Origin of the sequence: Nostoc sp. NOS(2021) (genome assembly GCF_017115025.1) — a bacterium.
GTDB lineage: Bacteria > Cyanobacteriota > Cyanobacteriia > Cyanobacteriales > Nostocaceae > Nostoc.
In genome coordinates this window covers 1-41,677 of sequence record NZ_JABXKM010000325.1, presented here as the reverse complement: position 1 = coordinate 41,677, position 41,677 = coordinate 1, and the positions used below count along the sequence as shown (strand labels likewise).

Genomic DNA, 41,677 nt, shown 5'->3' with positions numbered 1-41,677 from the left:
CCCCAGTCCCCAACTTTAACCAACAGCTATGACCAATTCCAAGCCACGCGACGTACAAGTTCTACCAATTGCTACAAATACGAAGGCTCTCAGAGCACGTAGTTGGTCACGTCTGCGGTTTGAAATTGAATACGCACTTGAGAGAGGTACTACCTCCAATTGCTATTTAATTGAAGCTGATAAAACCGCACTTATTGATCCACCGCCAGAAAGCTTCACTGAAATTTATTTAGAGGCATTACGGCAGACTTTAGATTTGCAACGTTTGGATTATATCATCCTGGGTCATTTCAATCCCAATCGAGTTGCAACCCTTAAAGCAATTTTAGAACTGGCACCACAGGTAACTTTTGTTTGTTCTCTTCCCGGTGCGAACAATTTGCGTGCTGCTTTCCTAGAGCAAGATTTGAAAGTCTTGGTGATGCGGGGGAAAGAAACTCTGGATTTAGGCAAGGGTCATGTTTTAAAATTCTTCCCCACTCCCAGTCCACGTTGGCCGGAAGGACTTTGTACCTACGATCAGCAAACCCAAATTCTTTACACAGATAAGTTATTTGCGACTCATCTCTGTGGTGATGAAGTGTTTGATGATAACTGGGAAGCGCTCAAAGAAGACCAGCGTTATTACTTTAACTGCCTGATGGCTCCCCAAGCTCCTCATGTGGAAGCAGCTTTGGAGAAAATATCAGATTTGCAGGTGAGAATGTATGCTGTGGGTCATGGCCCCTTAGTACGCACCAGCTTAATTGAACTCACCAAAGCTTATGGAGAATGGAGTCGTGCTCACAACGATCGCGAGATTTCCGTTGCCCTACTTTATGCTTCAGCTTACGGGAATACGGGGACTTTAGCACAAGCGATCGCTCTGGGACTAACTAAAGGTGGAGTTGCAGTCAAATCAATTAACTGCGAATTTGCCACCCCTGATGAAATTCGGACTAACCTAGCACAGTCAGAAGGTTTTATCATTGGTTCTCCCACCATTGGTGGTCATGCGCCAACTCCCATTCATACTGCTTTAGGTATTGTCTTATCAAGCGGTGACAACAGCAAACTCGCTGGGGTATTTGGTTCCTATGGCTGGAGTGGCGAAGCATTTGACTTAATTGAAGGTAAACTCCGGGATGCTGGATATCGCTTTGGCTTTGACACCCTAAAGGTCAAGTTTAAACCTGATGATGTTACTCTCAAGTTCTGTGAAGAAGTAGGTACAGACTTTGCCCAAAGCTTGAAAAAAGCTAAAAAGGTGCGCGTACCACAACAAGCCGCTACTCCAGTGGAACAGGCTGTTGGTCGGATTGTTGGTTCCGTTTGCGTGCTTACAGCTAAACAAGGAGAAGTATCTACCGGAATGTTAGGCGCTTGGGTTTCTCAAGCCACCTTCAACCCACCTGGACTAACTGTTGCTATTGCCAAAGACCGAGCGATCGAATCTTTGATGTATCCAGGCGGGAAGTTTGCCTTAAATATCCTACCTGAAGGCAATCATCAAGATTACATGAAGCATTTCCGTAAATCTTTCGCGCCTGGGGAAGATCGATTTGCCAACTTTAGTACAGCAGTTGCGGATAACGGTTGTACTGTCCTTACCGACGCTTTAGCATATTTGGAATGCTCAGTCAAGGAACGTATGGAATGTGGCGATCACTGGGTTGTGTATGCAACTGTGGACGAAGGTAAATTACTCAAGCCTGATGCTATTACTGCTATAAACCATCGCAAAACTGGCACTCATTATTAGATAGTGAGAAGTTTAACTTAAGCAGCGGCCTTAGCTCAAATATAGCCAAGGTCTTTTATTAGAAAAATTCTCTTTTTTCTTGTGGGATGGGCATCTTGCCCGTCCCAGTTTTTTTGTCGATACTAGGACTAGCCCTTTCAAGGTGGGTAAAAATTTTGGTCAACAAATTCCTCTTTAAGCTCTTTACCACCGAAGTTCTGATTGCGGCGGGTTGCGCCAACGACGTCAGCCGCCGCTCAGACTTCTCTCTGTGTTATCTGCGCCTAATAAAGTTAGAAAAATTACTTTTAAACCGCAGAGGCACAGAGGAGGACACTTGCGTGAGCGGGTTTCCCGACTTGAGCAAAGTGTCCGTGGCGCAGAGAGAAAAAAAGAGATTTTACGAGTCACCTTGAAAGGGCTAGTCCTAGATACCTAAATCTTGATTTTCTAGGCAGATTATTGTGATCTGCCCAAAACCCCAACGCTCTCAACTTTTAAGAATTTTGCGCTTTAAGCAACTTGTGTATTGCTAACGGGAACAATAAAGAATAAATGCTTTTACATTAATGTTTAACCGCGCAACGGCTCTCACTCCATCAGAACTGAAGTCTGCGATCGCCCGTGATCCTCTGATAGTTAAACCGGATACGACGGTGATGGACGCGATCGCCCTAATGATCAGCGTGGGGGCTATAAATAATACCACGAAAACTGCGGATGGGCAACTGGATCAACTATATCTAGAGTCCCGATCAAGCTGCGTGTTGGTAGTGGAAGACGGGCGATTACTAGGTATTTTGACAGAGCGGGACGTGGTGCGCCTGAGTCTCCAGCAGCGTTCTCTAGAGAATCTAGCGATTCGGGGGGTGATGGTACATCCAGTCATCACCCTGCACGAGTCTGCTTTTAGCGATTTATTTTTTGCGATTAATCTACTCCAGCAGCATCAGATTCGCTACTTACCCATCCTGGATGAGCAGGATCGCCTGGTGGGGCTGGTGACTGATGAAAGTCTACGGCAAATCTCCCGCAATCTAGATATTTTGCGGTTAGAAGCAGAGAAAATCGAAGTATTGGAAACCCTTAGCGTTGCACTAGAACAACAAGTTGAAGCCCGAACCATCGCCCTGAAAGCTAAGGCAGAGCGAGAGAAATTGGTAGCAGCGATCGCTACGCAAATCCGATCGTCCCTGAGTCTGCAAACCATTCTGGAGACGACTGTAGCACAGGTGCGGCAATTGTTGGGTTGCGATCGCGTTAACATTTGGCATTTGAATGGAGATTGGCAAATGATCGTCGTCGCCGAGTCCACCAACTCCTCACTGTCACTGATGTCCGAGCAGATTAACGACACCTGGTTTCACCAAGACTGCACGCAGATTTATCGCCAGGGGCGGATTCGTGTCGTGCCGGATATCTACACGATCGAAATGTCAGATTGTCACCGCAACATGCTGATCCGCCTTCAAACCCGGGCCAAAATTTTGGTGCCCCTCCTGTGCGGCGATCAATTCTGGGGTTTCCTCAATGCCACCGAAAGCCAGCACGCCCGTGAGTGGCTGCCGGAAGAAGTTGAACTGCTGCAAGCCTTATCAATGCATCTGGCGATCGCCCTTGGGCAAGCCACTACCCACCAAAAATTGCAAGAGCAACTGATCGAGCGCCAACAAGCGGAAACTCGGCTACGGGAGAGCGAACAGCGCTATATCACATTAACCACCTCTGCCCCCGTGGGGATTTTTCGCACCGATGCCGCTCTTAACTGCACCTATGTCAATGATCACTGGTGTCAGATTGCAGGACTCACCCCAGAAGCCGCCACCGGAGACGGATGGCGACAAGGGTTGCACGCCGACGATCGAGATATGCTCACGGCAGAGTGGCATCAATCTGTGCAACAAAACCGCCCTTTTCGCCGAGAGTATCGCCTTCAACGCCCCAATGGTAGCGTGATTTGGGTTTATGGGCAGGCGGTGGCGGAGCAGGATGCCGAGGGGCAGGTGATTGGTTATGTGGGTACGATTACTGACATTAGCGATGTCTACGAGGAGCTTCGCTTACGCAAACGAGCGGAATTAACACTGCAAAAACTGGTGACAGGAACCGCCGCAGTCACTGGAGAGGACTTTTTTCCAGCTTTAGTACGCCACATTTCCGAAGCCTTAGATGTCCGCTATGCCCTCGTTACCGAACTGGTGGACGACAAACTCCATACGCTGGGGTTCTGGGGAAATGGAGCCTTACAGCCGTCAATTTCCTACTATCCGGCTGGCACTCCCTGCGAATATGTCCTGAGAGACGGGGAATTTCACTGCCAAAGACTAGTTCAAGGACTCTTTCCTGACAATTCCAACTTGATGATCATGCAGGCAGATAGCTATCTGGGCATTGCCTTAAAAGACGATCTGGGCAATGCGATTGGCAACCTTTGTATTCTAGACGTGCAGCCCTTGGGGGAGGCTAAACGCGTCGAAGCGATCGCTATTCTCCAGGTATTTGCAGCGCGGGCAGCCGCAGAATTGCAGCGTAAAGTCGCAAACAATGCACTACATCGCTTGAACCAGGACTTGGAAGTGAGGGTAAAACAACGGACTCAAGAACTCCAAGCGCGAGAGGCTCAACTACGCGACCTCTTCGACAACGCCACCGATTTGATCCAAAGCGTTTCGCCCGACGGTCGAATTTTATTTGTGAATCGGGCATGGAAAGAAACCTTGGGATACAACGATGCCGACCTGGAGCAGTTGTCTATTTTCCAGGTTATCCATCCCGATGACCTTGGGCATTTCCAGACAGCGATCCAAAGCCTATTTACTGGCGCACTCAGTTTAGATATCGAAACCAGATTCTTGACCAAAGATAGCAGAGAAATCATCGTCGAGGGGAATATCAATTGTCAGTTTCAAGATGAACAGCAGATCGCCACGCGGGGCATCTTTCGAGACATTACCCAGCGCAAACAAGCTGAAGCACAACTCCATAAACTATCAGAGCGCCTCGCCTTGTCCCTGAAATCTGGGGCGTTCGGCTGTTGGGACTGGGACATTTTACAAAATACCATCCTTTGGGATGAGCGGATGTACAAACTGTATGGTGTCACAAAACAATCTGATTCCCCTGTGTTCTACGACATTTGGGCAAACAGGCTACATCCCGATGACCGCACATCTACCGAAACATTAGCCCAGCAAGCCGTTTTAGGACAGGGAGAATACGATACCGAGTTTCGGGTCGTGCATCTCGATGGAAGTATTCACTTTATTAAAGCCTATGGGGTGCTGGTGCGAGATGCTCTGGGCAATCCTCAGAGCATGATTGGAGTTAACTTTAATATTAGCGATCGCAAACAAGCCGAGAAAACCATTGGCCAACAGGTCGAACGAGAACAACTGCTGCGAGAAATCACTCAGAGGATTCGTCAATCCCTAGACCTCCAGACCATTTTCGACACCGCTTGTCAGGAAATCCGCTCAGTGATTCAGGCCGATCGGGTGGCCATTTTCAAATTTTATCCCGAATCCAACTTTGATGACGGCGAATTTGTGGCTGAATCAGCTGTAGAAGGGTTTTCCTCAGTGGTGGCGATTCGGGTACACGACCACTGCTTTGGCGAAAACTATTCATCCCTCTATGCCTTGGGTAGGTCTTATGTTGTCGATGATATTTATAACGGTGGGATGACAATCTGCCACAGTGACATCCTGGCTCAGTTTCAGGTGCGTGCCAATCTGATTATGCCGTTCCTCTGCGGTAATAAGTTATGGGGCTTGCTGTGCGTCCATCAATGTGCGACAACCCGCCACTGGCAGCAGTCTGAAATTGACTTTACCCTACAACTTGCCAACCAGTTAGCGATCGCCATTCAACAAGCGAATCTCTACGAGCAAATCCAGTCGGAACTATTGGTGCGGCAGCAAGCCGAAGGGAGAATTGCCCTGCAACTGCGACGAGAACACGCATTGGGGGCGATTATCCAAAAAATTCGCCAATCGCTAGATATCAACGAGATCCTGGCAACGGTGACTCAGCAAGTCAAAGACGTGATGCACAGCGATCGCGTCATCGTCTTCCGGGTCTTTGCTGACGGCAGAAGTCAAATTGTCGAAGAAGCCTTATCTGGTGAGTTTCCCGCCCTCAAAGACCGCCACTGGGATGACGAAGTGTGGTCTGAAGAAATCCTCGATTGCTACTGGCAGGGCAAACCCCGGATTGTCCCCGATGTGATGAATGATATTTGGACAGATTGCCTAGTGGAATACTCCATCGTTGGTCAAATCCAGTCCAAAATTGTCGCACCGATTTTACAAGAGGTGCGAGGCAGCGAAACCCATCGCTGGGTTGCCCCGTGGGAAAATAACAAGCTGTGGGGGGTTTTGGTTGTCCATGCCTGCCAAGAAAAACGAGTGTGGAAAGACTCGGAAGCGCAACTTCTGCAACAAATTGCCAACCAGTTAGCGATCGCCATTCAGCAAGCGAGTCTTTTTGAGCAATTACAGCAAGAACTCGTAAAAGGACAGCAGGCCGAGGCAAAGCTAACCGAGAGCAATCAACAACTGGCAATTTCTAACCAAGAACTCGCCCGCGCCACCCGCCTCAAAGACGAATTCCTGGCGAACATGAGCCACGAACTTCGCACCCCCCTCAACGCCATTTTGGGCATGACCGAAGGGCTAGAAGAGGAAGTCTTTGGCATCGTCAACGAGCAACAACTCAAAGCCTTGCAAACCATTGAGGGCAGCGGCTCTCATTTGCTGGAGTTGATCAACGACATCCTGGATGTGGCAACCATTGAAGCCGGACAGATTAAACTGGAATTCACCTCAACTTCAGTGGCTGATCTGTGTCAATCCAGTCTGGCGTTTATCAAACAGCAGGCATTCCAAAAAGGGATTAAGGTTGAAATCAAACTTCAGCTGAATCTACCTGACCTGCTGGTGGATGAACGCCGCATTCGGCAAGTGTTAATTAACCTGCTTAACAATGCGGTCAAATTCACCTCAGAGGGGGGACGCATTACCCTAGAAGTTGCTCAACTTTCCCCCAACACTACCGATTCCTCAGAGCAACACTTTCTGCGAATTGCCGTGAACGATACAGGCATCGGCATCTCCTCAGAGAATATCAAACAACTATTTCAGCCCTTCGTCCAAATCGATAGCGCCTTGAACCGTCAATATACAGGTACAGGCTTGGGACTGGCATTGGTGAAGCGGATTGTCGAACTCCACGGCGGTAGGGTGGGGCTAACCAGTGAACTGGATGTGGGCAGTTGCTTCACGATTGAGTTACCCTGTACTCCCGGTTCTCCCTTCTCGCCGGAATTGACGGCAGGTAATCAACCCCCTGCTATTCTCAAACTGGATTTCCCTCCTGCCAACGATTCGCACCCTGCCCCCCTGATTTTGCTAGCAGAAGATAACCAAGCCAATATCAGTACAGTTTCTAGCTACCTCCGTGCCAAGGGCTATCAGATTCTGTTAGCAACAAATGGTCAAGAAGCGATCGACCTGGCCACAACTCACCAGCCTGACTTGATTTTGATGGATATCCAAATGTCGGGAATGGACGGTTTAGAGGCAATGAGACAGATTCGCCTCGATTCTAACTTGATTGATATTCCTATCGTTGCCTTGACAGCGTTAGCCATGACAGGCGATCGCGATCGCTGTTTAGAAGCAGGAGCCAACGAGTATCTAACTAAACCCGTGAAGCTCAAGCAACTGGCCACCACCATTCAACAGCTTTTAATCGGAACAAAGGCTAACAAATAAATGGCACTAAGAAAAGATATAGCCCTTGCCCTGACTGGTTCCCAGCCTGGAGGCTGGGAACCGATTCTGGGAGGCTCCGCCTCCAGTAGCTTGACGGGAGGCAGAGCCTCTTTTGAATACATTCCCAGCCTAGAGGCTGGGAACGAGGCGACACATGCCTTTAGGCTTTTCTTAGTACCATTCGGCTAACAAATGAATATGCCCTCTATTTTAGTAATTGACGATCAACCCGATAACTTTGATGTGATTGAAACCCTCTTAAGTAAGCAAGATTATCTGCTGCACTACGCTGCCAGTGGTCAAGAGGCGATCGCATCTCTCAACCTATTTCAGCCAGATGTGATTTTGCTAGACCTGATGATGCCGGAAATGGATGGGATAGAAGTTTGCCAGCGAATTAAAGCTATGCCGCAATGGCAGCCAGTTCCGATCATCATGGTGACGGCTCTCACCGCCAAAGAAGACCTGGCTCGCTGCCTAAAATCAGGTGCTGACGACTTCATTAGTAAACCCGTTAATGCTGTCGAATTGGGGGCACGCATTCATTCAATGCTCAGGATTAAGCAACAGTACGACAACATCCAAACTTTATCGAATATCCAAGTAAGTACGATCAAAGTCTTGGAAAGGACACTGAATGAACTGCGCGGCAACTTGGTTTCTAGTTTACCCCATGAACTCAATACACCACTAAATGGCATTGTCGGAACCATCAGCCTACTCATCGAAGATATTGACGACATGGATACTGCCGAAATCCGTGAACTTTTAGGCATGGCAGATCAATCCGCCCGTCGCCTAGAAAAATTAACCAAACAATTCTTGATCTATTTAGAACTAGAGTTATCAACACACCAGCAGCAAAACATCGAACCTCAGTCAACTCACTTTTCAATGGCAGCAATTGAAGCGGCTTTGCAATCTCATCCTCAAAGTGTTAATCGCAGCAACGATTTCATCTTTGCAATTGAAGAGGCTGATGTGTCAATATCGGAGCGATATCTAGCGATTATCCTCCATGAATTAGTTGGTAATGCGCTCAAATTCTCCCAGACTGGGACAGCGATTAAGATCAGTAGTCAGGTGGTGGCAGGAATGCTAAATGTCTCCGTCCATGATTTCGGATGGGGCATGACAGAAGAACAGATATCTAAAATTGGTGCTTTCATGCAGTTTGAACGCAAAATCTACGAACAGCAGGGCACAGGCATGGGCTTAAAGCTTGTCCAAAAAATCGTCGAACGTTGTGGTGGACAGTTCTCAATTTCAAGTGTCTATCAGCAGGAAACAACAGTAGATGTTGGAATGGCACACTTGTAAATTTTAGTTATCTACTAGGTTGTCTATCTTTAGACAGATGATCGAGGTTTTTAAGTTTTAGACTATACACAATATCCCCTTATGTTACAAAACCATCTATTGTTTTAAAGGGACTCCGACAATACTCTGGTAAATTTTTGAAATGAAGAACCATTGGCTACGAACTGTCTTGAGTGCGATCGCTCAGAGCATCTGACGAAACGGCTCTTGCTGGCATATTGCCTAGCTTCCGTCCAACAGTAGGAGCATCGAGTCAAAGGTTGTTTCTGCCCGATGGTGAAATTTTCATGGACTAAATACCAGATTTATTAAGGAGTCTAAGCCAAGTGAATCCCAGTGACAGCACCATTGACAAACCATCTCTAGAAATCAACGCTTCTCGCCAGTTTACCGCTTGGCTGTATGAGCAAAACCTCAGTTTATCCTTCACTACCTATCAAGCGGGGAAGTTATTCTTCATCGGCTTGCAACCAAACGGCAAATTGTCTGTATTTGAACGTAGCTTTGAGCGGTGCATGGGGTTGTATGCCAATGAGAACAGCCTCTACATGAGTTCCCTGTACCAACTGTGGCGATTTGAAAACATTATCCAACCCGGACAAAGCCACCAAGGCTACGATGCTCTCTATTTGCCCCAAGTGAGTTATGTGACAGGAGATTTGGATATTCACGATATCGCTTTGAGTCAAGTAGAAGATCAAGATTCCGAATCACAAAAATTAATATTTGTCAATACTTTATTTAGTTGTTTGGGAACAGTCAGCGAAACCCATAGTTTCGTTCCCCTGTGGCAACCAACCTTTATCAGCAAGCTGGCGGCAGAAGATAGATGTCACCTGAATGGGTTGGCAATGCAGTCAGGAAAAGCCAAATACGTCACTGCTGTCAGCCAATCAGACGTAGCCGAAGGCTGGCGGGAGCATCGGGCAAATGGGGGCTGTGTCATTGACGTAGAAAGCAATGAAATCGTGTTGCGCGGGCTATCTATGCCCCACTCCCCCCGATGGCATCAGGAAAAACTCTGGCTGCTCAACTCAGGTACGGGAGAGTTTGGCTTTGCCGACTTAAAGCGGGGAGTGTTTGAACCAGTTGCCTTCTGTCCGGGATATCTGCGCGGTTGTGTATTTTATGGCAACTTTGCAGTAGTGGGAATTTCCCAACCCAGGCATAACAAAACCTTCAGTGGCTTGGCTTTGGACGAGAAATTGCACCAGAAAAACGTTGAGCCTCGTTGTGGATTACTAGTGATTGACCTGAGAAGCGGCGATATTGTCCATTCCCTGCGAATAGAAGGGGTGGTACTGGAATTATACGACGTGGTAGCACTTTTGGGGGTACGTCGTCCAATGGCGATCGGGTTTCGCAGCGACGAAATTCGACGGGTGGTAACGGTGGGATGAGAAGCAATTCAAAATTAAGAGGAATCAGCGTCAGTCCTGAATGACTGTAGAACCAGCACTTTCGTGAAACTGACTGTAAATTCGCAGTTCAGTTGGTAACATAAATCACAAGTCTTTTGGAAGTCATAATTCGACACATCAACGTCACACTATCCGATTTCCTACCAGGCTACCGAGTTAAGATTTTGGATGGCAATGCGATCGCTGACAAAAATCTTTGCAACTGATGAATCGGCTGTAGGGCGTACATCTGTACGCCCTTACCAACGTATCTGTAGGAATTTCGTGAAATAGTATGACTTTTCACGGGATGTGAAATCAGAAAAATGGTGCGTGCTATTTCAGTATTAAAGCGGAAAGAACATGAATTCACTTACTGAAATTCCGCAATTGCCACCAAGACAATTGCAAAAACGCAGTGTAGCCTTTAACTAGAAAAAGAGTATCAGGCAGTTACTAAACAAAATGTTAACTCTTGCCACTAAACTGTTATAATATTTTGTTGTTCTTATGACTCCAAAACACACCAAAATTAAATTTCCCCTTTGGCAGTATCTGAACCAGCCTTTATTTAGTCGCGATGCTAAATTAGTATTGAATCCCCAACGCTTTGCATTGATCTGGCGTCTTCAACTTCTAGAACGCTGCTGGAGTAAAGAATGTGACGCCAAAGGGCCTCAACAGCATTAGATATCTGAAAAGCTGCTGCACTCAACTAAAAGCTGACAAACTAAGCCTCGTTTACAGAACGTGGCTTTTTGCCGTCAAGTAAAGCACTGACAGTCATATCTCCCATGACATTAATCGCGGTGCGGCAGCGATCCAGAAACCAGTCTACAGTAACTAGCAAAGCGATGTACTGGGTAGGTAAGCCTACAGAAGTGAACACCAGTGTCATTGTTACCAGTCCAGCATTAGGAATATTTGCCGCACCTACAGATGCAAAAATCGAGGTAAGGATGACAATTAACTGCTGTGTCAGACTCAGATGTTGCCCAATCAGTTGAGAAATATACAACGCAGACATTGCTTCATAAAGGGCAGTGCCATCATTATTGAAATTTGCCCCGACTAATGCTCCCAAAGCAGCAGAAGATTCCCTTAAACCGACTTTTGTTTGCAAAACCTCAAAGGTTACGGGCATTGCCGCCGCAGAGGAAGAAGTTGAGAAAGCTGTCAAAAAAGCATCAGAACCGCCAGATAAGAACTTTAAGGGATGTACCCAAGAACCAAATTTTACTCTGGTGAGGTAGTAGCACGCTTGCAATACCAATGCTAACAACACCGCTAGTATAAATGCACCCAAAGATTTAAACGGTGCAAAGCCTTGTATAGCAATAGTTTTAGATACAATTCCAAAGACTGCGAACGGCACTAAGGCAATTACCCAGTTGAGGATGCGGGCTACCGCTTCAAATAAAATCCCGATGACATCCTCAATTGGCTGGTATCCGTTCTTGCCTTGGGCGATTTGTTCAGATTTTAATCCCCGCAGGACGATGCCAAAACTTAGAGCAATAACAATTAGTTGGATGACATTATTATCAACCAATGGCTTGAGGACGGCTTCTGGTACAGCATCTTTGAGTATTCCCCAAGGGTCAATACTCTGAGTAGGTATTGTCGTACTTGTTGAGGTGGTTACATTGCCCCAAGTCCCCGGATGTAGCACATTCGCTACTAAAAGTCCCACCAAGATAGCTACGGTAGTGTTAGTTAAAAGTAGCACTGCTAGCCGCCGTCCGGCTGTACCAGGGATGTTAGTAGTCATCAAGGTATGCAGCACTGCGGCAAAAATCAGGGGTGTAGCCAAGGCGCGGAGAGCCTTTAGCACCAATTCAGCCGGAATTGCTAAATTGTTGATTAAGACTGCGTTGCTGGGATTGGGATTCCCTGCACCAAGGGCAATTCCGACGCTGATTGCGGCGACTAGGGCGATGAGAATTTGTAATGTGAGAGGGATACGCTGCCACCAAGGGCTAGCTTTGGTTGCAGACGAAGTGGTACTCTCTGTTTGACTCATTGGCTAGATACTGGTTAACTGCTGTAACTATTAAAACTTCACTTTCGGAAGTGAAAATTTCGCAAACAAGTTAATCTAAGATCCCGTTGCTTTGCAAAATCATGCTCAAAAGGGTATGCGACTGGGTAGACCTCTAGAGATCAGCTGATTAGCATTGAAACTGTATACTATCAGTAGCTCTAATGCTTGCGGTAGTTGTATTTATTAATTTTGAATTTTGAATTTTGAATTGCTTATGTCCTTTGTACCTTTGCATATTCACAGTGACTACAGTTTGCTCGATGGGGCAAGTCAGCTACCAGAGTTGGTGGATCGAGCGATCGCACTGGGAATGAAAGCGATCGCCCTTACCGATCATGGTGTCATGTATGGAGCCGTTGAACTGATCAAAATCTGCCGTAGTCAAAATATTAAGCCGATTATCGGCAATGAAATGTATATTTTAAACGGTGATATCGAGAAACAAGAACGCCGCCCCAAATATCATCAAGTCGTTTTAGCTAAAAATACTAAAGGTTACAAAAATTTAGTCAAATTAACCACAATTTCTCACCTTAAAGGTGTTCAAGGCAAAGGAATTTTTTCTCGTCCTTGTATTAATAAAGATTTACTAAAAGAATATCACGAAGGCTTGATTGTCACCAGCGCTTGCCTGGGTGGAGAAGTCCCCCAAGCAATTCTCAGTAATAGACCAGACGCAGCCCGGAAAGTTGCCCAATGGTATAAAGATGTATTTGGTGATGATTATTATCTAGAAATTCAAGACCACGGCTCTCAAGAAGACCGGATTGTGAATGTTGAAATAGTCAAAATTGCTAGAGAGCTAGGCATTAAACTTATTGCTACTAATGATTCGCATTTTATTTCTTGTTTTGACGTTGAAGCCCATGACGCTTTGCTCTGTATTCAAACTGGTAAATTAATTGCTGAAGATAAGCGGATGCGTTATAGCGGCACAGAGTATCTCAAATCTGGTGAGGAGATGCAGCAGCTATTTCGTGACCATTTACCGGATGATGTGATTATTGAAGCGATCGCCACTACTGAAGAAGTCGCTGATAAAGTCGAGCCTTACCATATTATGGGTGAGCCTCAGATTCCTACACCCCCCATTCCCTCCGGTCATACTGCTGACACTTACGCCGAAGATGTTGCATGGAGTGGACTTTTAGAAAGATTAAATCGCAAATCTCGCCAGGAAGTCGATTCTGTCTATAAAGAAAGATTGGAATACGAACTAAAAATGATTCAGCAGATGGGTTTTTCCAAATACTTTTTAGTTGTATGGGACTACATCAAATTTGCTAGAGATAATAACATTCCTGTGGGGCCAGGTCGGGGTTCGGCAGCTGGTTCATTAGTTGCTTATGCAATGCGAATTACTAATATTGACCCTGTACATCATGGGTTACTATTTGAGCGTTTCTTGAACCCAGAACGTAAATCTATGCCTGATATTGATACAGATTTCTGTATTGAACAACGGGATAAAGTTATTGATTATGTAACAGAGAAATACGGTGCAGATAGAGTTGCTCAAATTATTACTTTTAACCGCCTAACTTCTAAAGCAGTTTTAAAAGATGTCGCCAGAGTATTAAATATTCCCTATGGGGAAGCTGACAAAATGGCGAAATTAATTCCTGTGGTGCGGGGGAAACCAACGAAACTCAAGGTGATGATTTCTAATGAAACCCCAGAACCAGAGTTTAAAGAAAAATATGATAAAGAACCGCATGTTCGCCATTGGCTTGATATGGCGATGCGAATTGAAGGAACTAACAAAACCTTTGGTGTTCATGCAGCGGGTGTGGTAATTTCTGCCGATCCACTTGATGAAATTGTGCCGCTACAGAAGAATAATGACGGTTCTGTAATTACCCAGTATTTCATGGAAGACCTGGAATCAATGGGTTTGTTGAAAATGGATTTTCTGGGTTTACGGAACCTGACACTAATTCAAAAGACCGTTGATTTAATTCACGAAACGAGAGGATATCGGGTTGATCCTGATGAAATTCCCCGCCAGGAAAGAAAAGCCCAGAAGATATTAGCTAAAGGTGAACATAGTACTCTACCAAAAGATGTCCAAAAAACCTATGAACTATTAGAAGCAGGGGAATTAGAAGGGATATTTCAATTAGAATCTTCTGGGATGCGTCAGATCGTGCGAGATTTGAAGCCTTCTAATATAGAAGATATTTCTTCGATTTTAGCACTTTATCGACCGGGGCCATTAGATGCGGGGCTGATTCCTAAATTTATTAACCGCAAACATGGTCGAGAAAAGATTGATTATCAACACACCATTCTGGAACCAATATTAGACGAAACCTATGGAATTATGGTCTATCAAGAGCAAATCATGAAAATTGCTCAGGATATGGCTGGATATACCTTAGGACAAGCTGACTTGCTGCGCCGGGCGATGGGTAAAAAGAAAGTTTCGGAGATGCAAAAGCAGCGAGAAAAATTCGTGGATGGCGCAGCGAAAAATGGCGTTCAGAAAAAAATTGCGGATGAATTATTTGAGCAAATGTTAAAGTTTGCTGAATATTGTTTAAGTTATGACACGGAAATATTGACAGTAGAATATGGATTTATCCCGATTGGGGAAATTGTCGAAAAACGCATTGAATGTACTATATATAGCGTTGATAATAATGGAAATATTTACACGCAACCTGTAGCACAGTGGCACGATCGCGGACAACAAGAGGTGTTTGAATATTGTTTGGAAGATGGTTCCTTGATTCGGGCAACAAAAGACCATAAATTTATGACTGTTGATGGTCAAATGTTACCCATTGATCAAATATTTGAACAAGGATTAGATTTAATGCGGGTAGAGGGTTTACCGGAATGACAAATGACAGGCGCGATCGCACTTCTTGAAAACACATATAGGTTATGTTTCTCTCAATTGCGTAGGCGTAGCCCGTCGTAGACATCGTTGCCATTAGGAGCCGACAGTTGAATTATTTCAGAAAAACGTGAATACTTAACCGCATCGGTAGCGGGATAATCCGCCGACACTGCAAGTAACCCAGTTTTTATATCCTCGAAATAAATCATACCCCCAATACGTCCTTCAACTTGGAAAGGTCCATGAAATAAACGATAGTTTGGAATGTAGATCAGGAAAAAGCCAGTAATCTTGATTGCCCTGCCAAACATCTGCTGACAAGTTTTGTGGAGGATAGCATCTAGGTATTCATTATAAAGAGGCTCACCCAGGTCAGTAAATTCCGGCTGATCCGCAAAATGATCCATATAAAATGACCAGATATGGGACAAGTCTGCTTCATGGGTCAGCTTTTGTTTGAGTTCCTGCAATCGGTCGATTTTCATAGTGTCGATATTGAGGAGATAGGGCGAACAGACAGGACTCTTAAAAATTTACCACAGCGATCGCTCCAACACTTTCGCTTTCAGGGTATTGTCACAGCAGACAATCAGCGTTTACGCCAAGATTTGCCATTCGCTCAAGTAGGTAACTATTCATTTATTAGTGCCAGAGAGCCATTGCGTAACATTTAATGCTACATTATGAAGTGCGAAATGTGGGTTTTATACATCAGGCTAATAATTAGTTTCAATCCCTAATAGGGAGTTAATGAAATTTCAACCACTAAATTGATTGTATTCTATATCAGGTATATGGTTTCAATCCCTAATAGGGAGTTAATGAAATTTCAACATAATCGTTGTTATACTGGGGCGCACCTTTTATCCGTTTCAATCCCTAATAGGGAGTTAATGAAATTTCAACTTAGTGCAGAGGAAGATTACGAGACAAGATATACGTTTCAATCCCTAATAGGGAGTTAATGAAATTTCAACTGCCTAAAATATAGTCTGTATTGGGTTTTCAAGGTTCTGTAGCGCGAATGAGCTAATCATAGCATGGAGAATTGATATTAATTTTTAGGAAAATAACTAAAACCTAGTCTGTGTAAGGTGCGCGGGTACTTTAGTCACTATTTCCCCCAAAACTCTTGCACCAGTGGGATTTGAAGCACCCTTTCACCAATCTCGTTTTAAACATCTACCCATCCGCGCATTCAGCAAAAAAAATAGTGTCATCACGAATTTTTTCCCCACCAATACGTTCAACTTTACTCACACAGCAGGCACATAGGAAGTAAAACAGGATACTATCGCTTTCAGGCTTGATTAACTTGTTCAAGCGCGATCGCAATTTGGCGTACTGAGTATCGGTCAGGTAGCATTCAAATACACTATACTGTACCCACTGTCCATAGGACTTGAGAACTTTGTGAATTTTAGTGCGGCGTTTATCTTCGGAAATATCATACGACACAATCACATTCATCGCTACTTTTATTCTCCAGTTTCTATTTCAAAACCAATGGTGGATATTTTTCGGTTTCACCCATCAAATATTTTGCTAATAATCGAGCCTGTAGTTCAAATGCTTCTTGGTAACTACATTTGCGTCCTAATACAGGATGTTTAAACTCGGATTGTTTCTTTTGCGCGTATTGTTGCAAAAATCTTTTTCGCCCTTCTGGGGTTAAAGAAACTGCGCCACTCAACGGTTCTGTGAGAAAATCTGCTTTTGCCAACAATTGCTTATTCAATGTAGATAATACTACTGCATCTACTATTAAGGGGCGAAATTCTTCCATTAAGTCTAATGCTAATGACGGTCTACCATAGCGTTCGCAATGTAGGTATCCTAAATATGGATCAAATCCAGCAATGTTGACTGCACCTTGAATGTCATGGCGCAATAATGAATAGCCAAAGCTGAGTAAAGAATTAACAGGATCAGTTGGAGGACGACGGACACGTTTATTAAAACTAAACTCTGTAGTCCGAATTAATTGGTCAAAGCAACCGAAATAAGCAGCACTCCCGGCACCTTCTAACCCACGTAGTGAATTAATATTTTTAGTAGTCTCGATTGGTGCGATCGCTTGCTCTAAACGTGTTACATTCCCAGATAAATCCAAGCCTGGGCTTTCACGTTGGCGACGGATGAGGAAATTACGGTAGTTTTTCAGCTTCCCACGGACAAACCCTTGTACTACATGAATTGCTTGGGTTGACTCACCTATTGCTTGCCATTGAGCCTTACGCACAAAGATATTTTTGCTGACTTCTGGTTCTATCCTTCCCAAATAACGACCAGTTTGTGTGAGAAATGTAACAGGTATATGCCGCTCTAGTAGTTCAAATATGGCGGCTGGTGAAACAGTTGCACGTCCTAAAACTACAACACCATCCACCTTTATTAACGGGACATCTAAAATCGTCTTTTTATCAAATTTGACGTGGAGTCGTTCATCGACTTTACCGATAAAAGCATCTTCTTGAGTGACGTATACTGTACCCATAATTACATCCCAAATCAATTCTTAGTTATCAAAAACTTCTAATTAGCTACCTTCTTGATAGCGTCCTACTTTTTCTACAGCTTGCGGTAGACAGTGGGAATATAAACTACATCCATCACACCGTTTGGTTTTGATAGCTTTGGGCATTGCACCTGTAAATAACAGTATTTGCACAGCTTCAATAGTAGCGATCGCACTTTGACGCAATTGTTCTGAAATCTCGACTAGTTGGCGTTGGTGAGAGTGTGCATAGTAGATGTAACCATTACTGATGGATTTACCTGTCATTTCTTCTAAACATAAGGCTTGAGCGCAAACTTGTAATTCATCGTTATCCCACTCGCCCTTACGTCCTCGTTTGTACTCTATTGGATAAAATTCACCGTTTTCTGATTCAATTAAGTCTGATTTGCCTATGAGCTTATATTTTTCAGACTTTAGCCAAATTGCTCGTATTTGCCAAGTATCTTCACGTTGTCCTTCACCAACTGTATGAACTCGCTCATGTAAACTTGTACCTTCAATTGTGTATTGATTATCAGTAAATTCTCCTGCACAAAACATTCGCCAGCAGCGATGTGAACAATAGCTATACTGATTTAAAGCAGCAATCGGAATATAATCATTCTCATTCATAGGTTTCAATTTAAATGTCAATGACATATTTACACACGGCGTACTATTCCCATACCCATTGTTGTTTTACGCCCCAATCCTGCATATAATGCAAAGTCAGCTAAAGCATTAATTTGCTTGATACTTGTTGATTCAATATCACCCAAAATTCGATAGCTTATTCCACCAACACAACCTATGAACTTACTTTCATAATTGCTGACAACTTCAGTGTTAATGTCAAAAGCACTTGGATAAATTGATTCAATGGGAATACTAGAAATTTCTATCCCACTATATTTGTTCCAACGACTAAGGAGGCTATTGAAAACACATTCTTTGATAGGGAGAACAGTATCATATCCACCTTGACGGAATGATACAGGTGTAGCAAAGTTGAAATTGAGGGTGCGATCGCTATCACTAGCTTGCTTATACAACTGCTCATAGGTGCAAGCATTAGCCCAAGGTTGGGTTGATTGTGGTGTGCCTTGAATGCTAGTGATATACAAATCTGCCGAACCTAAATGCCAAGGATGATTAGGGTTTAAATTTAGCCACAATGGAGCTAATTTTTGAAATAAAGTGCCATCGAGTAAGGAAATACGCCACCAGATGGGAGTATCAGCCGGGATAAGTTTTTGATGGCTAAATTGCAAAGAGTGATGATGTTGTTTGTGTTGTCGTTGTATTTGTAGAGGAGAGAGAGTAAAGGCTTTATCTGCGTTGGAGGAGTGCAGATAGTCTCCCAAAGATTTATCGACAAAACTGACAAGAGTCAGAAATAGTGCGTGCAGATGTCTACCAGTTAAAAATTCTGGATAGATGGGGGATTGAGGAATCAAGTTAAGGACGAGGCTGTGAGGCATACTTTATTTACTTGGTGTAGACTAAGTATTGTTGGAGTATTGGTACAAGAATTTAATTACTTATCATGCAATCAAAACTTCATCATCTGGGAGACGTAGCTGTTTAAACTTCATTGCCATTGTTAAGATTCCTGATAATCCTGCTAAAAACTCATATTGTTTTTCACTATCATCGCTTTGGGAAAAAGAAAAAGCTTAGTTGGGGTTTCAGGAATTAATTAACTCCGAAAACGATATTCCATCCGAACTGGAATTTTTAAGTTTTGAATGCCATCAAATTGATAGCATTGCCCTCGCATTTGGACATTCTGAATTAAGCTAACTGGAGGCATATTCACAACATCATAGCTAATCACTTGATTAGTGAACATCACATCTAATGGATTTAATGGATGTGTACAAGTGAATATACCTTCAGTAATTTTATGTTTAGGTAATTGTTCAACCGTTACTTCAGCTTTACTCATCCATTTACCCAAGCGAATCCACTTTGATAGTTTGAGTTCTTTTTGGGAAATGACAAAAAACTCAAATTTACTTTCTGCTGCTATTTCCTTTGCTCTACCAAAACTAGGAATATTTTTCTGTGTTTTCTCCATTTCAACGTGGTAGTTATTATTAGCATACTTCCAGGTATTTAAGATGGAAGAATGAGTGAGCGATCGCGCCGGAGTTACGTAAATTTCTTGTTGATTCAATGGCGTTAAATGCTCCTCATATTTTGGCACTTGTTCTGGACAAAAGTAGCTATAGGAATGTTCTTCAGCAACGGTAGTAGAGTAGATTTGGCTATCAACTAAACCCAGTGCATAACAGAGAGCATAATTGTGAATTATTGCCTCTGTTTCATACAATCGCCCGATTTCACGAGTAGCAAAATAGAGGCTGTCATGTAGCTCTATTTGACAGCGATAAATTAACACCATCTTACTTACTCCGTTACAGCAGTAGCTTTCTTATTATTCTTGGTATCTTTCTTAGCGTCTTTCTTACCTGATTTAAGAACCCATGTTTGAGCATAAACAGATGATTCAGCATTTGCTTGACTCAACATTTCTTGCAATCGAGTTTCATCACTGGTGATAGACTTCACTTCACTCAAAAGTTGTGTGAAGGATGTACCAATAAAATCAGTATGAGAAATGCACTCTTGAGACATTAGAGCGGTAATTGCTTGTGTAGCCGCCTCTAAAACCTCGTCTTCATTGAGCGGATCAGGAGGATTAATTTGCTTTGGAGTTGCATTACTCATTACGTCATATATCTTTTGAGTCCAGAGAAGATTACTAACAATCTCACCATCAGCGAAAATGATTCCAACTAACTCATTACGCACTCTACCAGTGCGCGTAGTTTGCGCTCCATAATGACGTGTTCTGAGAATATTATTGAAAACGTAGAGAAATCCAGCTTCAGTGGCATCTTTCAGCGTGACAATACTGGGGAAAAAGACTTGAGGTAAGATATGATCTTGACTATTAATACGGCTGGTTACTTCCCCTTGACGGCTCATCGTCCCATTTTCCCAAGGTGCATTAAGGGTAAAGTTAAGGTGAGAATCATCAAATGGTGTGATGGAATAAGCTGTATCTACAACTACTTTCGACTTTTCAGAACCGGAATCACCAATAGCAAAACCGTAGAGAATACAATCAGGAGTAGTTTTGCTGAAATCGAAATTATAATCACATTTTTCAGCATCACCGATATTGTATTTACGTAGTAACTCTCTACCTGTTAAACGTTCTGGTGTAGACTGCTTGCGCTTAAACATTGCCAAGCGACTAATAGGTTCTTTGTTTTCAATTCCAGCACGTACTCTTGCTTTATTGAGTTCACCATCTGTCTGGAATAAAGGATAAGATTCTGTAACCCGAATAGTGATAAAATGAACATATTTCCCCATTGGTTTAGCAGGAATTGCTTCATGGAAAAATTTAGAATCGAGTGTTTTCAACAATTTCATGATTTGATTGCTCCGATTTAGTTAGTTGAAAAAAAAAGAATAAATTAGATTGATGCTTCGAGTTCTAATTCAGGAATATCATCAGGTTCATCTTTTGGACGTGCTTTACGTTCTTCATCATCGGCTAGGCGATAAAGGTATTCACAGGTATCTCTAATTAAATTGAGTTGAGTACCTGCTAAACGTGCGCGATCGCTTTTAAAACTTTCCTCAAAAATATCTTTCACAAAATACTTAGAAAACTCATAGACTGCTTGACGTTCTTCTTCGGAAGTTAAAGCAGGTTTCCATTTACCATCAACTAAAGTTAATGTTGGTTTTCCTTCAGCTGCTTTCCGTCGCACATTATTCATCAGCTTGGCTAAACGAGCAGCGACCACATCTATTAATGATTCAGTGTCACTAGCCATAGATTTATCAATTTTCAAAATTACATCAGCAGCCTCATCAATTGGTTTGAGAATTGCATTAGCTTTGGCATATTGACTTTTAGAACGATAAAAACGACGGTAGAGTTCTGTTAACTTACGCAGTTGATTCACAGCTTTTCCTTCTGGTTCAAAATAGTGATAAAAATCCAAGTATAGGCGAACTTTCGCTAGAGGTACAGAATCAATTCTGTCTTGCTTTCGCAACCATTTATTAAGGTAATGAAAGACGTAAAGAGGACTGGTTTCTAAATCCCGTGCTAAATCTGCTAATTTTCCCCAATCTGGATCGCCTTCTTTTTTGCGGTTAACTTCTAAGTGAATGGAGTAAGCAGCAGTCAGAGCATTGAGGGGGGAAAATTTACGTTTTTCTGAACTCCGAGGTAGAATGCTATCTAAACGATAGTTATCCTTTTGAATCAAAGAACGAATTGCTTGATGCTCTCCATCAATTAAAACTGTTTGTTCAAAATCAGCACCACTAATAAAAGGTGGTACAGGTGACTCTGATGCGACGACTTTCACATCGAGAATAAGCGGTAACGCTAATGCTAGCCAAGCTGGTGTTACCCAAGATTCTGTATCTGTAGCTTCTCTTCCAGGCGGTAAACCTAAAAAGAAAAATGTCAGTGTTTCATGTTCTGGAAAGCTAATTTTGAAAGTGCGATCGTCTTCAGGTTTAAGATTTTCTTTAATTAGTAGAGAATCTACTTTTAGGTAATCTTGAATTTCCAAGTTTGCAACTTGATTTTCTGTGATAAAGTGCTTACGCATTTCCGCATCAAACCGAGTTCGAGAAAATTGATTGTAAGCTAGTTGCAAAAACTTATTTGTTTCTGGGGTGAAAAAGTAAGTTGGGTAAAGGTAGAGGTAGCGATATTTTCGTCCTTCAAAATCTGCACCTACAGCATTTGTTTGGTTCATCAAAATTTGTCTCAACATAATTTCAATTGACCAAATTGAGCAAATTTGCCGTTTAGCAGCTTGAGCATTAAATAAAATCTGACGGTTACTGTAGACTTGAGGAGCGAATAAAGTCGCTGATTCCATTTGTTCAGTCACAGTATATGAAGAACTAGAAATTGCACAAACATTTTCTCGTCCTCTACCCGTTATTTTGGCGGCATTATAGCGTTTCAGTTCAATTAAAAATGAGTCCGGTTTTGGTTCTATAACTGCGCCTGTTGGTAAAGAAATAACTTGGCTGACATAAGTTTTTAAGTCATCCCAGCCATCAGGCATATCCTGAAACTCTGCTAAAATTGGTCTAATTAAAGTAGCAACATGATTCACCATTCCTTTCATAACTTCCAAAATTTGAGCAAAGTCTAAACCTGAATGATTACGAAAGTATTGCGCTGCTAAATAATACCAATCAAGAGGTACGCCACCTGTCTTTTTCAAAGATTGAATTTCTCTGATAGCTGGAATTTCTGCTGATAATTCCAAATATTCAGCTAGCTTTTGTGTCAAATCTAAATCAGGAATACTTTTTCTCTGATTTTTTGGTAGTTGTTTCTGCCAATCGTTAACTTTTTCGCACCAACTATCCCAAATTCCTCTACATAGAATATCGCCAAATTCTGCCAAACGATCAATGCGAACTTCATTAGGAAATTGCAAATTTAAGTGTGCTGCTAGTTCGGCTTGCGCTTGATAATTCAGCAAACTTTCGCCTCGCTTACCAGCAGAAGCAGGTTTGGAGTCTGGAAGTAGTCGAGAAGCAGCATTAATGCTAACTTCCATTAATTCAACTACATCAAAAAATAACCAGTAATAATCTGCAAATTTAAAACCCTTGCCATCACGATTAAAACCTGTCTGTCTTTCCTTTAGTTTCTCTGCACATAAGTACTTTATTTTGGCAATAACTTGTTCAGGAATTTCATCAGTTGTAATTGGAGGAGGATCAACAGTAGCTAAATAGACAACACCATCAGGTAAATAGAGTAATGGTGTATAAAACTGTTCAGGATGTGCTGTAATTAAAGCGTTATTAAAAATATTTGTGAGAACACCGCGATTTTCTGAAAGTGAGTGATAGGTGAGTTTTAATTGATGATTACTGAGATGTTGTAGTATTTTAGGTATGCTACCATCCTCAGCATCTCTTGGGTGTTTGACAACTGAAGCGAAACGATCAGATAGTTTGACAAGATTAACAAGGATACCCCTAACTCTATCATCCAGTCTTTCATCATCTAGAGGAGATAACCCACGACTTTTAAGACCCAGATCAGCATCATACTTATCTCCAGCATTATTACTAATCCAGATAATGTCATCAATGTAATCCTCCCATTGTTCTCCAAGTAGATTATTTAAACCAAAATCCAGAATTTTTTGGGCAACATACCTACGTCCGAGATTGGGAGCATCTGATTTTTTGGATGGATTTTGTCTCCAGTTGCGATTTTTAAATTTACCCTCTTGATCGTTAGCAATTAACCAAGTTGTATAATCTGGAAATTTATCATAATCATGAAGTAAATAGGATGTAATAAACACATTAGCTTGCAGGTCTTCACAAAATCTTTTAATCACATTAGTTCCTAGCATATCTTCCTGTAGTTTCTTCAGAATTCGATAGGTAGGAAATAACCCATTTAAAAGATGTGCAATGAGAGATTGGTCATGCTTACTGCGCTCAACATTTTTACCTTCGGCTCTTCTGTCTTCAGTAAATTTACCACCTTTAGCGGTTGCTCCTGCTAGTTGTTGAATTAAGTTAGGTAAGACATAATCTGCAAATTTTTCTAGGATGCGATCGCCTTCATTTCCTTTTGCCTTTTTTACAGCTTCTTTAAATAACCGAATTGTGAGAAGTTCGCGTTTGACAGGCGATTCATCATCTTCATCCTTTCCTGAATCAAAATCTGGTACTTCTTCCGGTAAATCATCATCAAATTCGTTCATTAATTTGCTTCCTCGCTTTCAATAGCTTGAGATTCGAGTATTTTTCCTTGTTGAATAATCCATAATTTACCTGTCACATCTGCGGTTTCTAACCCAGCAATTAATGTTTCAATAGCTTCACGCCAATCAGCAAATTTAGAACGACCGGGTAAACGTAGTACTACTATTCCTGAATAATCTGAGGGATTATATTTGAGACGATTACCAAATCCTCTATCTGAAGTAACTAATATCCTGCCTTCACGGTGACAAATAACAATTAATTCTTCATCTGGAATAGAAGTAAGACCTTGTTCTTTGACTGTTGCAACATCATGTCCTGCTAAACGCAACCATGTAGCCACCCGCAGGCTACCAAGATTTTCATCTAGTTTGATATTCACTTTTTTGTTTCCTTGTGAGTTCCTATAGGAATCTCAACAAAACAATCCCTTGCCATTTCAGCACCATAGGCGATACACGCCAGAATGTCTTTTTTTTCCAAACCAGGATATTCTTCTAGAACAGTCTCTATTGTTTCTCCTGCGGCTAAAAGGTCGAGAATTAAAGAAACCCAAATACGGTGTCCGCGAATGCACGGTTTACCAAAACAAATATTCGGATCAATAGAAATTCGAGAAAGCAGATTATCTTTAGTCATTGGTACTTCTCCAGATTTCGCGTAATACATCTAAACAAACTTATTAGTCAAGTCATTTACCTTTGTCGCGTAACACCCCATCCGCTTAAGTTCCATCGTTCACACTTCCAACCATTTGCAGAGACTTTAAGACTATTGATATAGTTACGACCTCTTATATTGACCTTTTTGCGCTTTAGTTTGACTCTAACCGCTATTCCTCCCTTGGTTATACCGGCATCAAACCGCGAATTTTTAGTCTTGAGCCAGTCTAAAAGCGAGTGGCGTAAGCTTTCTGGCATCTTAGAGAAATCATCATCGTTGAAATGAATATGCATAAAAATACCTGATGAGGTTTATTCTCATCATCTTGGCATCTTCTTTGGTGAAAGTAAAGCTGTTACTGTAGCTTATAGATTAAGGTATTACTGTTGCTATGTGATTTGCCTCAATGGAAACAACATCGTGTAATCTATATACAAGGAGAAAGAAACGCAGTGCAGTACTGCATAGGTATAAATGCCTAAAATAACCCCTATTAGGGATTGAAACACTGTTGCTTTCTGATTTCGAGCAAAATTCTTTCTCCTCAAGCTTTTAAGCCAATTCAGCTTTCGTTCTCCTTTACCTTATATTGGCAGCTGTAAGCGGTTACAGCACTTTCTAACATATCCATCCTTCATCGTCTTTTGGCTTCCAATGCCAAGTTAAGGTTTCCAATAACAGCGCATCTTGTCCAAAAGTAATGGTGTAGCGAGGACTTCTATCCTCTGGCTCATTAGTGAGGGGGTAAGCTTGAAAGTGCATAGGTAATCCGAGAGTGGCGCGTAAAAAGTTGCGATCGCGGTCTGAAATGAAGCACACTAGTTTACGTCTACTCACAGCATCACTAATTTGGTTGATACCGTAGCCGTGTCGTTGGGAAATCTCTAAACCTTGTAGTTCGTGTTGTTTATCTGGTAGAACTTGCACCTTACCAGATTTAGCTAATTCTCTCAGATTTCCTGGATAATAGAAGTGCCAATCTTCCCGCACATCCCGATAGCCTTTGAACTTTAAATAACACAAAGCTTTATCAAAACGAGTAGTGATTACTCCAGCTTTCTCGGCTTTTTCCATAAAGCTATTTTTATCCCATAACTCGAAAATAAAGTTATTGAAAATCCCAGGAAGATTATACATTTTAAATCTTTCTGCTTCTGGCTCGTCTGGATTTGTTAAGTCATAAATTGCACAATCTAACTGGCTACTTCCCCGAAAACTCCTAACCTCATCAATAATTTTTGTTTTCCCTTCACTCTGACAGCGATAAAACTGTGCATTCATCTGTTTAATACTAATTCCCAAAGCATTTTGAATACTAGCACCAAATTTCTTAGCTACATCTGGATATTTCTCTTTGATATGATGGTTTCCTTGCAGCTTTGAATAGATATAAGCTGACTGTATTCCACCCCATCGCTGAGGATATCGCTCAAGCTGATTTTTAAATGTCCAAAATTTATCAATGGCATTTTTAAAACTAATGCGATCGTAAGTTTCACCATCTTGTAAAGGATGGGATTTATCTGCAAATAGCCTTCCAACAAGAAAGTTAGGTATCAAAGCGTAAGCTTGATAAGTTTCAAAACCTTCATGTCTGCCAAGCCTACCAAATCGTTGAATAAAGTTTCCTGCATCCGCAGCTTCAAAAACTAAGAAATTAATCCGAAAGTCTACACCAACATCAATTGTAGACGTACCCAAAAGTAAATCTGCTTGGGCAACTGATTGAGATTTTTCGGTTTCTCCTGTTAACCCAGTATTTTCTCTAACCTTCCATCGTGGTTCAAAGATAGCCTTCAACTTAGGTATTAACTTTTTAACTGCTGCAATGGAATTGAGAATAATTGCACCTTTGCTGTTAGGATTATCTTGGAAAAACCTTAAAATCACCGTTTCAGCATTTTCTTCTATCCATTTGTAGCTAGAACTAAGATTAGGCTCTATTCCTTGAGGAAAGCATAAGTTAATAGGTTGACTAATCTGCCGCCACCCATTGTTTGAATTATCTGATGAAAATTTGTATGCTCCAACAGCATCTGGAGCAATTTCTTTATATCTAAGTTGAGCCTTTTCTAGAAAAGTCTTTAATAGTTCGTTAGGTGTAGCAGAAAGGAAGAGAAATTTTTTATTAGCATTGCCAGTGTGTTTAATTAAAAGTATAGTATTGATAACGCTGGCTATTTGCGGAGATGAAAAAATATGAAATTCATCATAGATAAATAATTTGTAGTTTTCATCTATGCGTCTAAATAACCTGTCAGGGTTATCTATTTTTCCTCTCAAGTAGTAAAAATTATGGATGTAATGGAAAATATCAGGGTTCGTTAGCAGAATTTCATAGTTAGTAGAAAAATCTTCTATCCCATCTCGTTTGGAAGACAGCTTACCAGTCGCTATATATTTCTCCAAAATAGCCGCAGTTAAGCGATTAATTTGAGGATCTTTCTGAGGTTTAAAAATATCTTTGTATCCTTGAACCTGTTTTTCTTGATCTCTTGCTAACTCGTTTGTTGGATACATTGCTAAAGTAGATGTGCGACTTGTCATAGCCTGTAAATAAGCAGCCAAGCTTTTACCATCTCCAGTCATTGCAGTGTTGAAAATTACATCAATACTTGGATCGCGTAATGCCTTTAGAGTTTCTACTTGATGCCAAGATAGTGACCAACCATTAGGTAATTTCACGCCAGCAGGTGTAGGGACGGTTTTAGAATAAACAGGTTTGAGGCTAATACTGTAATTTTCAGACATATCCTTGAAATTCTTATGTAAATGCTTGGTTTATCGGAACTTTTATGCAAAAAGAATGACAGACTTAGTCTCACCAAGTGGTCACTAGTAGTATTTTCACCTTGGGGACTCTATGAATAAAGGTTCAACTCGTTCATGACCAACTAACCTTCGTGCATAGACTAAACAGGCTTGTACATCTTCCCGTTCTAACCAGGGATAAGCTTCTAGCAAAGTTTCAATAGTATCTCCTACTGCTAACATTCCTAAAATATGTTCAACAGCTAGACGACGACCTCGAATGATCGGTTTACCGCCAAAGATTTGGGGGTTAAATGTGATTCTTTCTAGTAATGTTTGTTCGTTCATGGTTTATACGATGACCTCTAATACAAGGTTTACTGAAACAAATATTGGAGTCAAGGGAAATTCTGGACAGCAAATAATCATTGGTCATGGTCGTTGACCTCACTAGCTGCTTTTTCAGGAAATGGGAGTAGTACTAACTACCCCCGATAGGTGAGAAATACGAGTAACATTGTGTTTTTTGGTATTGAAATTATTGATTAACTTGGTATACATATAAAATAACTTTAAATACCATTCATGTCAATAGTGTAATTACAATTGAGCAATGCCGAGAAAAAAAGAAACGATTACACTGTCAATTCCGCCAGGAACTAAGGAACAACTAGAAGCGATCGCTCGCCGCCTCAATATCACTTGGGGCAAAGAACCCAGTATTTCGGGGTTAATAGTGGCGATCGCCCAACAATCTCTAGAGGTCGGAAAGCCCTTCATACTTGACTCAAACCAAGTTAATGCCTTACAGCAAGCAATAAAAGCCCTGAGTGATGCAGGTCAGATAGGGCAAGCTCAAACTATACTTACACTTTTGTTAGAGCGAGGAAATTTGGATGCAGCAATCCGCCAATCTTTACTCAAGCAAGCAAGTAAACTCGTACAAGCATGGCGAAGTCAAATAGATGAATATAGGCAAAATAAACAGCCTTTTTACCTGCTTTATGAAAATTCTCAAGGGCAAGAACTACAGTATACGGTACGTTATGCAGAACCACGCTTCTTTGAAAAACGCTTTTATTTAATGATTTGGTGTGAAGAGACAGAGGATGTAGAAAATTTCATTCCTGATTTACCAGAACTTTGGCACAACCGCAATTTAATCTTTGATAAAATCTGCTCAATTGTTCCTGCAAGCGGCGAATGGCGAGAAGGATTAGACTATCTAAAAGTATACTTACACTTTCGAGGTTGGATGGTAAAGTCTTATCAACGTAGGCAAGATGACTTAGAAGACGAAATGATTGGGGATGTGCGTCAAGTGGTGCGGCAGGTTGTCAACGAGTTTTGGCTGATTCGAGAAGTTGCACATTACTGGGAAGATTGCGTGATTGTATCACCTGCGAGTCTGCGCGATCGCCTAAAAGAAAAACTCTTTACCTTATGCCAGTTGTATGATGTCAATACTAAGAGTTAAATATTATGAGGAGTCAGCAACCCCGCACGCTCTGTGACGGGGCTTCCAGCCCTACCGCTATTTTCTTATGAGCCTGTATATTATACCCATAGGCTAGAAGCATGGGGCTAGATTTAGTGAGATGATCGCAGGAGGTGATGTTTTTATGTTGTTATATGAAGATATTGGTGCTGAATGCCGGATCGAGCAGCCAAAAGAGTTGTCTGTATGAGATTGCAGATGAGGCTCTACCCACCGAAGCACCCCAACCCCTTTGGGAAGGGAAAATCAATTGGACTCAAGATCGGGGTGCGGCAGAAATTGAGGTAAAAACCGCTACGGGTGCAACGCTGCAAGAATCAATCTCTGCTAATTCTCCACAGGCACACCTCACCTATATGCTCCATACACTTAGTGATGGTGCTACCAAGGTAATTGATCAGTTATCAGAAATCGATGTGGTAGGGCATCGGATAGTACATGGTGGACAGGATTATCGAGATAGTGTGGTAATTACGGAGGATGTCAAAAAGGCGATCGCTCGTCTGTCTAACCTTGCTCCAGAACATAATCCAGCCGCTTTATCAGGCATAGAAGCAATTGAAAAAATCTTAAAAGATGTCACTCAAATAGCAGTCTTTGATACCGGATTTCATGCCACCCTACCCGATGCAGCAGCAATCTATCCCGGCCCTTATGAGTGGGTGGAAGAAGGAATCCGTCGCTATGGGTTTCATGGTATCAGTCACCAATACTGTTCTGGTCGTGCTGCCCAAATTCTCGGTCGAGATGTTGCGTCTGAGCGGTTAATTACCTGTCATCTGGGCAATGGTTGCTCTTTAGCAGCGATTAAAAACGGTCGCAGTATTGATACCACGATGGGATTCACGCCTGTAGAAGGATTGATGATGGGCAGTCGTTCTGGTTCAGTTGATCCGGGGATTCTGATTTATCTGTTGCGATACTGCAATTACTCGGTCGAAAGGTTAGATTATGTATTAAATAAAGCTTCTGGGTTAGAGGGAATTTCGGGTGTATCTAGCGATATGCGTCAGGTGAAAGAAGCGATGTCTACGACGGGCTACGCCTACGCTCAAGGTAATTCCCGCGCTCAACTGGCGTGGGATATCTACGTACATCGCCTCCGTTCTGCGATCGGCGCAATGCTTACCAGTTTGGGCGGATTAGATGCTTTGGTATTCACAGCAGGCGTGGGTGAACACTCTCCAGAAATTCGCCAAGCCGCCTGTGAAGCCTTTGGATTTATCGGACTGAAAATAGACCTTGAGAAAAATCAACAGCAGCCTGTTGATCAGGATATTGCTACACCCGATTCAGCAGTACGGGTATTAGTTATTCATACTCAAGAAGATTGGGCGATCGCTCAACAGTGTTGGCAACTTTTGAAACACTAAAAATAGGATTTACGCACTTACCTGAAAAATTTATTTTTGAATTGTTAAATACTCATAATCACAGGAACCGAGGGATGATCCGTTTCCCAACTCGCGGCCCTATAAAACTGTATAGACGATACTAAATTGTTTAACAAGCCTCTAGCTTGGTTTTGAATATCTTCATGTTACCATGTGACTGAGTAATTTTACATAAAGTATATTATATACAAGAAGTTGGTTTTACCTGGGAAGACAAGAAAAATATGTTGTTGTCGCATAAAGCTATTGCTACACCTTTTATAATTTGTGTGTGTATTTTAGGAGTTGGCTTGATTCAATTCCCCGAATTGCAAAAATTGATAAAAAGCAAACAATCTGCCTCTTTAGAAAGTCTAGAAAAAGAAATAAAATCTGAAAAGCTCCGTCTGAATTTTCTCCAAAAAATGCCTAGTTTTGGTTATGATAACTTCATCGCAGATTTGGTATATCTCAATTTTTTACAATATTTTGGAGATGATGAGGTTCGGGATAAAACAGGTTATAGTTTAAGTCCAGAATATTTTGAAGTAATTATAGAACGTGACCCGCGATTTTTAGCAGTGTATCGGAGTCTTTCTATCAGTACTTCATTGTATGCTGCCATGCCAGAACGCGCGATCGCATTGTCAGAGAAAGGCTTAAAATCACTATCTCCCTCAGTTCCCGAAAAGTCTTATTACGTGTGGCGTTATAAAGGAATTGATGAGTTATTATTTTTAGGCAATGCTCAAGCTGCCCAAAAATCTTTTGCAACGGCGGCAAACTGGGCTAGTAAGTTTTCAGATGCTGAGAGTCAGCTTATAGCTAATACTTCCCAAAGAACTGCTGAATTTCTGAGTCGAAATCCTAACAGTAAATATGCTCAAATTTCTACCTGGGCAATGGTTTTAAATAATCAAGTTGATGAGAGAACTCGGAAACGAGCAATTAGGCAAATCGAAGCTTTGGGAGGAAAAGTAATTACAACTCCTGAAGGTACTCAGAAAATTATATTTCCCCCAAAGGATTAAAATAATTCGTAATTCGTAATTTTCAGGAGCAATACTAGTGTCAATACAATTAGGAGAATCTGACTTTCAAATATTAAAGTGTTTTCCTGTTATGTCGCAGTTGCGCCCTCACCAAGAGCCGGCTAAATTTGTACAACAAGTTCGATATCAAATGAAAGAAGGATATCAACTTGTATTCTTGGAAGTAGAAGAGCAAGCTGTGGCAGTGGCTGGATTTCGCCTTTCTACGTGTTTAGCATCAGGAAAGTTGTTATATATTGATGACTTAGTTGTTGATGAATTGAAGCGGTCGCATGGCTATGGTGAACAGTTATTTCAGTGGCTAATTGAATATGCAAGAAATCATGAATGTGAACACCTGAGTCTTGATTCTGGTGTTCAGCGATTTGCCGCTCACAGGTTTTATCTCATGCAGCGCATGAGCATTACAAGTCATCACTTTTCAATAGAGTTGTAGCGACAAACAAAATGAGTGTGAAAAATCACATTTTTTGGTATGACGGCAAATTAATTCACTCCCAAACTTTAGAGTTAGACATTAACGATCCGGGGTTACTTTATGGAGCGACTGTTTTTACAACGCTGCGGGTTTATGAGAACTCCCTCGATAGTAGTTTAACCAATTGGCTCTCACACTGCGATCGCCTACTTTTCTCAGTACAAACTTTTGGTTGGCAGCAACCCGATTGGAATCGTCTGCGTCAAGGTGTCGAAATTCTTCTCCCACACTTCCCCGTTCTCAGAATTACCCTTTTTCCTGATGGCCGCGAGTGGATAACTGGCAGATTATTACCACAAAATTTGACAGAAAAACAAAAAACTGGTATTATATGCGCCGTTGCTAGTACTGAATTTTATCGCTCTCTTCCCTCTCATAAAACCGGAAACTATTTGAGTGCTTGGTTGGCAAGAACTAGCTTAGATGTTGAAGAAGCAATATTAGTCGATGCTCAAGGAAATTGGCTAGAAACCAGCACAGGCAACCTTTGGGGATGGTGCGATCGCAGTTGGTGGACGCCGCCAAAGAAGACAGGAATTTTACCGGGAATTTTGCGAGCGCAACTTGTAAACTGGTTGCAAAACCACCAGCAGCCTGTGCGGGAAGAAACTTGGAGCGTCGAGTTAGTCCAGAGATTTGAAGCGATCGCTTACACTAATAGTGTGGTAGAAATTATTCCGATTCATACCGTTCATCACCCCACAGGGTCGCTACAATATAATCCCTACCATCCTAGTTTTCAGCAAATCAGGGAGCTTTTTCTAGCATGAAAGCTACGCCAGTTTGTTACACTTAAGATAAGTTAACATAATTCTTAATAATGACCTCTCCGAACAGAGACGCTAGGCGATGGCGCAAAGCGCCCGCCCAGAGCTAACGCGCGAAAAATACAGGAGGATAGACCTTAGTGAATAAAAGATGGAGAAATGCGGGGCTGTACGCGCTGCTGTTTATTGTCGTTATTGCGCTGGGAACAGCATTTTTTGACAAACAACCCCAGAGCAGAGAGATATGGCGATACAGTCGCTTTATTCAAGAAGTTCAACAAGGCAGAGTAGAAAAAGTCAGTTTGAGTGCAGATCGCTCCACAGCACTGGTTACACCCAAATATGACCCAAATAAACGGATTGTGACCTTAGTCAACGATCCAGACCTGATCAATACTCTGACTTCAAAAGGCGTTGATATTTCTGTTTTGCCCCAAACCGACGAAGGATTTTGGTTTAAGGCACTGAGCAGCTTATTTTTTCCTGTATTGCTTTTGGTTGGCTTATTCTTCTTGCTACGTCGCGCTCAAAGTGGCCCAGGTAGCCAAGCGATGAACTTTGGCAAATCCAAAGCCAGAGTCCAAATGGAACCACAAACCCAGGTGACATTTGGCGATGTCGCTGGTATTGACCAAGCCAAGTTGGAATTAAACGAAGTCGTAGACTTTCTGAAAAACGCCGATCGCTTTACCGCCGTTGGTGCAAAAATTCCTAAAGGTGTGCTGTTAGTTGGCCCTCCTGGTACAGGTAAAACTCTCCTAGCTCGTGCTGTAGCTGGTGAAGCAGGTGTACCCTTCTTCTCGATCTCCGGTTCGGAATTTGTGGAAATGTTCGTCGGTGTGGGTGCATCCCGCGTCCGCGATTTGTTTGAACAAGCTAAGACCAATGCTCCTTGTATCGTCTTCATCGATGAAATTGACGCCGTAGGTCGTCAACGGGGTGCAGGTTTAGGTGGTGGTAACGATGAGCGGGAACAAACCCTCAACCAGTTGCTCACAGAAATGGACGGCTTTGAAGGCAACACAGGCATCATCATTATTGCCGCCACCAACCGTCCTGATGTCCTAGATGCAGCACTGTTGCGTCCTGGTCGCTTTGACCGTCAAGTTGTGGTAGACCGTCCCGATTATGCCGGACGCAGCGAAATTCTCAAGGTACACGCCCGTGGCAAAACCTTGGCGAAAGATGTGGACTTGGATAAAATCGCCCGTCGTACCCCTGGATTTACTGGCGCAGATTTATCCAACCTGTTGAATGAAGCCGCAATTCTGGCAGCACGCCGGAATTTGACTGAAATTTCGATGGATGAAATCAACGACGCGATCGATCGCGTATTAGCTGGCCCAGAGAAGAAAGACCGGGTAATGAGCGAAAAGCGCAAAACCTTGGTAGCATATCACGAAGCTGGTCACGCCTTGGTTGGTGCTTTAATGCCAGACTACGATCCTGTGCAAAAGATTAGCATCATTCCTCGCGGTCGCGCAGGTGGTTTAACTTGGTTTACCCCCAGCGAAGACCGGATGGATACTGGTTTGTATAGCCGCGCTTATCTGGAAAATCAGATGGCTGTGGCTTTGGGTGGTCGGATTGCTGAAGAATTAATCTTTGGTGAAGAAGAAGTTACCACTGGTGCTTCTAACGACTTACAACAGGTAGCCCGTGTTGCCCGTCAGATGATCACCAGATTTGGCATGAGCGATCGCTTAGGCCCAGTCGCCCTTGGTCGTCAACAAGGTAACATGTTCCTTGGACGGGATATCATGTCAGAGCGTGATTTCTCTGAAGAAACCGCCGCGGCCATTGATGAAGAAGTCCGTAAACTTGTGGATGTAGCCTATACACGCGCTAAAGAAGTGTTGGTGCGTAACCGCCACATTTTGGATCAGATAGCGCAAATGTTGGTTGATAAAGAAACGGTAGACGCTGAAGAGTTGCAAGAAATTCTGTCGAATAATGATGTGACAACTGCTGCGTTTGCCTAATTAATCAGTAGTTAGGAGTTAGGAGTTAAGAGCAATTCCTAACTTCTAACTTTTAAAATTCGGGGTAATTCTGGGATTTTCCAGAGTTATAGCAGTTGCCAGGTAGCGGTTGACATCAGCTAATCAGAAAACACTGACACCAAGAGACTTTCAACCCTGCTAAGAGTTCCCTATTAAGAGTTCCCTGCTATACCCCAATTTTTTTTAATTCCTTGTCAAAAGCCCGGCCATGAAGACCGGGCTTTTAATCCGAAATGGGGTTATATTCCCCGAAGTTTAGTTATAGAGTTTCAGTATAAATCGGTAGTCTGATAGAGACTACCATCTGAGCATAACCAATTCCGGAAAATTAGAAAAATTTTTGTAGATACAGTCAATAACGAGTATCAATTGCTGTCAGAAAATCCTGTTTGGCTACCAGAGGTAGGTTTGGGAATTGGCATAGAACGAGGAACATATTACGGTATCACGCGAGAGTGGCTGTACTGGTGTAACGAGCAAAAACGACGTTTACTAACGCCGGAAGAACGTGCCCAAATGCTGGCACAAAGGTTGCGCGAACTCGGTATAGATCCTGATTCTCTGCCGTGAAAACTAGAAATCAGGGTAATTCGGAGATTTTACGAATTACCCTGATTGCGATCAATGCAAAAGAATCTATGCATTCTGTGGCGCACCCCTTATGGCGATCAAATACATAACTTTCTGAATCTTTATAAGACTAGCGTCAAGAGTGACTCGATACTCAACCAGTCGCCGATCTTAAAGTCTGGATGTCGGTTTCAAAAATAGCCACGCCACAAAGAAAGTAGCCGCTGTGAATAGTTGCGTCAAATCCAAAGCAGATAGATAGCCATCCGCAAATGAAGCAATACTGCGATCGGTAATGCCAAATACCCAGGATGACAGTCCAAACAGCCAAATCCCATTCTTGAGATTTCCGACGAATTCCTTAGAGTCTGACGGTTCTTGGTCTTTCATGATCTACTGTTCCGTTGGTGAAGAATTTGGTGATTGATGCGAAATACCTGCCATTAAGAATTTTTTCGGACTCCTGACGCTGAATTTACACTTGCTATTAATAATATTAATAAATATTTCAGCTACTTGACTTAACCAACCAAAGGTACATCTCCTAATCTTGACATTCCTCTTTTGGTTCTGTCACCTCTAATAGACAGCAAGGCGTTGAGTTATAAGCATTACAGCGTCGGGTTTGAATGCTGAGATGACATTATCTTTAAATAACTATATAAATATTTATTTATGTAGGCAGAAAATACTCCATAGGATAGATGCGTTTCAGAAAATGACTCACATTTATAATACCTTCGCCATTTTACGAGGGTGAGTTGATGACGCTTTCACTATTAACTCGCTATTCTCGCTCGGTTTGGCAAAAACAATAAGTCCTAAAAATTCCTTTAAGGTTGACCACAAGGTTTTTTTAACGTATTGCCCACAGTATAAAGGTTCTGGCAGTCTCAGCCACCTTGTACGCTAAATGCTTATGTATGGGGAATTTTGCCAGTTTTTGCCAAAATTGTTGTAGGCTCTTATTTTGGCAAAGGTATTGACACACCAAGGATTTAACTTTTCGATGAACCTATCCCACTAATATCGAAATGTGGTAATTTACTTCTCATGTTGAGAAGGGTGTATCTGTTTATAGCTGGGCGTTTTGAAGGATTGAGTGACCTGGAATGGAAACTATTTGAGGATATATTTCCTGAAGAACCGTCCAAACGTGGAAAAGGTATGCCTCATGCACCATATCGTTATGTATTAAATAGTTGGTTGCACATCCTGCTTACAGGATGTCGATGGTGTGATTTACCACATGGGGATACATGGGCATCAAAAAGTTCATCCCATCGATGGTTAAAGCGATGGCGTTTTGATGGAACATTTGAATATATACAAGGGCGTGTATTAGCGATGCCTGCGGCGGGCTACGCCTACGCTAATAAGAAGGGGCTTATAAACTGGGACTTTGGGGCTGTTGACGGCTCTTTTTCCCCCTGGAAAGGGAGGAGGTGAAGAAGTTGCATACGGAGGCAAAGGGAAAGGTGTTCTTATTCACACGCTTACCGAAGGTGGTGGAATGCCCTTGGCTAATTGCACTACCCCAGCCAACGGTAACGAGAGAGAACAAGTAATACCTCTACTCGATAAAGTTAAACTTAAAACATTAAAACGTGGCATACCACGTAAGCTAATTAAAGTACTGGCTGTTCAAAAAGTTAATGTAGCGGAAAACTGCGATCGCAGAGGTCGCCCAGTTGTGATTCACCAGGTCGGGGATGGCTGTAACAAGCGTCAATGCAATGACAAGCATTGGTGCGATCATGAGAAAATTCCGTTGCCAAGCAGGTTTATCGCGCAGTCTGGCTTGGTTCCGTAGTACGGCTTGACGCCGAAATGGAAAGGTACTGAGGACAGAGGCAAGGTATAACATTCCAGCATTAACTAGCAGGGTTGTTTTAAAGTTTGGAGTGATGTCAGGATGCCCAAGTGCGATCGCAGGCAAACTCCCGCTGCTAGATACAGAAAAGTAAACAGGGTAAATTGTCTCATTAGTTTCTCCTTGTGCTTTGTAAGGAGGGCAGACTCCAGGGCAAACGCATCTAAATTATACTTGCTCATAACCAAGGTTAAGAATCAACGAAAAAATCAGCATTTACTGTTTGATTTATTTTCTAAGCCTCAAGGCGATCTCTAAAATCTTTTTCAATAAGCAGAGATTAATGAGATGATTTTGGAGTTTATTGATAATGAAACAACCTTATTGACATGATACGGTCGCCCTGGTGGGAAGATAGCTTGTAAATTCTGTCAATAAAAGTTTCTGACTATTGAAATAAGCTAGGACTAGCCCTTTCAAGGTGAGCAGATGTACTATCACGGTTTTTACGGCATTTTAGCCATCGGCTGGAATTGAATAAAAAATCTATCCTTTAAACCCCAGATTTTTGGACTGTAAATTAAGCGTAAGCGATCGCCAAAATCCCAGAATCGGCTGAAAAACATGATTTTCTCATAGTACAAAGGTTCACCTTGAAAGGGCTGGTCCTATAAGCAATCAACCCACTCAGTACAAAAATCAATATAAGTACTGACCAAACGAGATAGCTGCTTAGAGGATGGATACAGCAGATTTAGTTGTTGAGTGGGTAAGGAATAATCTTCGAGTAATGTCTTCAAGCGTCCACTAGCTAGCGACCAACTGCTACCCAACATTGTTGCTGACACAGTGTTAGCAGACAAAGGCTATGATGCAGATGAGCGACGAAAGAGAGCAGCTTCAGGCACAGGTTCAGTCTTGCTGGAGGTCGAAGGCAGTCGAGCTTACGGAACCCACCCTTACTCATAGTGGGATTGAAGTAAGGACGCTTTATACCTCGCGCTGCGCGTCTCGGTATAATTCTTTTTTTAAACGTGGCTCTAGACAGACGCTTTTTCCTCACGTCTGTTCAGTTTTAATTGATATTCCTAACCTCCAGCATAGCTGCCTCCTAACTCCTGCCTTCCTTGTAAAACCGCAGTGATTCCCCCCAAGCGTAACCGTAATAATCCTCGTGACTACGACCAGGATTTATACAAAGCCCGTCAACGCAAGTGAAAACTTTTTTGCCAAACTCAAGCAGTACCGAGCGATGCCGTTCGCGGAGCGTCTCGTAGAGAAGGCGGGCTACGCCGAAGCAACGCGCTCTTGATTTACGTGCTGCAAACTTTCTAGGTGCAATTTATCTGGCTGCTTCTGTCATTTGGCTCAATTGATGACACGCCCTAGTTGAAACGAAATTTTTACTATGCAAGGTTTCAAAATTTAGAGGTGGGTTGAAAGGAATCTCACTTTCCCAATTTTTATTCTTGTACAGGCTAAATCAAAGTTTGGGTTGATCATTTGAGGTTCAGCATAGAATAAAGGGAAGTTAGTTGTTCAATAGGACATTAATCTGTTAACAGTGACAAATAATTAGTTAAAAGTGACATTAATCTGTTAACAGTGACAAATAATTAGTTAATGTACATTTTAAAGCGGGCGATGGGACTCGAACCCACGACGATCACCTTGGGAAAGTGAGATTCTACCACTGAATTACACCCGCGAATTGCTACCAAAAACTTATGGCTAAAATGAAGAATACCACTATTTACAGCTGTTTTCAATTGACTACAATATACACTGTTTTGGCAACTGCTGATGCATGAGTCCTGTCGCTGTTCAGATTGGGAAATCTTTTTTAGCTAGCTGATCACGGCACTTACTACCATATTTAACTAAAGAACAATGTCCTCACCTCGCTCGGTGAAGCGAACCTCTTTAATATTCCATTGAGCATTACTCGTTAGGGTTTTGCGGAGACTGCCAAACAGAGCAAACTGTTCACAACTAGAAAGAGAAGCTATTTGCCGCTTTGAATCAGGAGATATTCGCAAATCAACTGTAGCAATGCCATTTTTGATGTTGACACGATACCCAGACAAGCTAAAGTCGCTTGTATCTCGTTTTTCTAAAATTTTACTCACTACATTTGTCACTGGTTCCTCGGCTGGTACTAAAAGCTTTTCTGGAATGAGTTCTTGACACTGTGTATCACTTGTGTATAGTGTGACGCTGGTAGTTTTGCTTGTGACAGCTTTAGGAATTGATGAGGAAGGCGTATTTTCCTTAGGAGATTCTTGATTAGGAGATTTTTCTCTCAACTGAGCGACGCTAGGAATTTGGCTGGAAGTCTGAGACGATACGCTATTCGTCGGTGTTGTGGTAGGGGATGGCGTTCCGCTGTCAATATTACGAGCGGTGGGCTTAGAACTACAACTGCTGAGGCTGACAATCATTGTCACAAAAATAAGCGGTAAGAAATATCTCTGGGTTGTAATCATAATTATTGCTGATAAGTGATGTTGCTGCTATCAACTTCAGTGCCTCTGGTATCAATTCCGCATAGATTTGTGAATCTTCAGCCAGTCTATAAAGTGTCAACCTGAAATCTGTTAAAGTTCAGGGTTATACTATGCCACGGGCTTTCTCCCAAAACTTGGAGAAAACAGCAACAACTTCTTCAGCCTTCCAGAAGCGCGAAGCTACAATTCATCAAAAATTGTGATTCGTTAGAAAAACTTGTGCCTTTAGGTTGCTGATTAAAAGTAAATTACTAGTTTTCACTACTTTTTGGCTTGGTCAATTGCTGCACTAATAATTGCACTCCCAAAGCCAACAAACCAATTGCCACTATACCAAATATCCCGCTTCCTAAAGCAACGACACCAACAACCAGAGTGCGGACAGCAGAAGATATCTTCACCACCAATGGATTAATTGAATGGATAGGTTTAGTAGCAAAATTTGTAGCGATCGCAATCATCAGCGAATACACTGCAAATGCCATTCCTCCGGAAATTACCGCCCCAGTTAAACAGCGTAACGGACTCGTTGGAATCTGTTCTTTAGCATCTGTTTGTGGTGTTATATTTTGGTCATTCATAACATTTTAGATTTTAGATTTTGGATTGGAGCATTAGGAATAATTCTTGTTCTTAGCTAATCGTCATTCCAATTACATCTTTGCGTCTTTCTAGCGATTTGAACTATGCAACTTCAAAGCTCATCAGCTTATTACCTATGCTCCATTAACGATAAAGATTTATTTAAACTGAAGATGCCACCTGAATACCATGTGTAATTGTCCGAGTCACAAACAATTCTAAGTCTTCATCAAGAATTGCTTCTCTCACTTGCAGCTTAACTTGTTCTGCCTGCTGTTGAGACTCAAAAAGAGCAAATACTGTTGGCCCAGAACCAGACATCATTGTTCCTAAAACACCTTCTTGATTTGCAAACACTTCTCGTAGTTGCAAGACTTGGGGATACGCTAGCAATACCACGCGCTCTAAATCATTGTGCAGTTTTCGGGCAATTTCTCCCGTATCTTTATCCAGGATAGCTTTTACTATTGCTCCTGAATGAACTGCATTAGCACGTGCTGCCAAGTTCTCGCTATCTCTAATATAAGAATTACCAAACTGCTGTCGATAGGTTTTGTATGCCCAATAGGTGGAAACTTCCAGGCTGCGGTATTTTGCCAACACTATATATATAGTATCTAAACTGGGCAGGGGAGAAAGTTGCTCACCTCTACTTGTTGCGATCGCAGTTCCACCCGCTACACAAAATGGTACATCTGAACCGAGTGTGCCTCCCAACTCCTCTAATTCTGACTGAGTTAATCCCAATTTCCACAGTAAATCTATCCCCACTAACACAGCTGCTGCATTCGTCGAACCTCCAGCCAACCCAGCAGCTACAGGGATCTGCTTGTTGATGGTAATCTCCACACCCCCATATTTAGCAAAGGCTTCGGGGAATTGCTTCGCCATTAATTCTGCTGCTCGGTATGCCAGATTACTTTTATCTGTCGGTACTTGTGGGTGGTTGCAGTGAACGCGAATACTGTCAGTTCTGATGGAACACACATCAATTTTGTCTGCAAGACCAATACTTTGAAGTATCATGGCTAACTCATGATAGCCATCAGAGCGATCGCCAATGATTTCTAGATACAAGTTGATTTTGGCAGGGGCAATTAGGCTGTAGGAACGCATTTTCTGGGAGTGGGGAGTAAGGAATAACGGGCAATGGGGAGTGAAGAATGGGGAGTGGGGAATGGGGGATGAGGGAGATGAATTAATAACCAATGCCCAATGCACAATT

General features: G+C 42.3%; 35 protein-coding genes, 1 tRNA gene, 1 pseudogene and 1 CRISPR repeat array. Of the genes and pseudogenes, 17 read left to right on the top strand and 20 right to left on the bottom strand.

Annotated elements, in window-relative coordinates:
* Positions 1–28: 28 nt before the first annotated feature.
* The 7 genes from HWQ41_RS31655 (at position 29) to HWQ41_RS31625 (ending at position 10,904) form a co-directional block, all read left to right on the top strand.
* The gene (locus HWQ41_RS31655) at positions 29–1,741 is read left to right on the top strand and encodes a diflavin flavoprotein (RefSeq protein ID WP_292771794.1); all 1,713 of its coding nucleotides are present in this window, start codon (positions 29–31) and stop codon (positions 1,739–1,741) included.
* Positions 1,742–2,289: 548 nt separating this feature from the next.
* On the top strand, positions 2,290–7,494 hold the full coding sequence (locus tag HWQ41_RS31650; protein ID WP_292771792.1) for a GAF domain-containing protein: 5,205 nt from the start codon (positions 2,290–2,292) through the stop codon (positions 7,492–7,494).
* A complete protein-coding gene (locus tag HWQ41_RS31645; protein WP_292771790.1) occupies positions 7,495–7,683 on the top strand; it encodes a hypothetical protein in 189 nt (62 codons plus the stop codon).
* Positions 7,684–7,692: 9 nt separating this feature from the next.
* Positions 7,693–8,814, top strand: coding sequence for a hybrid sensor histidine kinase/response regulator (locus HWQ41_RS31640; protein WP_292771788.1), 1,122 nt, complete (start codon positions 7,693–7,695; stop codon positions 8,812–8,814).
* Positions 8,815–8,987: 173 nt separating this feature from the next.
* Positions 8,988–9,110: a hypothetical protein gene (locus HWQ41_RS31635; RefSeq protein WP_292771786.1), complete on the top strand. Its 123-nt coding sequence runs from the start codon at positions 8,988–8,990 to the stop codon at positions 9,108–9,110.
* Positions 9,111–9,140: 30 nt separating this feature from the next.
* On the top strand, positions 9,141–10,214 hold the full coding sequence (locus HWQ41_RS31630) for a TIGR03032 family protein (protein ID WP_292771784.1): 1,074 nt from the start codon (positions 9,141–9,143) through the stop codon (positions 10,212–10,214).
* A gap of 510 nt (positions 10,215–10,724) precedes the next feature.
* Positions 10,725–10,904: a hypothetical protein gene (locus tag HWQ41_RS31625; protein WP_292771782.1), complete on the top strand. Its 180-nt coding sequence runs from the start codon at positions 10,725–10,727 to the stop codon at positions 10,902–10,904.
* Positions 10,905–10,944: 40 nt separating this feature from the next.
* Here HWQ41_RS31625 and HWQ41_RS31620 read toward each other — a convergent pair whose 3' ends face one another.
* Positions 10,945–12,237 carry a dicarboxylate/amino acid:cation symporter gene (locus HWQ41_RS31620; protein ID WP_292771780.1) on the bottom strand — a complete coding sequence of 431 codons (1,293 nt, stop codon included), beginning with the start codon at positions 12,235–12,237 and terminating at the stop codon, positions 10,945–10,947.
* Between the two features lie 235 nt (positions 12,238–12,472).
* Here HWQ41_RS31620 and HWQ41_RS31615 point away from each other — a divergent pair, with 235 nt between their 5' ends.
* Entirely contained in the window at positions 12,473–15,103 is a 2,631-nt protein-coding gene (locus HWQ41_RS31615) for a DNA polymerase III subunit alpha (protein WP_292771778.1), read from the top strand.
* A 53-nt stretch (positions 15,104–15,156) separates the two neighbouring features.
* Here the strand turns inward: HWQ41_RS31615 and HWQ41_RS31610 are convergent, their stop codons facing one another.
* Positions 15,157–15,510, bottom strand: a complete 354-nt coding sequence (locus HWQ41_RS31610; RefSeq protein WP_292771776.1) for a hypothetical protein — start codon at positions 15,508–15,510, stop codon at positions 15,157–15,159.
* A 33-nt stretch (positions 15,511–15,543) separates the two neighbouring features.
* On the opposite strand from HWQ41_RS31610, the gene HWQ41_RS31605 reads away from it, so the two are divergent.
* Positions 15,544–15,777, top strand: a complete 234-nt coding sequence (locus tag HWQ41_RS31605; RefSeq protein ID WP_292771774.1) for a hypothetical protein — start codon at positions 15,544–15,546, stop codon at positions 15,775–15,777.
* 52 nt (positions 15,778–15,829) lie between these two features.
* Positions 15,830–16,080: a CRISPR direct-repeat array (repeat unit 37 nt; unit sequence GTTTCAATCCCTAATAGGGAGTTAATGAAATTTCAAC).
* A 205-nt stretch (positions 16,081–16,285) separates the two neighbouring features.
* Here HWQ41_RS31605 and cas2 read toward each other — a convergent pair.
* The 11 genes from cas2 to HWQ41_RS31550 form a co-directional block, all read right to left on the bottom strand.
* The gene (gene cas2, locus HWQ41_RS31600) at positions 16,286–16,573 is read right to left on the bottom strand and encodes a CRISPR-associated endonuclease Cas2 (protein ID WP_292771772.1); all 288 of its coding nucleotides are present in this window, start codon (positions 16,571–16,573) and stop codon (positions 16,286–16,288) included.
* A 22-nt stretch (positions 16,574–16,595) separates the two neighbouring features.
* Positions 16,596–17,600, bottom strand: coding sequence for a type I-D CRISPR-associated endonuclease Cas1d (gene cas1d / locus HWQ41_RS31595; RefSeq protein WP_292771770.1), 1,005 nt, complete (start codon positions 17,598–17,600; stop codon positions 16,596–16,598).
* Positions 17,601–17,642: 42 nt separating this feature from the next.
* Positions 17,643–18,236, bottom strand: coding sequence for a CRISPR-associated protein Cas4 (gene cas4 / locus HWQ41_RS31590; RefSeq protein ID WP_292771768.1), 594 nt, complete (start codon positions 18,234–18,236; stop codon positions 17,643–17,645).
* A 29-nt stretch (positions 18,237–18,265) separates the two neighbouring features.
* Positions 18,266–19,084, bottom strand: a complete 819-nt coding sequence (cas6, locus tag HWQ41_RS31585) for a CRISPR-associated endoribonuclease Cas6 (RefSeq protein ID WP_292771766.1) — start codon at positions 19,082–19,084, stop codon at positions 18,266–18,268.
* Between the two features lie 218 nt (positions 19,085–19,302).
* On the bottom strand, positions 19,303–20,010 hold the full coding sequence (cas5d, locus tag HWQ41_RS31580) for a type I-D CRISPR-associated protein Cas5/Csc1 (protein ID WP_292771764.1): 708 nt from the start codon (positions 20,008–20,010) through the stop codon (positions 19,303–19,305).
* A gap of 5 nt (positions 20,011–20,015) precedes the next feature.
* Positions 20,016–21,050, bottom strand: coding sequence for a type I-D CRISPR-associated protein Cas7/Csc2 (gene cas7d / locus HWQ41_RS31575; RefSeq protein WP_292771762.1), 1,035 nt, complete (start codon positions 21,048–21,050; stop codon positions 20,016–20,018).
* Positions 21,051–21,094: 44 nt separating this feature from the next.
* A complete protein-coding gene (cas10d, locus tag HWQ41_RS31570; RefSeq protein ID WP_292771761.1) occupies positions 21,095–24,394 on the bottom strand; it encodes a type I-D CRISPR-associated protein Cas10d/Csc3 in 3,300 nt (1,099 codons plus the stop codon).
* On the bottom strand, positions 24,394–24,777 hold the full coding sequence (locus HWQ41_RS31565; RefSeq protein ID WP_292771760.1) for a DUF5615 family PIN-like protein: 384 nt from the start codon (positions 24,775–24,777) through the stop codon (positions 24,394–24,396). Before HWQ41_RS31565 ends, cas10d begins: the two co-directional genes overlap by 1 nt.
* Complete coding sequence (locus HWQ41_RS31560; protein WP_292771758.1) at positions 24,774–25,034, bottom strand: DUF433 domain-containing protein; 261 nt, start codon at positions 25,032–25,034, stop codon at positions 24,774–24,776. The genes HWQ41_RS31565 and HWQ41_RS31560 overlap by 4 nt, the downstream gene beginning before the upstream one ends.
* Before the next feature lie 642 nt (positions 25,035–25,676).
* On the bottom strand, positions 25,677–27,809 hold the full coding sequence (cas3, locus tag HWQ41_RS31555) for a type I-D CRISPR-associated helicase Cas3' (RefSeq protein ID WP_292771756.1): 2,133 nt from the start codon (positions 27,807–27,809) through the stop codon (positions 25,677–25,679).
* Between the two features lie 96 nt (positions 27,810–27,905).
* Positions 27,906–28,157, bottom strand: coding sequence for a DUF433 domain-containing protein (locus HWQ41_RS31550; protein WP_194144152.1), 252 nt, complete (start codon positions 28,155–28,157; stop codon positions 27,906–27,908).
* Positions 28,158–28,422: 265 nt separating this feature from the next.
* Between HWQ41_RS31550 and HWQ41_RS31545 the strand changes: the two genes are divergently transcribed.
* The 7 genes and pseudogenes from HWQ41_RS31545 to HWQ41_RS31515 form a co-directional block, all read left to right on the top strand.
* Positions 28,423–29,286 carry a transcriptional regulator gene (locus HWQ41_RS31545; RefSeq protein WP_292771752.1) on the top strand — a complete coding sequence of 288 codons (864 nt, stop codon included), beginning with the start codon at positions 28,423–28,425 and terminating at the stop codon, positions 29,284–29,286.
* Positions 29,287–29,441: 155 nt separating this feature from the next.
* A complete protein-coding gene (locus HWQ41_RS31540) occupies positions 29,442–30,680 on the top strand; it encodes an acetate kinase (protein ID WP_292771750.1) in 1,239 nt (412 codons plus the stop codon).
* Positions 30,681–30,925: 245 nt separating this feature from the next.
* A complete protein-coding gene (locus tag HWQ41_RS31535) occupies positions 30,926–31,711 on the top strand; it encodes a hypothetical protein (RefSeq protein ID WP_292771748.1) in 786 nt (261 codons plus the stop codon).
* Positions 31,712–31,748: 37 nt separating this feature from the next.
* Entirely contained in the window at positions 31,749–32,168 is a 420-nt protein-coding gene (locus tag HWQ41_RS31530; RefSeq protein ID WP_292771746.1) for a GNAT family N-acetyltransferase, read from the top strand.
* Between the two features lie 11 nt (positions 32,169–32,179).
* Positions 32,180–32,980: an aminotransferase class IV gene (locus tag HWQ41_RS31525; RefSeq protein ID WP_292771744.1), complete on the top strand. Its 801-nt coding sequence runs from the start codon at positions 32,180–32,182 to the stop codon at positions 32,978–32,980.
* Positions 32,981–33,117: 137 nt separating this feature from the next.
* Complete coding sequence (gene ftsH3 / locus HWQ41_RS31520) at positions 33,118–34,959, top strand: ATP-dependent zinc metalloprotease FtsH3 (protein WP_292771742.1); 1,842 nt, start codon at positions 33,118–33,120, stop codon at positions 34,957–34,959.
* A 372-nt stretch (positions 34,960–35,331) separates the two neighbouring features.
* A pseudogene (locus tag HWQ41_RS31515) lies at positions 35,332–35,550 on the top strand (hypothetical protein); the annotation flags it as partial.
* 171 nt (positions 35,551–35,721) lie between these two features.
* On the opposite strand, the gene HWQ41_RS31510 reads toward HWQ41_RS31515, so the two are convergent.
* Positions 35,722–35,940, bottom strand: coding sequence for a hypothetical protein (locus HWQ41_RS31510; protein WP_292771740.1), 219 nt, complete (start codon positions 35,938–35,940; stop codon positions 35,722–35,724).
* A gap of 663 nt (positions 35,941–36,603) precedes the next feature.
* On the opposite strand from HWQ41_RS31510, the gene HWQ41_RS31505 reads away from it, so the two are divergent.
* Positions 36,604–36,999: a transposase gene (locus HWQ41_RS31505; RefSeq protein WP_292771738.1), complete on the top strand. Its 396-nt coding sequence runs from the start codon at positions 36,604–36,606 to the stop codon at positions 36,997–36,999.
* A gap of 175 nt (positions 37,000–37,174) precedes the next feature.
* Here HWQ41_RS31505 and HWQ41_RS31500 read toward each other — a convergent pair whose 3' ends face one another.
* From HWQ41_RS31500 to ispE, 6 genes are all read right to left on the bottom strand, one after another.
* Positions 37,175–37,489, bottom strand: a complete 315-nt coding sequence (locus tag HWQ41_RS31500; RefSeq protein ID WP_292771737.1) for a hypothetical protein — start codon at positions 37,487–37,489, stop codon at positions 37,175–37,177.
* Between the two features lie 542 nt (positions 37,490–38,031).
* Positions 38,032–38,226, bottom strand: a complete 195-nt coding sequence (locus HWQ41_RS31495; protein ID WP_292771736.1) for a hypothetical protein — start codon at positions 38,224–38,226, stop codon at positions 38,032–38,034.
* 773 nt (positions 38,227–38,999) lie between these two features.
* Positions 39,000–39,071 (bottom strand) — tRNA-Gly (locus HWQ41_RS31490).
* A gap of 172 nt (positions 39,072–39,243) precedes the next feature.
* The gene (locus HWQ41_RS31485; protein WP_292771734.1) at positions 39,244–39,849 is read right to left on the bottom strand and encodes a GerMN domain-containing protein; all 606 of its coding nucleotides are present in this window, start codon (positions 39,847–39,849) and stop codon (positions 39,244–39,246) included.
* A 272-nt stretch (positions 39,850–40,121) separates the two neighbouring features.
* Positions 40,122–40,451, bottom strand: a complete 330-nt coding sequence (locus HWQ41_RS31480; protein ID WP_292771732.1) for a DUF3082 domain-containing protein — start codon at positions 40,449–40,451, stop codon at positions 40,122–40,124.
* 163 nt (positions 40,452–40,614) lie between these two features.
* Complete coding sequence (gene ispE / locus HWQ41_RS31475) at positions 40,615–41,568, bottom strand: 4-(cytidine 5'-diphospho)-2-C-methyl-D-erythritol kinase (RefSeq protein WP_292771795.1); 954 nt, start codon at positions 41,566–41,568, stop codon at positions 40,615–40,617.
* Positions 41,569–41,677: the final 109 nt, after the last annotated feature.

Coding starts and splice junctions, on each gene's coding strand:
- HWQ41_RS31655 (WP_292771794.1), top strand. CDS start 29: ATGACCAATTCCAAGCCACGCGACGTACAAGTTCTACCAATTGCTACA.
- HWQ41_RS31650 (WP_292771792.1), top strand. CDS start 2,290: ATGTTTAACCGCGCAACGGCTCTCACTCCATCAGAACTGAAGTCTGCG.
- HWQ41_RS31645 (WP_292771790.1), top strand. CDS start 7,495: ATGGCACTAAGAAAAGATATAGCCCTTGCCCTGACTGGTTCCCAGCCT.
- HWQ41_RS31640 (WP_292771788.1), top strand. CDS start 7,693: ATGCCCTCTATTTTAGTAATTGACGATCAACCCGATAACTTTGATGTG.
- HWQ41_RS31625 (WP_292771782.1), top strand. CDS start 10,725: ATGACTCCAAAACACACCAAAATTAAATTTCCCCTTTGGCAGTATCTG.
- HWQ41_RS31620 (WP_292771780.1), bottom strand. CDS start 12,237: ATGAGTCAAACAGAGAGTACCACTTCGTCTGCAACCAAAGCTAGCCCT.
- HWQ41_RS31615 (WP_292771778.1), top strand. CDS start 12,473: ATGTCCTTTGTACCTTTGCATATTCACAGTGACTACAGTTTGCTCGAT.
- HWQ41_RS31610 (WP_292771776.1), bottom strand. CDS start 15,510: ATGGATCATTTTGCGGATCAGCCGGAATTTACTGACCTGGGTGAGCCT.
- HWQ41_RS31605 (WP_292771774.1), top strand. CDS start 15,544: ATGGGTCAGCTTTTGTTTGAGTTCCTGCAATCGGTCGATTTTCATAGT.
- cas2 (WP_292771772.1), bottom strand. CDS start 16,573: ATGAATGTGATTGTGTCGTATGATATTTCCGAAGATAAACGCCGCACT.
- cas1d (WP_292771770.1), bottom strand. CDS start 17,600: ATGGGTACAGTATACGTCACTCAAGAAGATGCTTTTATCGGTAAAGTC.
- cas4 (WP_292771768.1), bottom strand. CDS start 18,236: ATGAATGAGAATGATTATATTCCGATTGCTGCTTTAAATCAGTATAGC.
- cas6 (WP_292771766.1), bottom strand. CDS start 19,084: ATGCCTCACAGCCTCGTCCTTAACTTGATTCCTCAATCCCCCATCTAT.
- cas5d (WP_292771764.1), bottom strand. CDS start 20,010: ATGGTGTTAATTTATCGCTGTCAAATAGAGCTACATGACAGCCTCTAT.
- cas7d (WP_292771762.1), bottom strand. CDS start 21,050: ATGAAATTGTTGAAAACACTCGATTCTAAATTTTTCCATGAAGCAATT.
- cas10d (WP_292771761.1), bottom strand. CDS start 24,394: ATGAACGAATTTGATGATGATTTACCGGAAGAAGTACCAGATTTTGAT.
- HWQ41_RS31560 (WP_292771758.1), bottom strand. CDS start 25,034: ATGACTAAAGATAATCTGCTTTCTCGAATTTCTATTGATCCGAATATT.
- cas3 (WP_292771756.1), bottom strand. CDS start 27,809: ATGTCTGAAAATTACAGTATTAGCCTCAAACCTGTTTATTCTAAAACC.
- HWQ41_RS31550 (WP_194144152.1), bottom strand. CDS start 28,157: ATGAACGAACAAACATTACTAGAAAGAATCACATTTAACCCCCAAATC.
- HWQ41_RS31545 (WP_292771752.1), top strand. CDS start 28,423: ATGCCGAGAAAAAAAGAAACGATTACACTGTCAATTCCGCCAGGAACT.
- HWQ41_RS31540 (WP_292771750.1), top strand. CDS start 29,442: ATGAAGATATTGGTGCTGAATGCCGGATCGAGCAGCCAAAAGAGTTGT.
- HWQ41_RS31535 (WP_292771748.1), top strand. CDS start 30,926: ATGTTGTTGTCGCATAAAGCTATTGCTACACCTTTTATAATTTGTGTG.
- HWQ41_RS31525 (WP_292771744.1), top strand. CDS start 32,180: ATGAGTGTGAAAAATCACATTTTTTGGTATGACGGCAAATTAATTCAC.
- HWQ41_RS31510 (WP_292771740.1), bottom strand. CDS start 35,940: ATGAAAGACCAAGAACCGTCAGACTCTAAGGAATTCGTCGGAAATCTC.
- HWQ41_RS31505 (WP_292771738.1), top strand. CDS start 36,604: ATGTTGAGAAGGGTGTATCTGTTTATAGCTGGGCGTTTTGAAGGATTG.
- HWQ41_RS31485 (WP_292771734.1), bottom strand. CDS start 39,849: ATGATTACAACCCAGAGATATTTCTTACCGCTTATTTTTGTGACAATG.
- HWQ41_RS31480 (WP_292771732.1), bottom strand. CDS start 40,451: ATGAATGACCAAAATATAACACCACAAACAGATGCTAAAGAACAGATT.
- ispE (WP_292771795.1), bottom strand. CDS start 41,568: ATGCGTTCCTACAGCCTAATTGCCCCTGCCAAAATCAACTTGTATCTA.